The sequence below is a fragment of the Streptomyces albiaxialis genome (assembly GCF_039530985.1).
Lineage (GTDB): Bacteria > Actinomycetota > Actinomycetes > Streptomycetales > Streptomycetaceae > Streptomyces > Streptomyces albiaxialis.
This window is the reverse complement of record NZ_BAAAPE010000015.1, coordinates 274,440-330,301: the sequence shown is the minus strand read 5'-3', so window position 1 is coordinate 330,301 and position 55,862 is coordinate 274,440. Positions and strand designations below refer to the sequence as shown.

Annotated in this window: 50 protein-coding genes (2 of these 50 cut by a window edge); 27 read left to right on the top strand and 23 right to left on the bottom strand. The window is 73.6% G+C overall.

Going from position 1 to position 55,862, the window contains the following annotated elements; translation table 11 throughout:
• The 5 genes from ABD343_RS30665 to ABD343_RS30645 form a co-directional block, all read left to right on the top strand.
• On the top strand, positions 1-866 hold the 3' portion of the coding sequence (locus ABD343_RS30665) for an FAD-binding oxidoreductase (RefSeq protein WP_344532831.1). 688 nt of this gene lie to the left of the window's left edge; only the last 866 of its 1,554 coding nucleotides appear in the window; its start codon lies beyond the left edge, outside the window; it ends in the stop codon at positions 864-866.
• Positions 867-883: 17 nt separating this feature from the next.
• Entirely contained in the window at positions 884-1,525 is a 642-nt protein-coding gene (locus ABD343_RS30660) for a glycerol-3-phosphate responsive antiterminator (protein ID WP_344532829.1), read from the top strand.
• Between the two features lie 7 nt (positions 1,526-1,532).
• Positions 1,533-1,841, top strand: a complete 309-nt coding sequence (locus ABD343_RS30655; protein ID WP_344532827.1) for a putative quinol monooxygenase — start codon at positions 1,533-1,535, stop codon at positions 1,839-1,841.
• Positions 1,838-2,986, top strand: coding sequence for an alcohol dehydrogenase catalytic domain-containing protein (locus ABD343_RS30650; protein WP_344532825.1), 1,149 nt, complete (start codon positions 1,838-1,840; stop codon positions 2,984-2,986). The genes ABD343_RS30655 and ABD343_RS30650 overlap by 4 nt, the downstream gene beginning before the upstream one ends.
• A 399-nt stretch (positions 2,987-3,385) precedes the next feature.
• Positions 3,386-4,642, top strand: a complete 1,257-nt coding sequence (locus ABD343_RS30645) for a GNAT family N-acetyltransferase (RefSeq protein WP_344532823.1) — start codon at positions 3,386-3,388, stop codon at positions 4,640-4,642.
• Here the strand turns inward: ABD343_RS30645 and ABD343_RS30640 are convergent.
• Positions 4,627-5,700, bottom strand: coding sequence for an ArsR/SmtB family transcription factor (locus tag ABD343_RS30640; RefSeq protein ID WP_344532821.1), 1,074 nt, complete (start codon positions 5,698-5,700; stop codon positions 4,627-4,629). The two genes, ABD343_RS30645 and ABD343_RS30640, sit on opposite strands and share 16 nt — an antisense overlap.
• Positions 5,701-5,792: 92 nt before the next feature.
• Between ABD343_RS30640 and ABD343_RS30635 the strand changes: the two genes are divergently transcribed.
• Entirely contained in the window at positions 5,793-7,049 is a 1,257-nt protein-coding gene (locus tag ABD343_RS30635) for an alpha/beta hydrolase family protein (RefSeq protein ID WP_344532819.1), read from the top strand.
• On the opposite strand, the gene ABD343_RS30630 is transcribed toward ABD343_RS30635, so the two are convergent.
• The 3 genes from ABD343_RS30630 to ABD343_RS30620 form a co-directional block, all read right to left on the bottom strand.
• Positions 7,041-7,622, bottom strand: coding sequence for a hypothetical protein (locus ABD343_RS30630; RefSeq protein WP_344532818.1), 582 nt, complete (start codon positions 7,620-7,622; stop codon positions 7,041-7,043). The two genes, ABD343_RS30635 and ABD343_RS30630, sit on opposite strands and share 9 nt — an antisense overlap.
• Positions 7,619-8,335, bottom strand: a complete 717-nt coding sequence (locus ABD343_RS30625) for a hypothetical protein (RefSeq protein ID WP_344532816.1) — start codon at positions 8,333-8,335, stop codon at positions 7,619-7,621. Before ABD343_RS30625 ends, ABD343_RS30630 begins: the two co-directional genes overlap by 4 nt.
• Before the next feature lie 123 nt (positions 8,336-8,458).
• The gene (locus ABD343_RS30620; RefSeq protein ID WP_344532814.1) at positions 8,459-10,663 is read right to left on the bottom strand and encodes a DUF6351 family protein; all 2,205 of its coding nucleotides are present in this window, start codon (positions 10,661-10,663) and stop codon (positions 8,459-8,461) included.
• A 119-nt stretch (positions 10,664-10,782) separates the two neighbouring features.
• On the opposite strand from ABD343_RS30620, the gene ABD343_RS30615 reads away from it, so the two are divergent.
• The 6 genes from ABD343_RS30615 to ABD343_RS30590 all read left to right on the top strand — a co-directional run bounded on the left by ABD343_RS30615 (position 10,783) and on the right by ABD343_RS30590 (position 15,155).
• On the top strand, positions 10,783-11,667 hold the full coding sequence (locus ABD343_RS30615) for a PaaX family transcriptional regulator (protein WP_344532813.1): 885 nt from the start codon (positions 10,783-10,785) through the stop codon (positions 11,665-11,667).
• A 106-nt stretch (positions 11,668-11,773) separates the two neighbouring features.
• A complete protein-coding gene (locus tag ABD343_RS30610) occupies positions 11,774-12,397 on the top strand; it encodes a TetR/AcrR family transcriptional regulator (protein WP_344532811.1) in 624 nt (207 codons plus the stop codon).
• Between the two features lie 83 nt (positions 12,398-12,480).
• The gene (locus tag ABD343_RS30605) at positions 12,481-12,978 is read left to right on the top strand and encodes an SRPBCC family protein (protein WP_344532809.1); all 498 of its coding nucleotides are present in this window, start codon (positions 12,481-12,483) and stop codon (positions 12,976-12,978) included.
• 13 nt (positions 12,979-12,991) lie between these two features.
• Positions 12,992-13,576: a glycine-rich domain-containing protein gene (locus ABD343_RS30600; protein WP_344532807.1), complete on the top strand. Its 585-nt coding sequence runs from the start codon at positions 12,992-12,994 to the stop codon at positions 13,574-13,576.
• A 134-nt stretch (positions 13,577-13,710) separates the two neighbouring features.
• Positions 13,711-14,778, top strand: a complete 1,068-nt coding sequence (locus tag ABD343_RS30595; RefSeq protein WP_344532806.1) for a M64 family metallopeptidase — start codon at positions 13,711-13,713, stop codon at positions 14,776-14,778.
• A gap of 92 nt (positions 14,779-14,870) precedes the next feature.
• Positions 14,871-15,155: a hypothetical protein gene (locus ABD343_RS30590; RefSeq protein ID WP_344532804.1), complete on the top strand. Its 285-nt coding sequence runs from the start codon at positions 14,871-14,873 to the stop codon at positions 15,153-15,155.
• On the opposite strand, the gene ABD343_RS30585 is transcribed toward ABD343_RS30590, so the two are convergent.
• Positions 15,149-16,135 (bottom strand): NAD(P)-dependent oxidoreductase, encoded by a 987-nt coding sequence (locus ABD343_RS30585; protein WP_344532802.1) that lies wholly within the window; start codon positions 16,133-16,135, stop codon positions 15,149-15,151. The two genes, ABD343_RS30590 and ABD343_RS30585, sit on opposite strands and share 7 nt — an antisense overlap.
• A 58-nt stretch (positions 16,136-16,193) precedes the next feature.
• On the bottom strand, positions 16,194-17,759 hold the full coding sequence (locus ABD343_RS30580) for an FAD-dependent monooxygenase (RefSeq protein ID WP_344532800.1): 1,566 nt from the start codon (positions 17,757-17,759) through the stop codon (positions 16,194-16,196).
• A 48-nt stretch (positions 17,760-17,807) separates the two neighbouring features.
• On the opposite strand from ABD343_RS30580, the gene ABD343_RS30575 reads away from it, so the two are divergent.
• Positions 17,808-18,470 carry a TetR/AcrR family transcriptional regulator gene (locus ABD343_RS30575; protein ID WP_344532799.1) on the top strand — a complete coding sequence of 221 codons (663 nt, stop codon included), beginning with the start codon at positions 17,808-17,810 and terminating at the stop codon, positions 18,468-18,470.
• Here ABD343_RS30575 and ABD343_RS30570 read toward each other — a convergent pair.
• Genes ABD343_RS30570 through ABD343_RS30560 form a run of 3 tightly spaced genes read right to left on the bottom strand, consistent with a single transcriptional unit; the run spans position 18,442 to position 22,660 of the window.
• Positions 18,442-20,739 carry an FdhF/YdeP family oxidoreductase gene (locus tag ABD343_RS30570; RefSeq protein WP_344532797.1) on the bottom strand — a complete coding sequence of 766 codons (2,298 nt, stop codon included), beginning with the start codon at positions 20,737-20,739 and terminating at the stop codon, positions 18,442-18,444. The genes ABD343_RS30575 and ABD343_RS30570 overlap by 29 nt on opposite strands.
• The gene (locus ABD343_RS30565) at positions 20,736-21,548 is read right to left on the bottom strand and encodes a family 1 encapsulin nanocompartment shell protein (protein WP_344533108.1); all 813 of its coding nucleotides are present in this window, start codon (positions 21,546-21,548) and stop codon (positions 20,736-20,738) included. The genes ABD343_RS30570 and ABD343_RS30565 overlap by 4 nt, the downstream gene beginning before the upstream one ends.
• A gap of 14 nt (positions 21,549-21,562) precedes the next feature.
• Positions 21,563-22,660 carry a Dyp-type peroxidase gene (locus ABD343_RS30560; protein ID WP_344532795.1) on the bottom strand — a complete coding sequence of 366 codons (1,098 nt, stop codon included), beginning with the start codon at positions 22,658-22,660 and terminating at the stop codon, positions 21,563-21,565.
• A 275-nt stretch (positions 22,661-22,935) separates the two neighbouring features.
• Between ABD343_RS30560 and ABD343_RS30555 the strand changes: the two genes are divergently transcribed.
• Positions 22,936-23,577, top strand: a complete 642-nt coding sequence (locus tag ABD343_RS30555) for a LysE family translocator (RefSeq protein ID WP_344532793.1) — start codon at positions 22,936-22,938, stop codon at positions 23,575-23,577.
• Between the two features lie 19 nt (positions 23,578-23,596).
• Here the strand turns inward: ABD343_RS30555 and ABD343_RS30550 are convergent, their stop codons facing one another.
• The gene (locus tag ABD343_RS30550; protein ID WP_344532791.1) at positions 23,597-24,769 is read right to left on the bottom strand and encodes an ATP-grasp domain-containing protein; all 1,173 of its coding nucleotides are present in this window, start codon (positions 24,767-24,769) and stop codon (positions 23,597-23,599) included.
• A 47-nt stretch (positions 24,770-24,816) separates the two neighbouring features.
• On the bottom strand, positions 24,817-26,556 hold the full coding sequence (locus ABD343_RS30545) for a pentapeptide repeat-containing protein (RefSeq protein WP_344532789.1): 1,740 nt from the start codon (positions 26,554-26,556) through the stop codon (positions 24,817-24,819).
• A gap of 81 nt (positions 26,557-26,637) precedes the next feature.
• Here ABD343_RS30545 and ABD343_RS30540 point away from each other — a divergent pair, with 81 nt between their 5' ends.
• Positions 26,638-27,405: a MerR family transcriptional regulator gene (locus ABD343_RS30540; protein ID WP_344532787.1), complete on the top strand. Its 768-nt coding sequence runs from the start codon at positions 26,638-26,640 to the stop codon at positions 27,403-27,405.
• The gene (locus ABD343_RS30535) at positions 27,402-28,421 is read left to right on the top strand and encodes a hypothetical protein (protein ID WP_344532785.1); all 1,020 of its coding nucleotides are present in this window, start codon (positions 27,402-27,404) and stop codon (positions 28,419-28,421) included. The genes ABD343_RS30540 and ABD343_RS30535 overlap by 4 nt, the downstream gene beginning before the upstream one ends.
• Here the strand turns inward: ABD343_RS30535 and ABD343_RS30530 are convergent.
• From ABD343_RS30530 to ABD343_RS30505, 6 genes are all read right to left on the bottom strand, one after another.
• Positions 28,382-28,651, bottom strand: a complete 270-nt coding sequence (locus ABD343_RS30530) for a hypothetical protein (protein ID WP_344532783.1) — start codon at positions 28,649-28,651, stop codon at positions 28,382-28,384. The two genes, ABD343_RS30535 and ABD343_RS30530, sit on opposite strands and share 40 nt — an antisense overlap.
• A gap of 9 nt (positions 28,652-28,660) precedes the next feature.
• Positions 28,661-31,084 (bottom strand): xanthine dehydrogenase family protein molybdopterin-binding subunit, encoded by a 2,424-nt coding sequence (locus ABD343_RS30525; protein WP_344532782.1) that lies wholly within the window; start codon positions 31,082-31,084, stop codon positions 28,661-28,663.
• Positions 31,074-31,559, bottom strand: a complete 486-nt coding sequence (locus ABD343_RS30520; protein ID WP_344532781.1) for a (2Fe-2S)-binding protein — start codon at positions 31,557-31,559, stop codon at positions 31,074-31,076. The genes ABD343_RS30525 and ABD343_RS30520 overlap by 11 nt, the downstream gene beginning before the upstream one ends.
• Positions 31,556-32,407, bottom strand: coding sequence for an FAD binding domain-containing protein (locus ABD343_RS30515; RefSeq protein ID WP_344532779.1), 852 nt, complete (start codon positions 32,405-32,407; stop codon positions 31,556-31,558). The genes ABD343_RS30520 and ABD343_RS30515 overlap by 4 nt, the downstream gene beginning before the upstream one ends.
• Before the next feature lie 228 nt (positions 32,408-32,635).
• Positions 32,636-33,814, bottom strand: coding sequence for an NAD(P)/FAD-dependent oxidoreductase (locus ABD343_RS30510; RefSeq protein WP_344533107.1), 1,179 nt, complete (start codon positions 33,812-33,814; stop codon positions 32,636-32,638).
• Between the two features lie 8 nt (positions 33,815-33,822).
• Positions 33,823-34,161, bottom strand: coding sequence for a bifunctional 3-phenylpropionate/cinnamic acid dioxygenase ferredoxin subunit (locus tag ABD343_RS30505; RefSeq protein WP_344532777.1), 339 nt, complete (start codon positions 34,159-34,161; stop codon positions 33,823-33,825).
• Positions 34,162-34,353: 192 nt separating this feature from the next.
• Between ABD343_RS30505 and ABD343_RS30500 the strand changes: the two genes are divergently transcribed.
• The 5 genes from ABD343_RS30500 to ABD343_RS30480 all read left to right on the top strand — a co-directional run bounded on the left by ABD343_RS30500 (position 34,354) and on the right by ABD343_RS30480 (position 41,343).
• Positions 34,354-35,163, top strand: coding sequence for an IclR family transcriptional regulator (locus ABD343_RS30500; RefSeq protein WP_344532775.1), 810 nt, complete (start codon positions 34,354-34,356; stop codon positions 35,161-35,163).
• A 335-nt stretch (positions 35,164-35,498) separates the two neighbouring features.
• Positions 35,499-36,584, top strand: a complete 1,086-nt coding sequence (locus ABD343_RS30495; protein ID WP_344532773.1) for an S-(hydroxymethyl)mycothiol dehydrogenase — start codon at positions 35,499-35,501, stop codon at positions 36,582-36,584.
• On the top strand, positions 36,581-39,037 hold the full coding sequence (locus ABD343_RS30490) for a GcvT family protein (RefSeq protein WP_344532771.1): 2,457 nt from the start codon (positions 36,581-36,583) through the stop codon (positions 39,035-39,037). The genes ABD343_RS30495 and ABD343_RS30490 overlap by 4 nt, the downstream gene beginning before the upstream one ends.
• Positions 39,038-39,070: 33 nt before the next feature.
• The gene (gene solA / locus ABD343_RS30485) at positions 39,071-40,222 is read left to right on the top strand and encodes an N-methyl-L-tryptophan oxidase (RefSeq protein WP_344532769.1); all 1,152 of its coding nucleotides are present in this window, start codon (positions 39,071-39,073) and stop codon (positions 40,220-40,222) included.
• The gene (locus ABD343_RS30480) at positions 40,219-41,343 is read left to right on the top strand and encodes an aromatic ring-hydroxylating oxygenase subunit alpha (RefSeq protein ID WP_344532767.1); all 1,125 of its coding nucleotides are present in this window, start codon (positions 40,219-40,221) and stop codon (positions 41,341-41,343) included. The genes solA and ABD343_RS30480 overlap by 4 nt, the downstream gene beginning before the upstream one ends.
• A gap of 27 nt (positions 41,344-41,370) precedes the next feature.
• Here ABD343_RS30480 and ABD343_RS30475 read toward each other — a convergent pair whose 3' ends face one another.
• From ABD343_RS30475 to xsc, 4 genes are all read right to left on the bottom strand, one after another.
• A complete protein-coding gene (locus ABD343_RS30475) occupies positions 41,371-42,972 on the bottom strand; it encodes a BCCT family transporter (RefSeq protein WP_344532765.1) in 1,602 nt (533 codons plus the stop codon).
• 207 nt (positions 42,973-43,179) lie between these two features.
• Positions 43,180-43,890, bottom strand: a complete 711-nt coding sequence (locus ABD343_RS30470; RefSeq protein ID WP_344532763.1) for a phosphonatase-like hydrolase — start codon at positions 43,888-43,890, stop codon at positions 43,180-43,182.
• Positions 43,887-44,936 (bottom strand): phosphate acyltransferase, encoded by a 1,050-nt coding sequence (locus ABD343_RS30465; RefSeq protein ID WP_344532761.1) that lies wholly within the window; start codon positions 44,934-44,936, stop codon positions 43,887-43,889. Before ABD343_RS30465 ends, ABD343_RS30470 begins: the two co-directional genes overlap by 4 nt.
• A gap of 306 nt (positions 44,937-45,242) precedes the next feature.
• Positions 45,243-47,015, bottom strand: a complete 1,773-nt coding sequence (xsc, locus tag ABD343_RS30460) for a sulfoacetaldehyde acetyltransferase (protein ID WP_344532759.1) — start codon at positions 47,013-47,015, stop codon at positions 45,243-45,245.
• A 192-nt stretch (positions 47,016-47,207) separates the two neighbouring features.
• Between xsc and ABD343_RS30455 the strand changes: the two genes are divergently transcribed.
• Genes ABD343_RS30455 through ABD343_RS30445 form a run of 3 tightly spaced genes read left to right on the top strand, consistent with a single transcriptional unit; the run spans position 47,208 to position 50,664 of the window.
• Positions 47,208-47,981 carry an IclR family transcriptional regulator gene (locus ABD343_RS30455; protein WP_344532757.1) on the top strand — a complete coding sequence of 258 codons (774 nt, stop codon included), beginning with the start codon at positions 47,208-47,210 and terminating at the stop codon, positions 47,979-47,981.
• Positions 47,978-48,928, top strand: a complete 951-nt coding sequence (locus ABD343_RS30450; protein ID WP_344532755.1) for an AAA family ATPase — start codon at positions 47,978-47,980, stop codon at positions 48,926-48,928. The genes ABD343_RS30455 and ABD343_RS30450 overlap by 4 nt, the downstream gene beginning before the upstream one ends.
• Before the next feature lie 14 nt (positions 48,929-48,942).
• Positions 48,943-50,664, top strand: coding sequence for a cobaltochelatase CobT-related protein (locus ABD343_RS30445; RefSeq protein WP_344532753.1), 1,722 nt, complete (start codon positions 48,943-48,945; stop codon positions 50,662-50,664).
• On the opposite strand, the gene ABD343_RS30440 is transcribed toward ABD343_RS30445, so the two are convergent.
• Positions 50,609-51,529: an erythromycin esterase family protein gene (locus tag ABD343_RS30440; protein WP_344532751.1), complete on the bottom strand. Its 921-nt coding sequence runs from the start codon at positions 51,527-51,529 to the stop codon at positions 50,609-50,611. The two genes, ABD343_RS30445 and ABD343_RS30440, sit on opposite strands and share 56 nt — an antisense overlap.
• Positions 51,530-51,602: 73 nt before the next feature.
• Complete coding sequence (gene pdxR / locus ABD343_RS30435; protein WP_344532749.1) at positions 51,603-53,087, bottom strand: MocR-like pyridoxine biosynthesis transcription factor PdxR; 1,485 nt, start codon at positions 53,085-53,087, stop codon at positions 51,603-51,605.
• Positions 53,088-53,236: 149 nt separating this feature from the next.
• Here pdxR and ald point away from each other — a divergent pair, with 149 nt between their 5' ends.
• The 3 genes from ald to ABD343_RS30420 all read left to right on the top strand — a co-directional run.
• Complete coding sequence (gene ald / locus ABD343_RS30430) at positions 53,237-54,352, top strand: alanine dehydrogenase (RefSeq protein WP_344532748.1); 1,116 nt, start codon at positions 53,237-53,239, stop codon at positions 54,350-54,352.
• A gap of 45 nt (positions 54,353-54,397) precedes the next feature.
• On the top strand, positions 54,398-55,789 hold the full coding sequence (locus tag ABD343_RS30425) for an aspartate aminotransferase family protein (protein ID WP_344532746.1): 1,392 nt from the start codon (positions 54,398-54,400) through the stop codon (positions 55,787-55,789).
• A gap of 72 nt (positions 55,790-55,861) precedes the next feature.
• Position 55,862, top strand: partial view of an amino acid permease gene (locus tag ABD343_RS30420; protein ID WP_425578322.1) — a 1-nt sliver only. Its footprint extends 1,460 nt past the window's final position; only 1 of the gene's 1,461 nt is visible here; the start codon is cut by the window's right edge — 1 of its three bases falls inside, at position 55,862; the stop codon falls past the right edge of the window.

The following is a 55,862-nucleotide window of genomic DNA, read 5'->3' as shown; positions in this document are numbered from 1 at the left end:
CGTACGGCGACTACACCCGCGCCGCCGTCGGCCCCGACCTGCGGCAGCTCTTCGTCGGCTCCGAGGGCACGCTCGGCGTGATCGTCTCGGCGCGGCTGCGCGTGCACCCGCTGCCGGACCACGCCAAGGCGCTGGCCTTCGGCTTCGACTCGTTCGCGCAGGGGCTGGAGGCGTGCCGCCGCATCCTGCAGCGCGGCGCGACCCCGGCCGTGCTGCGGCTGTACGACACGCTGGAGAGCGGCGTCCACTTCGACCACCCGGACACCAACCTGCTGCTCATCGCCGACGAGGGCGACCCGGCGCTCGTCGACTCGGTGATGGCCGTGAGCCGCGAGGTGTGCGAGGAGTACGGGCCCGAGCTGGACTCCGAGACGGTCTTCGCGCGCTGGCTGGACGAGCGGATGCTGGTCGGCAAGTCCTCGGACGGCTTCACGCCGGGCCCGGGCTTCGTCGCCGACACCCTGGAGATGGCGGCGTCCTGGAAGGACCTGCCCGTCATCTACGACGAGGTGGTCGAGGCCATCCAGTCCGTGCCCGGCACCCTCGCGGCCTCCGCGCACCAGTCGCACGCGTACACCGACGGCGCCTGCGTCTACTTCTCGCTGCGCGGCGACGTGGACCCGGCCGGGCGCCGCGCGTGGTACCGCGCGGTGTGGGACGCGGCCAACGGCGTGCTCATCCGGCACGGCGCTGCGCTCAGCCACCACCACGGCTGCGGGCTGCTGCGCGGCCCGTACCTGGCGGAGGCGCTCGGCGCCGGCTTCGCGACGTTCACCGCCGTGAAGGGGGCGCTGGATCCGAACGGCATCCTCAACCCTGGCAAGCTGGGCCTTCCCAGCCGTTTCGGGCCCTCCCCTCTGAGCTGACAGGACGCCGTATCCGTATGAACCCGCAACACCGGCCCAGCGCCGCCACGCTCGACCGCAGACTCTCCGCCGCGTTCGCGAAGGTACCGGTCGTGTCGTCGGTCGTGGGCTCCCAGCCCCTCCGGGACTTCCTCACAGCCCCGGCCTCCGTGTGCATCCTCGCCTCGGTGCCGGTCGGCAAGCTGCCGCAGGTGGTCCCGGCGCTGGGCCGGGCGGGCAAGACGGTCTTCGTCAACGTCGACAGCGCCCCCGGTCTCGCCCAGGACCGGGGCGCGCTGGAGTTCCTCAAGAACATGGGCGCCGCGGGCGTCGTCTCCACGCGCCTCTCCCTCATCGAGAAGGGCCGCCCGCTGGGGCTGCTGACGATGATGAAGGTGTTCGTGACGGACCGCTCCAACCTCAACCGCAGCCTGGACGCGGTCGCGCGCGGCCTGCCCGACCTCGTGGAGGTCATGCCCGCGCCGATCGTCGGCCGGATGAGCCCCGAATCGCTGCGCGCGATGACGCCGTACGTGGCGGCCGGGTTCGTCCAGACGCCCGAGGACGTGACGGCGGCGCTGGGCCTGGGCGCCGTCGCCGCCGCTACCTCCGACCCCCGCCTGTGGCACCTCACCCGGGACGCGCTTCCCCCGGCCGTCCCGCCCTCCGAAGAAAGCTGAGCCATCCATGACGTACGTGGTCGTCGCCCGCTACCGCACCCTCCCCGGCAAGGAGGACGAGGTGCTGGCGCTGCTCGACACCATGGCCGAGGCGTCCCGGCAGGAGCCGGGCAACCGCCAGTACCGCGTGCACCGGGGCGCCGAGGACCCGCGCACCGTCGTCCTGTACGAGGAGTACGACGCGGAGGCCGACTTCGACGCGCACTGCGCCACCGGCCACTTCCAGGACCTCGTCCTGGGCAAGGTCGTCCCGCTGCTGGAGCACCGCGAGGTGCTGCGGCTGACCCCGAGGGGCCCGAAGGGGGCGGCGGCGTGAAGACACGTGCGGTCGTCCTCCGCGAGGTCAGCACGGCACGCCCGTACGGCGGAACGCGCCCGGTCCAGGTCGAGGAGCTGGAGCTGGGCGGGCCGCGCGAGGGCGAGGTCCTCGTGCGCGTCGCCGCCGCGAGCCTGTGCCACTCCGACCTGTCGGTCGTCAACGGCGACCGCGTACGCCCGCTGCCGATGGCCCTGGGCCACGAGGCGGTCGGGGTCGTCGAGGAGACGGGCGCGGGCGTCGCCCGCGTACAGCCCGGCGACCATGTGGCCCTGGTCTTCGTCCCGAGCTGCGGCCACTGCGCGCGCTGCGCGGAGGGCCGCCCGGCGCTGTGCGGGGCGGCCGCCGCGGCCAACGGCTCCGGCGGACTGCTGCACGGGCCTTCGCTGCTGCGGGACGCGGCGGGCGCCACGGTCCACCACCAGCTCGGCGTCTCCGCCTTCTCCGAACGCGTCGTCGTCGCCCAGGAGTCCCTGGTCCCGATCCCCTCCGACGTCCCCTTCTCGGTGGCGTCGATGTTCGGCTGCGCGGTGCTGACGGGCGCGGGCGCCGTCATCAACACCGCGTCCCTGCGCCCGGGTCAGTCGGCGGTCGTCTACGGCCTGGGCGGCGTCGGCCTCTCCGCCGTCCTGGGCGCACGCGCCGCGGGCGCCTCCCCGCTGATCGCCGTCGACCCGGTCGCGGCCAAGCGGGACCTGGCCCTGCGCCTCGGCGCGAGCCACGCCTTCGCGCCGGACGAGGCGGAGGAGGCGGTCGCCGATCTGACGGGCGGCGGGGCGGATTTCGCGTTCGAGGCGGTGGGCAGCGGCGGCGTCATGGCGGCGTGCCTGCGCGCCGTGGGCCGCGGCGGAACGGTCGTCTCCGTCGGCCTCCCGGCCCCGGACCGCACCCTGGACGCGGTCCCGGCCCTGGCCTTCGCGGGCGAGGGCAAGTCCCTCGTCGGCTCCTACATGGGCGACGCCGTCCCGGCCCGCGACATCCCCCGCTACCTCGCCCTCTGGCGCGCGGGCCAGATGCCGGTCGAAGACATGCACACGGGCACGCTCCCCCTGACCACGCCGGAGGTGAACCGCGCGCTGGAGTCCCTGGCCGACGGCACAGCCATCCGCCAAGTGATCGACACCTCGGGCCTCCTGACGGCCTGAGGCCCTGCCCCGAGACCCACCTTGCCGCCCCCCGGCGAGATTGCCTGACGGCCTGGTGGGCCAGGGGGGCAGGCAGGCCTGGTGGCCGGGGGTGAGCCAAGTGGCCAGGCGGGCCGAATGAGCCGGGGGCGAGGTGGCCTGACGGACCAGGCGGCCTGGTGGGCCAAGGGGCCGCGGGGCCCGACGGCCCAGCGCCCCGTTGCCCCCTGCCCGACAACCGCGCGGCTCCCGGCACGGCGACCAGTCGTTCCCCAGCCGGGCGCTCGACAGCCGCCGGCCAGCGGCCGGGGGGGCGACATTCCGGCCGCGCCCCGGCCGCCCGGCCGCCCGGCCACCCGGCAGTCACCGGCCTGGGGAAATCCGGTGGACGGGGTCGGGTGGGGCTGGGAGGGTCCGGGGATGAGCAGTTCGTCCGACTCTTCCGGTTCCGGTCCCGTTTCCGTCCCGTTGCCGGGCGGGCTCGTTCTGCGTGAGGCCCGGGCGGCCGATCTGGAGCAGATCGGGGAGCTGCTCACGGCGCGCGGGGAGCCGGAGGACGCTGTCGATCATCGGCTCGTCGTCGAGGACCCCGACGCGGGCTGGTCCGCCTGTGCCGTGGTCGTCGACGGCGACCGGGTCGTCTCGACCGCGACGCTCCTCGACGAGGAGGTCCGCGTCGGCGGCGTGCGGCTGCCCGCGGGGCAGGTCGAACTCGTCGCCACGGACCGCGCGTACGAGGGCCGGGGGCTCGTACGGGCGCTCATGGGCTGGGCCCACGCACGCTCGGCGACGCGCGGCCATGTCCTTCAGGTGATGATCGGGATCCCGTACTTCTACCGGCTGTTCGGCTACGAGTACGCCATCGACATTCCTCCGGCCCGGCTCCTGCGCGTACCGCCGCGGCCCGGGCCCGGCGAGGCTCCGGCGCCGCGTGCGGCACGGCCCGCCGACGTCCCCGCCATGGCCGCCCTCCAGGACGCCGCCCAGGGCGGGTTCGACGTGGCGATGCCGCACTCGGCGGCGTGCTGGCGGTGGCTGCTCGGCCACGAGGCCGGCAGCCAGTGGGTGCTGGAGCGCTGCGGCGCCGTCGTCGCGACCGGGCGCACCACGCCGCCCGGCGACGGCGAGGTGCTGCTGGCCGAGGCCGCCGCGCGCGACGAGGAGGCGGCACGGGACCTGCTGCGCGGCGTCGCGGCCTCGGCCCCGGGCCACCGGGTGCGGGCCGTCCACCGCGCGGGGACGGTCACCGCCGCGGCCTGGCACGGCCTGGCCGTCGCCGAACCTCCGGCGGGCGCCGAGCAGTTCTACGTCCGTATCCCGGACTCCGCCGCGCTGCTCGGCCGGCTGCGGCCGGTCTTCTGGCGCCGGCTCACCGACGCGGGGCTCGACCGGGCCGGACGCGACCTCGTGCTGTCCACGTTCGGCGCCCACCACCGGATTCCGGTCGGGGAGGACGGGCTCGGCGAGGTCGTCACCGGTGGCCCGATGCAGGGGCCGGGTGCGGCGGGCGGGGCCGGGGTGGCTCCGGATCACCTTCCGGCCCTTCTGTTCGGCCCACACGGGATGGAGGGCCTGTCCCGGATACGGCCGGATGTGTACGCGGCCGACGAGGAGCTGTACCGCGCACTCTTCCCGCCGCTCACCGCGGACCTGCTGACGTACTACGTACCGTACTGACGGCCGGAGCCGACCCCCGCCCGGCCGTGGACCAGGAGGTGGCCCAGCGGTGAGCGGCGGTGGAGCACGGCGCGGCCCGCCCGGGCCGTCGAGACGAGGCCCGCGGCGCGCAGGGCGGCGGCGTGGCTGGACGCGGTCGCGTTGCTGACGCCGAGGCGGCGGGCGAGCTGGGTCGTCGTGTGCCCGGCCTCCAGGAGGAGCAGGCACGCGGCGCGTGTCCGGCCCAGCGCCTCCGCGAGCGCCGCGTCCGGGTCGGCCCCCTGCGGGAGAGGGAGGCCCGGCCCTGCCGCGTACGTCAGCGTCACCTCGCCTTCGCCGCTCCCGTCGCCGAACCCGTCCCCGTTCGTGGGCGGCTCGGCGAGCAGCGGCTGGCCCGTTCCGTGGAAGGTGGGGCGCAGGACGAGGGGCCGTCCGGCCAGGACGAGGTCCGCCTGGCGGGGGCCCGGGCACTCCCAGACGCCGTCGCGGAGCCGCGAGCCCGGGACGGCCTCGGTGAGTGCCGCGCCGATGCCGCGCTCGGCGACCGTCAGCGCGTGCCGGGCGAACTCCGCCCGGTGCAGGTCCTGGACCCGGCCCCACACGGGCCGCACCGCCACCTCGTACGCCGCGCGCTGGGCGCGCAGCAGCGTCCGCCACGCCTCCTCCTCGCCCCGGTGGAGGGCGTGGATCCAGCGCGGAAGCGGCACGGCCCCAGGGGCAGCCCCGGATGCGGCCCCGGAGACGGCCCCGGACGCGCGCCAGACGCGGGCGAGTTCGGAGCGGACGAGCGCGGGCGGCGTGCTCCGCAGCGCCCGCTGCCCCTCCCCGACGCTCCCGGCGAAGACGTCGAGGAAGAGGGGCGCCCTCCCGCCGGGCGCGAGGTCCGCCAGGGGCTCGGCCGCCGGGGGCAGGGCGCGGAGCAGACGGCGGCGCCAGCGGCCGAGCAGGACGTCGGCGGCACCGTCGCGGCCGGGGCGGAGCATCGTCGCGAGGGCGACGTTCAGTTCCTGCAGCGGCGCGGGGACGGGCGCGAAGCGGACGCGGGCGAGGTCGTCGGCGGTGAAGCGGATACGGATCACCGGCCCGGGCCCCCTCTCGCCACCGCGCCTATCCTTTCGGGCAGGGCCTGAACCTTCGCCCGTACGTCCCGTCAGGCGCCAGCATTCCCGCCATGCCGAGCACATCATTCCACCAGGGCGACGGCTCCGCAGAGCCGGTCCGCCGCCGGGCCGTCGTCGGATCGGCGGCCGCACTGACCGCCGCACTGACCGCCACGCTGCTCGCGCAGTTCACGCGCGGAGCCCCGCGGGCGCGCGCCCGAGCGGGCGGGGACGCCACCGGGGACCTCACCGGGGACGTCACCCTGCGGCTCCCCGGGCCCACCGGCCCGCACCGCGTCGGGGTGGCCCTCCTTCACCTGACGGACGAGGACCGGCCCGACCCGTGGGACCCCGGCACCGGCGGGCGGGAGTTGATGGTCAGCGTCTTCCATCCGGCCCGGGCCACGCACGGCCGTCCGCGCGCGCCGCAGATGACGCCCGGCGCCGCCGAGTGGTTCGGGCGGCTCGACGCCACGCGGCTGCACCCGCAGCTCCCCGGGAGCGACGTGGACTGGGCGGCGACGCGGACCCACGCGTACGAGGACGCGCCACCCCTCCCGTCCGCGCGTCCCCGCCCGGTGCTGCTCCACACCCCGGGCGGCGGCGATCCGCGCACCCTGGGAACGGCCCTCGCGCAGGACCTGGCGAGCCACGGCTACGTCGTCGTGTCCGTCGACCACCCGGGCGAGACGAGCGAGGTCGAGTTCCCCGGCGGGCGGATACGGACGACCGCGCTGCGCGGCGACCCGGCGAAGGACACGCCGCTCTTCCGCACGATGACGGAGACCCGGGTCGCCGACCTCCGCTTCGTCCTCGACGTGCTCCCCGCGCACGCGGACGCGCTCGGACTCGCCCTGGATACGCGGCGCGTGGGCGCGTACGGGCACTCGGCGGGCGGCACGGCCGTGGCGCAGGCGATGTACGAGGACCCGCGGATCGCCGCCGCCGTCGACCTGGAGGGCTATCTCGACCTGCCGTCGGGCGAGCTGCTGCCGGTCGCCCGCGAAGGGGTGGACAGGCCGCTGCTCCTGGTGGGGACCGACGGCTTCCGGGACGCGCGGTTCGACCGGTCGTGGGGCGCGATGCTGGACCACCCCGGCGGCCGTACGCGCCGCGTCGAGGTCCGCGACGCGGCGCACTGGGTCTTCACGGACCTCGCCGCGATGGTGCCCCCGCTGGAGAGGGCGGGGCTGATGACCGCCGAGGGCCGCAACGCGCTCGTCGGAAGGATCGCCCCCGCCCGGTCGGTCCCGCTGGTGCGCGGCACGGTACGGGCGTTCTTCGACCGGCACCTGGACGCCGGACGTCCCGGCGGGGGCTCAGCGTGACAGCAGCCAGGTGAACGCGACGCCGGTGCACAGGCCGATCACGAGCACCGGGAAGCCCGGGGGGATCCGCGCCGCGGCGGGGGGCGGCACGGATCCCTCGTCCTCCGCCGCGAGGGCCTCGGCGCGCGCCGCCCACTCCCACGGCGGGTCGGCGGGCAGAGCCGCGCGCCAGGGCCGGCGCGGGTCGTACTCGACGACGGCGGCACGGCGCCGCGTCAGCCCCTGGAGGTCGAGCGGGTGGAGGACGCGCACGCCGAACGGGCGGCGGCCCTCGGGGTGGACGGTCAGCTCGAAGAGGAACATGCCCCGGTGGACCCCTCGCGGGTCGTCCACGGAACGGGCGGAGCGGACCACGGCGGGCGCGTACGCGCGGGGGACGCCCTCGCGCGGCGGGGACGCGTATCCGGTGGCGGACAGCTCGACGGCCCAGGAGAGCGCGAGCAGCATCAGCGAGGCCGCCGCGAGCCCGACGATCCGCATCCACAGCACGCCCTCGGAGAACCCGTGCACGAGGACGGCGAGCGCCACGCCGAGCAGACAGCCGGAGAGGACGGCGGGGAGGGTGATCCTCATGCGGTCCGCACCCCGGGGAGCAGCCGTTTGCGGGGAATGGCGACGCGGGTCGTGGCGGGGTCGCCGGGCCGCGTCTCGTCGTAGACGGCGAGCACGGGGCGGCCGAGGGCCAGCCGTTCGGTGACGGTGGGCACCTCGTGGCGTACGCCGTGCGCGTCCCGGAAGACGACCGTGACCGCTCCCCGCGTGCGGCCCGTGGACCGCCAGCCCAGGAGTTCGGCCCGCGCCGTGGTCCGGCCCGGACGGAGCCGCGCGAGCACGGCCGTACGCCGCAGGCTGACGGCCGCGCCCCACGCGGCGCCCAGCAGTCCGGCGCCCGCCACCGCCGTGAGGAACGTGAGCCAGGTGGAGACGGAGAGCCGGGCGACGGGGACGAGCAGGTGCCAGTCGGTGCGGGTGCCCTCGGCGACCCGGCCGGAGCCGAGCGCCGCGTGCCAGCCGCTCGCGGCGGCGAGCGCGCAGTGCGCGACGACGGCGCCGGGCGCCGCGCGGTGCAGGAGACGGGAGGCCATGAGGGTGAGCAGCACGGCCGTCATCAGCCCGAGGATCGGGGCGGCGCTCGCGAAGTCGTCGCTGGAGCAGCCCTGCGAGTCGCACTCCCAGCGGACGTCGACCGCGTCGCGGGTGCTCAGGTGCCAGCACAGCCACACGAGCCACGCCATCAGTCCGCAGGCCGCCGCGCGCAGCGCCAGCCCGAAAGTTGTCGCTCGCACGCTCAGCACGCTCAGACTCCGGTCGTTCCTTTTTCCGTGTGTAGGCAGAACTTATCCCTGAGTGGGCGGGTCTGTCCGTGACACCCGCCACTCAGGTCACACCCTCCTCTTCGGCGCCGTTCCTCAGAAGCGCAGCCAGGTTCCCTTGAGTCCCTGCTGCCCCACGCCCTTCCTGTCGTAGTCGCACACGCCGCGGTCGAAGACGGCACGCAGCCGCTTCCACTCGGCGTCGGTCCAGCGGACGTCGCCGTACGCGTCGCGCCGAGGCGCCTCGGTGCGGCACTTGATCACGTCGGTGGCGACGGACTCGCCCGCGACCTCGCGCGGGAAGGAGTGCGAGGGGTAGAGCTTCTCGCATGTGCTGTCCGGGTCCCTGTCGAGCTTCTGGGCGAGGAAGCGGGGCTCGGCGTCGCGCGTGTTGCACCCCTCGCGCAGCCCGTCCGGCCTGGCGCGCACGATCTTCTGGATGCGGGGCGCGTCCGAGCCGTCGGCGGCGAGCGCGGTGAGCCAGCGGTCCATCATCGCGATCGACCTCCGCAGCAGCGGGCTGTCGGTGCTGAAGCCGCCGTACCGCGAGTCCTCCAGGACGCTGACCATGTTGGCCGAGGTCCCGTTGGCCTTCTCCAGGCGCTCGCGCATCGAGAGCGAGTAATAGCGCAGGTGCGTGTCGCCCTTGGGGGTGTCGTCCTGGTAGGCGCGGTATTCGAGGATCGGTACGTCCTTCAGGCCGCCGCCCCCGTTGGTGAGCCGCCCGGTGCGGTAGGCGGTGCGCAGCGCCTCCGGGTCGGCCTCGGTGCGCCCGGCGCTGTGCCGGGCGTCCTTGTCGAAGCCGCCGATACGCTCGTTGAGGTCGAGGAACTGCTCCTTGGTGAGGGTGCCGTCCTTGAGGGCCTTCAGGCCGTACTGGATGCCGACGTTGTCGAGCGGGCGGCGCGCGAAGCCGGTCCCCGGGTCGGTGCCGTAGACGTTCTTCGCGTGGTCGTAGAGGTCGCAGCGGGCGCCGCGCGGGTTCTTCACCGGGTCGTAGCGCAGCTTCTCGGGCAGCACGCCGCAGTTGGCCGTGGGGTCGATACGGGCCGCGTCGCCCTTGGTGGCGGTGGCCGTGACGTAGCGGCCGAAGCCGGTGACGGCGCGCTTCTGCTCCTCGCTCCAGCTCTCGCCGCGCCCGGCAGCCTTGTCGAAGTAGTCGGTGAGAAGCTTGGTGTCAGTGACACGCTGCGTCATCGCGAAGCCGACGTCGGGGAACGAGCAGCCGGGGATGATGCCGTCGAAGATCCCCGGGTAGTTGTCGGCGATCTGGTACGCCTGGTACGAGCCGCCGGAGCAGCCGAAGCCGATCGTGTGCGCGGCGGGCCCGTACGCCTCGGTGAACCGCTCCTTGACCATCGAGGCGGTCTCGGCGGCCGTCAGGTCCGAGCAGTTCTGGCCGAAGACGTTGAGCGAGGACGACATCACGGCGTACCCCTCGCGCAGCATCGCGTCGTCGGTGACGCCGCCCGTCGTGTTCCCCTGCCGGTACCAGCCGCCGGTGCAGCCGCCGCCGAGGGTGAACAGCGCGCGTCCGTTCCAGCCCTCGGGCCGCGAACGGGGGCCGGGCGCGGGCTCGTTCACGGGGTCGTGCAGCAGCGTTGTCTGGTAGACGGCGCGGTTGCGGGTGCCGGTCTCCATGCGGACGACGTAGGGCACCTTCTTCCCCGTCGAGGTGGTGGTCGTCGCGAGGTCGGCGGGGTGACCGGTGGCCCCGGAGCCGCCGGGCAGCGGCCGGAAGGCGCCGCCGGTGGTCCGGTAGAAGTAGTCGACGCGGGTGCGGACGGAGCAGTCGGCGTCGAGCGGTTCGCCGAGCGTGCCGCCGATCACGGGAAGCTCGAAGGAGTCCGTCTCGCACACGTACGGCTTCTGGTGCGGTCCGGAGAAGACGGGGCCCTCGGCGGGGTGGTTGGTGAGGGTGAGGCGCGCGGGGCGGCGGCCGGGCGCGGTCGCCGTGACGGTGTTGGCGCGCGGGCGCAAGCCCTCGACCAGCCCGGTGAGTTCGCCGTCCCCCGGCGAGAACGACTTGGTGACATCGGCACCGTTCAGCGCGATCCTGACGGTGTCGGGCCGCGTGCCGCCCGGCAGGGAGACGCGGAGCAGCGCGTCGGAACCGGTCACCGCGTCGGGACGGCTGGAGAGCACGCCGACGGTCAGCTTCCGCTCGGAGGGGGCCGTACGGCCGGGCTCTTCCGCGAGGGCGGGAGGCGCGAGGAGCGCGCCCGTCAGCGCGACGAGGAGCGGCAGCAGCACCGCACGCGGCCTGCGTCGGGACCGGTGCGCGGCCCGGGGTCTGTTCATGGGGGCGTGTCCTTAGCGTCGTCCAAGCTCCACATATACGTGACGACGCGACAAGATAGCGTCAACTATTGGCCAGGGCTACCCTGAGCGCGAGGTGCTCCGGAGGGAAGCGAGGGACGATGGCGGGGTCGGCGGCGGGATCGGCGGCGGGGGCGCGGCCGGTGATGCCGGTGGCGCCGGTGGTCAGCAGGCGGCGCGAGGTCAGCCACGCGAGCGCCCGTTCGCTCCTGACGACGCTGCTCGGCGAGTTCGTGCTCCCCCGGGAGCGGGCCGTGTGGACCTCGGTCCTCGTCGACGCGCTGGCCACGTTCGGCGTCGAGGAGAAGTCCGCCCGCCAGGCCCTCGCCCGGGTCGCCGCCGAGGGCTGGCTGATCTCCGAGCGGGTGGGCCGCCGCGTCCGCTGGGTCCTCACGCCGACGGGCCGTCGGCTGCTGGCGGAGGGCGCCGAGCGCATCTACGGCTTCGGCGGCGGCGAGCACGCGTGGGACGGGAACTGGCTGGTGCTGCTCGCCTCCGTCCCCGAGGCCCGCCGCGAGCTGCGGCACAAGCTGCGGACCCGGCTGAGCTGGGCCGGCTTCGGCTCCCCCACGCCCGGCGTGTGGATCACCCCGCACACCGGCCGCGAGGCCGAGGCGCTGGAGGTCCTCAAGGAACTGGGCCTCGCGGAGGACGCCATGTCGTTCACGGCCGCGTACGGCGCGGCGGGCAGCCAGGAGTCGATGGTCACCCGCGCCTGGGACCTGGGCGAACTCTCCGGGCGGTACGAGGAGTTCACCGCCGAGTTCGCCGGGCTGCGCCCCTCGGGCGGCGACGCGGTGCTGCACGCGCTGACCCGGCTCGTCCACGAGTGGCGCCGCTTCCCGTTCCTCGACCCGATGCTGCCGCGCGAGCTGCTGCCGGCCCGCTGGAGCGGCGCCGAGGCCGCCGCGCTCTTCCACCGCCGCCACGTCGAGTGGCGCCCGGAGGCGCAGCGCCGCTGGGACGAGCTGACGGAACGGACGTAGCGCGACCGGGAGCGAGGGGAACGGCCCGGAGCGAGGGGAACGGCCCGGAGCGACCGGGGAACGGCCGGGCGCGACCGGTCCGCGCCGGTGTGGTAGCACTGCTCGCATGAGGGACAGGACCGCCGAACGCGCCGGATACCACCACGGATCGCTGCCCGAGACGCTCACGGCCGCCGCGCTGGAGCTGCTGGACGAGCGCGGCCTTGAACAGGTGTCCGTACGGGAGGTGGCGCGGCGGGCCGGGGTGTCGCCGGGGGCGCCGTTCCGTCACTTCGCGGACCGGCAGGCGCTGCTGACGGCCGTCGCGGACCGGATCTTCGCCGACTTCGAGGCGTGGCAGCTCGCGGAGGTCACCCGCGCCGACGGGGAGGGGCCGGTGATGCGGACCCTGGGCCGGGGCTTCGTCCGGTTCGCCATGGCGCATCCGCGCCGCTTCGAGCTGATCACGTCCCGGCTCTACACGGCCGAACAGCCCGCCGAGCTGCACGGCAGACTCTCCGGCATCGAGCGGGTCTTCACCGAGACCATCGTCGCCGACCAGCGGTCCGGCGCGCTCCGCCCCGGGGACCCCGAGATCGTGGGGCTCGCGGGACAGGCGCTGACCTACGGGCTCTCCCAGATGATCGTCGACGGCTTCCTGCCGCCGGAGCGGGCGGAGGAGCTGGTCGAGCGCGTCCTGGACGTCTTCGGCGCGGGGGTCGCCAACTCCCCCTCCCCGGAGGGTGGTTGACGTACGGCCGGAGGACCGGCCCTCTTGACCGCCTCTCCGTCCGCTGATGTAATCAGTGATTACATCAGCGTGAGGAGGCGGCGGTGCGCAGACCCCACATCCCCCGGTTCCCCGTCCCCGCCGCCACCGGTTCGGTGACCGTCCAGGCGGCCCCGGCAGCGGCGTACCGCGTGATCAGCGACCCGCCCGCGATGGTCCGCCTCGCCGAGGAGGCGCACCGGGCCCGCTGGCTGGACGGCGCGGCGACCGCCGAGGTCGGCGCCCGTTTCCGGGGGCACAACCGCAACGGGCGGCGGCGCTGGGCGACCACCTGCCGCGTCACGGACGCCGACCCGGACCGCCGCTTCGCGTACGAGGTGTCGGCCCCGCTCGGCATTCCCGTGGCCCGCTGGCAGTTCGACATCGAGTCCGCGCCCGGGGGCTGCGCGGTGACCGAGAGCACCTGGCTGCGGGTGCCGCTGTGGTTCATCCCGTTCGCCGTCCTGATCACCGGCGTCGTCGACCGTATCGAGACCAATTCCTGGCACATCGCCACCACGCTGCGCCGTCTCAAGCGCCATCTGGAGTCCGAGGAGAGCTGACGGAAGGAACCACATGCACGAGGCACGCGATCTTCTGACGCCCGCCGCGTTCGAGGGCGTCGTCGCGACGGTCAGGGACAACAACCCCGGCATGGCCCGGCGCACCGCCGAGCGCGTCACCGAGGAGGGCCTGAAGCTCGTCGCGGCGGCGGCGAAGTTCCCCGAGGTGAACGTCCGCCCCTCGCGCCTGGTCGACGAGGGCTGGCACGCGCTGATCCTGCACACCGCCGTCTACGCCGAACTGTGCGGGCGGCTCGGTCACTTCGTGCACCACCACCCCGACCCGCCGGGCGGCACCGCGGCGGGCAGCGACCCGGACGCGTTCGTCCGGACGGTGGCGGTGATCGAGGAGGCCGGGTTCAGCGCGGACGAGGACCTGTGGCGGGGCCCCTCGGCGACCCGGGCGGAGGCGGACGGGCTGGACGAGGGCCTCGCCGGCGGGCCGGACGGCGGCCTGGTCGGGGCGGCGGCGGGCCCGCGCAGGAAGCCCCGCCCGAGCAGCCCCGGAGGCTGTGGCACCACCTCGTGCGGGAGTTCCTGCGGAAGCTCATGCGGAAGCGGGGGCGGCGGCTGCGGGGGCGGCGGAGGCGGCGACTGACGGAGCCGGTCCGGGCGACTGACGGACCGGACCGGCGGCCGGGGAGTCGGCCGTGACGAAGGGGGGAACGGCCGGCTCCCGCGCACTCCCGCGCACCTCTTGCCGCACACACCCCGCCTCCTTACGTTGAGCACATGTCCCCCCACAGACGTAAGTCCGCCGCGACCGCCGCAGGTTCCGCACTCGCCGCTGCCGCCGCGCTGCTCTCCTTCGCCCCGAGCGGAGCCGCCGCCCCGGCGCCCGTCCCCGACTCCCCGCCGTCGGCCGAACGGACGCACGACGTCGAGCACTTCACCCCCTCGGGCCCCCGCGGTTACCGCCCCGACGTCCCGGCGCGGGCCCCGAAGCGGATCAGCGACCGGCACCGCCCCCTCTCCCCCGCCGAGGCGAAGGCCGACGGCGCCGTCAGTTCCCTCCACCGCACGGGCTCCACCACCGAGCGCCTCGACCTGGTCTTCGTCGGCGACGGCTACACCGCCGACCAGCAGGAGGACTTCCACAAGGACGCCGAGGCCAAATGGGCCGACGTCACCGCCATCGAGCCGTACAAGAGCCACACGGACAAGATGAACGTCTGGACCGTCGACGCCGTCTCCAACGAGTCGGGCGTCTCCGGCGACCCCACGCAGGACGTCGTCAAGGACACCGCGCTCGGCTCGTACTTCTGGTGCGACGGCATGGAGCGGCTGCTCTGCGCCGATCTGAACAAGGTCAACTCGTACGCGGCGCAGGCGCCCGCCGCCGACATCGTCGTGGTCGTCTCCAACTCCGGGAAGTACGGCGGCGCGGGCTACAACCGGCTCACCGGCTACCCCTTCGACGGCGTCTCGACCCTCTCCTCCGACCACGCCGACTCCGGCCTCATCGCCGTCCACGAGATGGCCCACTCGATCGGCCGCCTCGCGGACGAGTACGACTACGGGCAGAGCGGCGAGTACACCGGCCCCGAGCCGGAGGACGTCAACATCAGCACGTACGACGCCGACGAGATGGCGCAGAACGGCGCCAAGTGGCACACCTGGCTGGGCAAGGACGACCCGGCGGGCGGCACCACGGGCGCCTTCGAGGGCGCGGGCTACTACGAGAAGGGCCTCTACCGCCCCACGGAGACGTCCCTGATGCGGGACTTCTCCGTCCGCGAGTTCAACAACCCGAGCCGCGAGGGCCTGATCGACGGCTTCGAGCGCTACACCCAGCCGTAGCGCGGCTCACTCCAGCCGGACGGGCAGCCCGGCCCGTCCGGTGCCGGTACCGGGGACGCGCGGGGTGCGGGGAGATGGGGCACCATCGGACCATGGCCTCCATACGTGCGTGCCGCCGGAAGAAGAACCACGGCTCCCTCCTCTCCCTCTGGTCCCAGGACTCGGTCCTGTCCATCGGCTCGGTCGGCTCGGTGCTCTCGGTCGGCTCGGTCGGCAGCGCCCTCTCGGCCGCCTCCATCGGCTCGGCCCTCTCCTGCGCCTCCGCCGCCTCCTTCCTCAGCACCCGCTCCCTCCTCTCCACCCACTCCGACCGCTCGGTCCTCACGGCCCAGGGCACGCGCGCCCTGCTGACGGTCGTCCGCAGGGCTCTTCAGTAGCCCGCGCCCACCCGTACCGTCAGGCTCGGCAGGCGGCCGTTCGTGGTGTCCCGCCAGGCCGTGCGGAAGTCCGTGGCGACGTCCGTGTCCGTCGTCAGACCTGCCGAGTGGGACGTGACGACGGTGCGGGGCAGGTCCCAGGCGGGGGCGTGCGGGGGTGCGGGTTCGGTGGGGAGGACGTCGAGGACGGCGCGGGCGACGTGGCCCGAGGTGAGGGCCGCGCGGAGCGCGTCCAGGTCGACGGACTCGCCGCGGCCGACGTTGAGGAACGTCGCGCCGCGCAGGGCGTTGAGGAGGGGGGCCGCGAAGAGGGCGCGGGTGTCCGGGGTGAGCGGGAGGGCGTTGACGACCCAGCGCGCCTCGGGGAGGACGGCGGGGGCGTCGGCGAGGGCGAGGACGCGGTCGAAGCCCTCGGTGTCGCGCGGGGTGCGGGCGACACCGGTGGTACGGACGCCGAGCCGCTGGAGCGCGGCGGCGACGGCGGAGCCGATGGCGCCGGTGCCGAAGACGACGGCGTGGGTGCCGTCCAGGAGTTCGCCCTGTCGCCGTTCCCAGGTGCGGGCCCGGTGGTCGGCGAGGACGTCGGGGACGCGCTGGCAGTCGGCGAGCACCCAGGCCAGGACGTACTGCGCGATGCGCTCGCCCATGCGGCCGACCGTGCGGGTGAGCAGGGCGCGCGGCGGCCAGCCGGGGCGCAGCAGCGCGTCGACGCCCGCGTTGGTGCTGTGCGCCCACAGCAGCGTGCCGCCCTCGCGCAGGACGTCGGGGAGGGTCGGGCCGACGTGGACGACGGGCCCGGGGCCCTCGGGGTCGCGGGTCGGCGTCAGGCTCGTGACGGCGGCCAGTTCGCGGACCAGCGTGTCGGAGAGCCCGGCGTCCACGACGAGCCGTACGCCGTCCCCGGCCAGCAGCCGCGCCAGCCGGCCGGGGTCGGGGGCCTCGCCGCCCGTACTCGGGTTCCCGTTCGCCTCCGCGTCCATGTGCCCGTACCGCCTCGCTCGTCGTGCTCGTCGTGCTCGTCCCGTTGACCGGTCGAGCCTATGCGGCGGCCCCGAACCAGGTGGACAGGGCCTCCTCCAGCCCCTTCGCGTCGGCCGGTTCGTCCGTCGCCCACGCCACGACGCCGTCGGGCCGTACGAGGAGGGCGGCCGTCTCCTCCGGGCTCGCGGCCGGGACGGTGCGCGTGTCCACGCGGGCCGCGTAGCCGCGCGCCGGGTCCGTGACCGCCGCGTCCCCCGCCAGGTCGAGCAGCAGGCCGCGCCCGCCGTGCAGATGGTCGGCGAGCCGGGTGCCGTCGGCGAGGGCGAGGTCGGGGGCGGAGCGCCCGGTGAGGGGGTGGCCGGGGCCGGGGAGGTCGTAGCGGTGCCAGACCCCGGAGATCTTCTTGACCAGGAACGTCGTCGCCGTGACCGTCTCCATCAGCTCGGCGACGATCTCGCGCAGCGCGCCCGCGTGCGGGTCGGTGCGCATGAGCGCGATCTGCGCGCGGGTCCAGCGCAGCACCCAGGCGCCGAGGGGGTGCCGCTCGGCGGTGTAGGTGTCGAGCAGCGCGTCGGGGGCTTCGCCGCGTACGACGGCGGCGAGCTTCCAGCCGAGGTTCATCGCGTCGCCGATGCCGAGGTTGAGGCCCTGGCCGCCGAACGGGGAGTGGACGTGCGCGGCGTCGCCCGCGAGCAGCACCCGGCCCGCGCGGTAGCGGTCCGCCTGGCGGGCGTTGTCGGTGAAGCGGGTGGCACTGTGCACCGCCTGGATCCGCACGTCGGCGCCGGACACCCGCCGCAGGCTCTCCTCCAGTTCCTCGCGGGTGACGGGTGCCTCGCGGTCGGCGGGCGGGCCGTCGAACTCGACGGTGAGGAAGCGGCCGGGCATCGGCCCGAAGGCGTACGTGCCGTGCTCCGTACGGTTCCAGCCGTACCGCAGCCCCTCCGTGCCCGTCATCTCGGCCACCGCCTGGCGCCCGGTGATCTCGGGGTCGGTGCCGGGGAAGGCGAATCCGGCGTGCTTGCGGACGAGGCTGCGGCCGCCGTCGCAGCCCACGAGCCAGCCCGTGCGCAGGCGCCCCGCTGAGGTGTACGCCTCGACCGCGTCCGCCCCGGCGTCGAAGCCGGTCAGCTCGACGCCCCGCCGTACGTCGACGCCCAGCTCCTCCGCGCGCTCGCCGAGGATGCGCTCGACGTCCTGCTGGAGCACGGCGCCGACCTCCCCGGCGGGCCCGGCGCCGTCGAAGGCGGGGTCCGCGGCGTCCAGCAGCTCGGCGCTGAGCGGGATCCCGGCGAAGTGCCCGGCGAACTTCGGCGGCACGGTGAGCCTGCCCCCTCCGAGCGCGGCGAGGGCCTCGCGGTACTCCGCCAGGCGGCGCTCCTGCGCCTCGGCCGCCCTCGGCAGCAGGCCCCGTCGGTAGAGGGCCTCGGCGGTCGTCTGGTTGATGCCCCCGGCCTTGAGGGTCGGGTCGATGTCCGTACGGCGTTCCAGTACGGCGACGCGGGCGCCGCCCAGCCGGAGTTCGCAGGCCAGCATCAGGCCGACGGGGCCGCCTCCGGCGACGACGACGTCATGGTCCGGATGTTCCAGGTGTTCCAGTTCCAGGGTGTTCTCGACCGTCATGCAGTTGATTTTAGTGACCCAATTATTTGAGTGGATATACTCCAGGTCATGGCTGAGCAAAGGCAGGCGGCGGCGCGGGAGTCGCTGCGCGCGCGCAAGAAGCGCGAGACCCGGCAGCGGATCTCCGACGTGGCGACCGCGCTCTTCGCGGAGCGCGGCTTCGACGCGGTGACGGTGAGCGAGGTCGCGCGGGCGGCGGACGTCTCCGCCATGACCGTCTTCAACCACTTCCCGCGCAAGGAGGACCTCTTCCTCGACCGCATCCCCGAGGCCGTCGAGCTGGTCACCGGCGCCGTGCGCGACCGCTCCCCCGGCGAGACGCCGCTGGCCGCGCTGCGCCGCACGCTGCTCCGGCTCGCGGACGAGGGGCATCCGCTGGGCGCCCTGCACGAGAGCGGGCCGCGCTTCGCACGCGTCGTCCTCGACTCCGCCGCGCTCCGGGCGCGCGCCCGCGAGGGGGTCGAGGAGGTCGAGACCGCGCTGGCCGGCGTCCTGCGGGAGGCCGCTGAGGAGGAGACGGGTGAGCCCGATCCGCGGCTCACCGCCGCGCTGGCCGTCGCCGCGTACCGCACCGTCTTCACGGGCACGGTGGCCCGGTTGCTCGCGGGGGCCCACGTCTCCGACCTGGCCGACGGCCACCGGGCCCGGCTCCACGCGGCGTTCGACGCGCTGGAGCGGGCGGTCAGTCGCCCGCCGTCGCTGAATCCGTAGAACCGGAGGGGCGCACGGTGACCGTCACGTTCTTCATCAGCGGCTGGTCGCTCTGCGTGCTGTGGTCGCCGATGGCGCACAGCACGTTCATCTCCGGCATGTACCCCGCCGCGCAGCCCTTCGGGATGTCGTACGGAACGGCCTTGTACCCGGCGAGACTCCGGGTGCTGCCGTCCCTGGCGATACTGGTGACGTCCACCTCGTCGAAGAGGGCGAGGCCGCGCTCGCGCATATCGTCCTCGTTCATGAAGATCAGCGTGCGCAGGTTGCTGATGCCCCGGTAGCGGTCGTCGTCCGAGTAGATCGTGGTGTTCCACTGATCGTGGGAGCGCATGGTGCCGAGCTTCAGGGTGCCGCTCTCCGGCACGACGTCGGGCAGTTCGGCGGTGGAGAACTCCGCGCGCCCCGACGGCGTGAGGAAGACCAGTTCGCGGGCGGGCTGGCGGAGCCTGAAGCCGAGGGGAAGCCGGACGCGGCGGTTGAAGTCCTCGAACCCTTCGAGCGCCCGGGCCATGGTGTCGCGGATGCGGTCGTAGTCCTCGACGTACGACTCCCAGGGCGTGGCGCTGTCGGGCAGGGCCGCGCGTGCCATGCCCGCGACGATCGCCGGTTCGGAGAGCAGCAGGTGGGAGGCGGGGCGCTTCATGCCGCGCGAGAGGTGGACCATGCTCATCGAGTCCTCGACCGAGGTGGCCTGTTCGCCGCCGCGCTGGACGTCCTTCTCGGTGCGCCCGAGGCAGGGCAGGATCAGCGCGTCACGCCCGTGGACGAGGTGGCTCCGGTTGAGCTTGGTGCTGACCTGCACCGTCAGCTCGCAGTTCCGCAGGGCCTCGGCGGTGTACGGGGTGTCGGGCGCGGCCAGCGCGAAGTTGCCGCCCATGCCGACGAAGACCTTCACCTCGCCGCCGTGCATGGCCCGGATGGTGCCGACGGTGTCGAGGCCGTGTTCCCGGGGCGGCTCGATGCCGCACGCCTCGGCCAGCCGGTCGAGGAAGGCGTCCGAGGGGCGGTGGTCGATGCCGCAGGTGCGGTTGCCCTGCACATTGCTGTGGCCCCGGACCGGTGAGGGGCCCGCGCCCTCGCGGCCCAGATTGCCGCGCAGCAGCAGGAGATTGACGATCTCGCGGACGGTGTCGACGCCGTGCTCGTGCTGGGTGATGCCCAGGCACCAACTGAAGAGGGAGCGGTCGGCCTCGCGGTAGACACGTGCCGCCCTCTCGACCGTCGCGCGGCTCACGCCGCTCTGCCGCTCGATCTCCTCCCAGGGCGTCGCCGCGCACAGCTCCCGGTACTCCTCGAAGCCCGTCGTGTACCGCTCGACGAACTCCCGGTCCAGCGCCTTCGGATCGTCCTCGGACCGGGCGAGGACGGCCTTGGCCATGCCGCGGACGAGCGCCATGTCGCCGCCGATGCGCGGCTGTACGTTGAGCGTGCTCGTGGGCGTGGAGCGGAACAGGGCCATGTTCACGAAGTCGTGCGGGATGATCGTGCGCGTCGCGGCGGCCTCGACCAGCGGGTTGATGTGCACGATCGACGCGCCGCGCCGGTGCGCCTCGGCGAGCGCGGTGAGCATCCTGGGCGCGTTCGAGGCGGCGTTGACGCCGAGGACGAAGAGCGCGTCGGCGGTCTCCCAGTCCTTCAGGTCGGCGGTGCCCTTACCGGTGCCGAGGGACGCGGTGAGGGCGCGGCCGCTGGCCTCGTGGCACATGTTCGAGCAGTCGGGCAGATTGTTGGTGCCCAGCTCGCGGGCCATGAGCTGGTAGAGGAACGTGGCCTCGTTCCCGAGGCGCCCGGAGGTGTAGAACGCGGCCTGCCCGGGGTGGTCGAGGCCGCGCAGCCTCTCGCCGACGAGCGCGAAGGCCTCGCACCAGGGGACGGGGACGTACGTGTCGGTGGCCGCGTCGTAGCGCATCGGGTGGGTGAGGCGGCCCTGGTCCTCCAGCTCCGCGTCGCTCCACTCCGCCAGCTCGGAGACCGTGTGGGCCGCGAAGAAGCCGGGGCCCACGCGCTTGTGGGTCATCTCCCAGGTGACGTGCTTGATGCCGTTCTCACAGATGTCGAGGCGCAGGCCCTTCAGGTCGTCCGGCCAGGCGCAGCCGGGGCAGTCGAAGCCCTTGTCCTCGTGGTTCATGCGCTGGACGGCCCGGGGCCCGTCCACGAACTCCCGTTCCCGCAGCAGGAACCGGGACACGCTCTTCGCCGCGCCCCAGCCCGCCGCGGGGTGGTGGTACGGGCGGAACTCCGGGGCCGCGTCGTCCCGCTCGGTCATGACGCGCGCGCCGGGGAGTCGAGCGCGACGACGGCCTCGTCGGAGTATGTGAGGAAGGTGAGGGTCTGCCGGAAGTACAGCTCGATGCCGGTCCCGTCGTGTGCCGCGTAACCGATGGCGAGGTCCTCGCCGAGCCTCAGCTCGAAGTCGCCGCCGCGCGTGGACAGCAGGAACGCGCCGTCGAGCGCGGGCGCCCAGACGACCTCGCCGTCGAGCAGCCGGTCGAGGTGGGCGGCGATCGGATAGCCGTGGTCGGAGGTCTCGCTGACCGCCGTGTACGCCTCGGCGCCGAGCAGCAGCGCGTACGGTCCGCCGACTCCGGCCAGCCGCAGGGTGGTCAGCGCCTTGCTGACCGCGTCGGGGAACTCGCGGGGCTCCGCCGGGAGTCCGAGCACCGGGTTGGAGGTGCGGCTGCGCAGGCCGTCGATGCCCGCCGCCGCGTAGCCGTCGAAGAGGACGCGGTCCTCGGCGAAGGCCATGGTGCGGGCCGCGTCCTTGACGGGCTGCCAGTCGGCGTCCTTCGAGCCCCGGTCGACATCGTCCACGGCGTCCCGGCTCACCGTGAACGGCACGGTCAGCTCGACCAGGGGCTGGGCCTCGCGCAGCCGCGCGGTGACGCCCTCGGCGGGCGCGTCGACGCGCGCGAGGTGGCCCGTGCCCACGGCCGCCAGCTCGGGCCCGTCCGGCCCGGTGACGTCCACCGCACGCCGTCCCGCGAGGTTGCGGCGGAAGGTGCGGCGGGCCTCCTCCTCGATCTCCGCCCACGCCGGGGGCGTGATCGGGGCGAGTTCCCGGTGCAGGTGGGACATGCCGGTGGGCGTGGTCATGGTCGGGCTCCTTTCAGGCTGCCGATTCCCAGGGAGCCGTCGCCGGTCCCCGCGGTGGCGTCCACGGCATCCGCGGTGGCCACGACGTCCACGGCATCCGCGGCGGCCTCCGCCGTGACGTCTGTCGTGGCCTCCGCCGTAGCATGCGCCGTGGCGTCCGCGCTCCCGGGCGGGGGTGGCGGGTCGTCGAGGAAGTCGACGGTCGGGACGTGGAAGAGACAGCCGGTGACCGCCGTCGAGAAGTCGAGAATCCGGTCGTACGTGCCCGGAGGGTCACCGAGGAACATGTTGCGGAGCATGATCTCGGTGACGTCGGGGGTTCGGGAATAGCCGATGAAATACGTGCCGAATTCTCCCCGGCCGACGGTGCCGAACGGCATGTTCTCGCGCACGATCTTCCGCTCGTTCCCCTCCTCGTCGATGATGGTGTTCAGCGCGACATGGGAATCGGCGGGCTTGACGTCGTCGGAAAGCTCGACGTTCTCCGCCTTGGTACGGCCGATGACATCGGCCTGCTCGTCGGCGGAGAGCGCGGTCCAGGCGGTCATGTCGTGCAGATACTTCTGGACGATCACATAGCTCCCGCCGCGGAAGCCGGGATCCTCGTCGCCGATGTGGACGAACTCCTCGGCGACCCGCCCCTCGGGATTCTCGGAGCCGTCGACGAATCCGAGCAGATCGCGCTCGTCGAAATACTTGAAGCCGTGCACCTCGTCCACCACGGTCGCGGCGCCCTCCAGCCGCCCGACGAGCAGCCGGGCCAGCTCGAAGCAGAGGTCCATGTGCCGGGCCCGCAGATGGAAGAGCAGGTCACCGGGGGTGGCGGGGGCCCGGTGCCGCGGCCCCGACAGCTCCACGAAGGGGTGCAGCTCCCGGGGGCGCGGGCCGCCGAAGAGCCGGTCCCAGGCCGTCGAGCCGATGCCGACCACGCAGTTCAGCCCGGCGTCCGGGGCGCGGAATCCGACCGAGCGCCGCAGGCCCGACACGTCCTGGAGCAGATCGCGGACCGTGGCCTCGGCGCCGGGCGCGAGCGTGAACACGAGGAACACCGCGGCCTTGGCCGGGGGAATGATCACGGGCTGCGGTTCGGGCACGGGAACCTGCCTTCCCTTCGGACACGCACGGCGAGCGTAAACGCTACCAGCGCTTCCCGGAGCGGCCACCGGGCAGACGAATTCCTGGGCCGAACAGGTGGCAGCGGAACCGGAGAACAGGCGGAGACCGGAGACCGGAAGGCAATTCCCGGCAATTGAATTCCGGAAAAGAGAATTCGGCGGCGGCACCGAAAATATCGTCCCGTCACCCGCGCCGCGCGGCCACCGGAAAAACCACTGGATCCCGGGCCCCTCGCGCGAGGACGATGGCCGCCATGGTGTCAACAGATCGTCTTCTCGCCTTCGCCGCGATGTCCTTGCTGCTCATCGTGGTGCCCGGGCCCAGCGTGCTGTTCGTCGTCGGACGCGCGCTCGCCCAGGGCCGCCGCGCCGCGCTCACCACGGTCGTGGGCAACACGCTCGGCGCGTACGTCCTCGTGGTCGCCGTCGCCCTCGGCGTCGGCTCCGTCGTCGAGCGCTCCGTCGTCGTCTTCACGGCCCTGAAGCTCGCGGGCGCCGCCTATCTCGTGTATCTGGGCGTCCGGGCCATACGCCGGCGCGGCTCCCTGAGCGCCGCGTTCGCCGACGAGGACGGCGAGCGGCACAGCGGGCTGCGCACCCTCGCGGAGGGCTTCGCCGTGGGCGTGGCCAATCCCAAGACCATCGTCTTCTTCGCCGCCGTCCTCCCCCAGTTCGTGGACCGGGGACAGGGCCATGTCGTGCTCCAGATGCTGCTGCTCGGCGTGGTCTTCAACGCCATCGCTCTCGCGTCCGACAGCGTCTGGGGCCTCGTCGCCGCCACGGCCCGAGGCTGGTTCGCGCGCTCGCCGCGCCGCCTGTCGATGGTCGGCGGCGCGGGCGGGCTGGCCATGATCGGCCTCGGCGTGACGGTCGCGACGACGGGCCGCAAGGACTAGGGCCTTTCGCGAACGCCCGTCAGTCTCCGCCGCGTTCGTTGAACCGTGCGATCTCCTCCATCCTCTTCTGGAGAGCGGACTCGTCCGGGTCGGAGACGATCGCCTGCCCGACACGCCCGTACGGGCCGACCGGGGCGTCGGGCGAGCCGTCGTAGCTCAGCTCGTCGAAGGCGAAGCGGCGCGCGAAGTCCTGCCGGGTCAGCCCGGCGCCCGGGGCGCGGCGCAGCAGCAGATAGCCGTGGAAGCGCTCCGGGTCGCCGCCGGCCGGGGGCGGGGGCAGCGCGGGCTCCTCCCCCAGCGCGAGGCTGATCTCCGCGTCGAAGAGATCGACGCCGTATGTCAGCTCGTTGACGCGCGGGGAGAGCGCGCCCGGAAGCCGCAGGGCGCATTCGCCGAAGGTGAGGCCCGACTCCTCCACGAACGTCTCCAGGTGGAAGACGCAGTCGGGCGCCTCCAGGCTCTTGAGCGCCTCGGCGACGAGCGTCCCGGCGCGCTCGAAGAGCCGCGGGTGGCGTCTCCTGTCGAGCACGTGCGCGGCCAGGACGCCGCCGCGCACGGCGGAGAGCGGCGCGATGTGGTTGCGGGAGACCGACCACCAGGCGAGTCCGCCGTTCCGCCAGATCCCGTCGACATAGACCTCGGGCGCGTCGACGAACGACTCCGCCACGACCCCGACGTCCGAGCCCGCCGGAAGCGCCTCCAGCGCCCGCGCGTACTCCTCGGCGGACCGGACGACGGCCGTACGCAGCGACCCGGCCCCGGTCGCGGGCTTGACGACGAAGGGCTCGCCCAGCTCGTCGGCGAGCCGGCCGTACGGGGTGCCCTCGGGGACGTAGCGGCAGCGGGCGCGGCGCACGTGCGGGGGCAGCGCGTGCTTCTGGAGGTACTTGTCGCGGAAGTAGAGCGTCCTGAGGGAGTCCGTGTTCCCGGGGAGGCCGAGCTGCCGGCGCAGGTACGCCGCGCCGAAGACGCCCATCTCGTGGACGCTCAGCGCCCCCACGGCGTCCCCGGCCCCCGCCGCGAGCACGGCACGCAGGATCTCCTGGGCGTTCTCGAAGTCGGCGACGCGCGTGAACCTCCGGTCCTCCGGGGGGATCGCCGGGGTCTGCACGAGGTAGTGGGCGTCCAGGCCCCTGCGGCGTATCGCGCGGTCGAGGTCTTCCCGGTACCCGAGGACCACAAGCGTCGGCATTCTCGTCTCCCTGTGTGTGAGGGGCCCCTGTGAGTGGTGGTGCGCCGTCAGCCCCGTTTGAGCCGCCCCCGGATCGCGAGGACGGCGAGGCCGATGAGGGCGGGCTCGGCGAAGCGGGCGGTCTTCTCCACGTACCGCCCCGGCAGGGTGAGCTGCTGGCCGCTGGCCCGGAAGACGACGGAGTTCAGCACGACGTCGGCGGCCCGCTCCGCGCGCGCCGCCGTGAAGCGGTCGGCGAACGGGCGGTGCAGGGTGGGCGCCTGCGTGCCCACCACGCCGGACGCGGCGGGGTAGGGGCGGCCGGGCGTGTCGGGCAGGCCGACGGCCATCATCAGCAACACCGTCACGAGCATCGCGCCCGCGAGCCAGCCGAGGGCGCGCGAGGCACGCAGCCCGTAGCCGGACAGCGCCCAGTACGCCTGGAGGAGCCAGCGCTCGGCGTTCCGCCAGGGCCTGGCGTAGCGGCGCATCTCCATCTCGCCGTAGTAGAAGTCGGCGGCCCCCGGCTCGTCCTTGGCGTCCTCGCGGGCCTTGCGGAGCTGGCGGTAGGTGGTCATGAGCGCGGAGAGGCCGGGCACGGCCCCGGGGTCGGACGGGGGCGGGCCCCAGTCGTGCCGGGTGCGGGAGCCGCGCGAGGGGTGCGTACGCCACTGCCGCTCCTCCTCGATCACCTGGCGCTGCGCACACCAGCGGGGCAGGCCCCGGCTCCAGCGCAGCCCGCGCGGCGTGCTGCCCAGGCGCCACTTGCCCTCCAGGCGGAGCTGGTCGAGGTGGTGCGTGCCGGAGAACGCGCAGGAGGTGAGGTCCACCCCCGCGAGCAGCACCATCGAGGCGTCGACGCCCCGCAGGGAGCTGACGGAGACGAGACCCTCGGGCGTGGCGTCCTCGCCCAGCAGCTCCTCCTCGGCGTGCCGCGTGCGCGGGTTCGGCACGGCGGTGGAGACGGTGCAGGGGTGCAGCAGGAGGGCGCCGCCGAGGTCGAGAGCGGCGTGGCGCGCGTCGAGGGTGACCGGTTCCTCGAAACGGGTGCGGACGGCCGAGACACGCCGGGCGCTCACCTCGAAGGTGGTCGGCCCCGCGACGGTGGCCGAGTCGAGGACCAGCGACTCCCCGCACACGAGCGGCCCCAGCGACAGCCGCCCCCGGAACTCCGCCCCGCGGAAGAGGGCGCGCCGGGCGAGGACCGCGTCGTCGAAGCCGGTCTCCCCGGCGAAGCGGGCCCGGTCGAAGCGGGCGTCGCCCCGTACCGACGCGCGCCGGAAGGAGCAGTCGCCCTCGAAGGCGACGTCCTCGAACCACGCGCCGTCCGCGAACTCCGCCTCCGCGAAGCCCGCCCAGTCCCCGAACCGCGCGCCGTCGAAGGAGGCGTCCTCGCGGAAGGCCGTGCCCACGAAGGAGGCGTACGCGCCGAAGTCCGTACGGCTGAAGTCGGCGAACCCGTGGAACGTGGCGCGGACGAATCGCGTGTGGTCCTCGAAGACCGCGGCGCGGAACTCCGCGTCGGCGGCGAACGAGGCGTCGTCGAACGCCGCCGCCCCGAACCGCGCCGTCCCCGTCCGGTCCCGCACCGCGTCGAGCACCCGTCCCAGCAGCCGGGCCCCCAGGCGCGTGCCCCGCAGATCGACGTCGGCGCCCGGCGCCAGCCCGGCGAGGTACGGGCCGCTGACGCTCTCGTGCAGGTGCGCGAGGCAGCTCCCGTCGGCGATCACGACGCCCCGGCATCCCCCGTCCGCCTCCGTCGCCCCGCACGTCGCCCACCGCGCCGAGGCCCCCGTTCCCTCGTCCATACCGGTGATCACACCAGTCCCGCGCCCCGGAGGGAAGGGTGCGCTTGACCTTGACGCAACGGCAACGTTTCCAATGAGGGCATGCGAATCGGCGAGCTTGCCGCGCTGGTCGGGGTCTCGACCCGGACCGTGCGCCACTACCACCACGAGGGCCTGCTGCCCGAGCCCGTACGGCTGCCCAACGGCTACCGCGAGTACCGCCTGCGGGACGCGGTCGTGCTGGCCCGGGTGCGGCGGCTCGCGGAGCTGGGGCTCTCCCTGGACGAGATCCGCGACGTGCTCGCCGACGACAAGGGGCGGGAGCTGCGCGAGGTGCTGCTGGAGCTGGACGTGGACCTGGCGCGGCAGCAGGAGGCGCTCGCGGCGCGCCGCGCCCGGCTCGCCGCGCTGCTCACCGAGACGGATCTGCACCCGGACTCGACCGTGTCCCCGGAGATGGCGGAGGTGCTGCGGGAACTGCCCGCCGGGGAGTCGAGGTTCGCCGCCTTCGACCGGGAGCTGCTCGTGATGATGGACACGGGCGCCGACCCCGGGGACCGCGCGGCGCTGACGGAGATGTTCCAGCCGCTCACGGATCCGGAGACCTACGCGCGGGCCCAGGACCTCTACGTACGGATGGACACGCTGGCCGACGCGGATCCCGGCGACCCGCGTGTCGCGGCGCTCGCCGAGGACTTCGCGGCGCTGCTCCCGCACGCCATGACGGCCGCGGCGGCGGAGCACCTGGACGAGGCCGCGGTGGACCAGTGGGCCGCGTCGATGGAGGACGAGCTGTCGCCCGCGCAGGCCGAGATGTTCCGGCTGCTGATCGCCGCGCTGCGGCGGAACGCCATGGAGGGAGAGGGATGAGCGGGATGAGCGGGATGCTGAGGGTCGCGCGTGCCGCGCTGGTCGCGGCGGTTCCGGCCGAACTGGTGCTCATGGTCCTGCTGGTGTCGGGCGTGTCCCTCCCGGGGCCGCTGCTCGCCGCCGTCGAGGCGGCCGTGCTGGCGGTCGTGGTGCTGGAGGGCGCGACGACGTGGCGGCTCTACCGGGAGGAGCGAAGGGCCGGCGGGGGACGGCGCGCGGCGTGGCGCGGCACGTACGAGCGGCTCGTCCCGGCCACGGTCCGGCGTGTCGTGGGCTTCGACACGAAGGGCATGGCCAGCCTCGCCCTGTGGGTGGCGCGCCGCCGCCACGGGGTGCCGCCGGGGGCGCGGGAGTTCTCGTACTCCCGCGCGCAGACCTCGACGCTGCTGCTGTTCCTCTTCGCGATGGTCGTCGAACTCGTGGGCCTGGAGGTCCTGTTGCGCGAGACCGGCGTGCCGGCGTGGATCCGGACCGTGGTCTTCGTGATCGACGCGTACGCGGTGGTGGCGGTGCTGGCGATGATCGCGGCCTGCGTGACACGCCCGCACGTCGTCACCGGCGGCGAACTCCGCGTCCGCTACGGCGCGTTCTTCGACCTGCGCGTCCCGCGCGAGCGCATCGCCGCGGCGCACCGGGTGCGGCACTACAGCGAGAGCGGCACGGTGACGGTCGAGGGCGACGAGGCTCCCGGGGAGGCCCGGAAGCCCGGGGAGGACGGGGAGCCCGGAGAGCCCGGGGAACCCGGAGAGCCCGGAGAGCCCGGAGAGCCCGGAGAGCCGGGGGAGATCGTCGTCGCGGTGGCCTCGCAGACGAACGTACGGATCGAGCTGACGGAGCCGATGACCGCGACACGCCCGCTCGGCAGGCTCGCCGCGATCCGCTCCGTGCGCTTCCACGCGGACGAGCCGGAGGCACTGCTGGCCGCGCTGGCCTCCGGGCGGTCGGACACGCCGGAGGCGGTGCCGGCGGCCCGCGCTCACCAGGGCTCTACGGTCGCGCCCACCGTCCAGCCGTAGTCCAGCTCCTCCCCGTCCACAGTCACCGCCTCCACGGTGCCCGTGGACGGGTCGATGTCGGCCACGAAGCCGTCGCCCTCGTAACGGGGATAGCCCGACTCGCCGGTCCGGCCCGTCGCCTCGACGGTGCCGGACCGCACCGGCTCGCCGGGGTCCGGGTGGCCGTCCTCGTCGGCGAGCCGGGGGTACAGCCGTACCTCGTAGCGACGGGGTGCTTCCATTTCAGCCATACCCCCACATTACGACCGTTCGCCCGTCCCTTCCTGTCCCTCGTCCGCCAGGCCCGCGTCCCGCAGCAGCGTCCACACCCGGTACGGCGTCAGCGGGGTGCGGTCCAGGCGGGCCGCGATCTCCGGGACGGCGTCCGCGACCGCGTTGACCACGGCGGCGGCGGTCGGGAGCGTGCCGCCCTCGCCGAGCCCCTTGAAGCCGCCGGGGTTGTGCGGGGTGGGTGTCTCGGTGTGGCTGACCCGGATCTCGGGGACGTCGGGCGGCGCCGGAATGGCGTAGTCCCAGAAGGAGGCGGCCAGCGGCCGGGCCGTCACCGGGTCGTACGCGGCCTCCTCCAGCAGGGCCAGACCCAGGCCCTGGGCCACGGCTCCGGCGGTCTGGCCCTCGGCGATCAGCGGGTTGACCAGGACCCCGCTGTCGTGGACCGCCCAGTAGCCCTCGACCGTGACCGCGCCCGTGTCCAGGTCGACGGCGACGGCGGCGGCGTGCGACGCGTGCGCGTAGGTCACGTCGGGCGGGTCGAAGTCGACCGTCTCCTCCAACTGGATACGGTCGTGCTCCGGCCGGCCCCAGCCGAGCCAGCCCCGGTGGGCGATCTCGCGCCAGGTGGCGGTGCGGTCGGTCTTGTCCGCGCGGAAGGTCAGCTCTTCGAGGCGTACGTCCTCCGGGGTGGTCTCCAGGAACGCCGCGGCCAGCGCGTCCATCCGCTCCCGCAGCCTCTCCCCCGCGCGCAGCAGGGCGCTCCCGGACAGCACCAGGGAGCGGCTGGCCTGGGAGCTGTACTCGGAGTGCGGGGTGGCCTCCGTGTCGCCGAGCCGCACGGCGACGAGGCTCATCGGCACGCCGAGACGGTCGGCGACGATCTGGGTGAGCGTGGTCTCGATGCCCTGGCCCATGGAGACGGCCCCGGCGAAGACGGTGACCGTGCCGTCCTGGTTGACGCGGATCCGGCCGCTCTCCCAGCCGCTGGCCTCCAGCCCGGTCATCTCCAGCAGCGCGGTCGGCCCGTACCCGGTGATCTCCACGCTGGGCACGGTCGCGACGCCACGCCGGACACGCCCGGTCCGCTCGCGCGGCGCCTCCGCGACGGCGTCGGCCGCGGCGCGGAAGGTGGCGGGGTAGTCGCCGGTGTCGTACGTCATGTGCGTACGGACCGTGTACGGCATCTCCTCGGCGGCGATCAGATTGCGCAGCCTCAACTCATCGGCGTCCAGGCCGAGTTCGCGCGCCGCCTCGGCGATGAGGCGCTCGCGGATCCAGGTGGACTCCTGCATGCCGTAGCCGCGGTAGGCGCCGGTGGGGGCCGCGTTGGTGTGCACGCAGGTCACGGTGGCGCCCGCGAGTGGCAGCTTGTACGGGCCCTCCAGGGACTGCCCCGTGATCTGGAACGGGCCCGAGCCGCCCTGCGTGCTGAACGCCCCGAGATCGCCGCGCACATGGGCGTCGAGCGCGAGGAACCGCCCGTCGTGGCCGAGCGCGAGGCGCGCCGTGGCCGTCTGGCCCCGGCCCTGGTACGTGGCGGTCAGCGCCTCCGTACGGTCCTCGGTCCAGGCGACACGCCCGCCCAGCAGCCGGGCGGCGAGGCAGACCAGCGCCTCGTCGACGTACAGCGTGGTCTTGCTGCCGAAGGCCCCGCCGAGGTCGGGCACGAGGACCTGGATCTGGTCGGCGCGCAGCCGCAGCGCGGTCGCCAGGCCGTGCCGCACGGGGTGCGGGACCTGGGTGCTGCTCCAGACGGTGAGCCGCTCGGTGTGCGGGATCCACTCGGCGAGGAGGCCCCGGGGCTCCATGGAGGCGGCGTTGACGCGCTGGACGGTCAGTTCGCGGGTGACGACGTGCGGCGCGGCGGCCATGGCCCGCTCGATCTCGTCGGCGGGGTCGCCGAAGCGGACCTCTCCCGCGACGTTGGTGCCCGCCTCGGGATAGAGCAGCGGCGCGCCGGGCGCGAGCGCGGCGTCGACGCCGACGACCGGCGGCAGCGGGTCGATGCTCAGCTCGACGCGCTCGGCGGCGTCCTCGGCGGCGGCGCGGCTCGCCGCGACGACGAGGCCGAGGGGCTGCCCGACGTACCGCACGGTCCGCGTGGCGACCTCGATGTCCCGCTGGTGCTGGCCCGGCAGCCGCCAGACGGTGGGGAGCGGGTCGGCGTGCCGCGCGATCTCGTCGGGCCCGAGCACCAGCGCGGCGCCGCCCTCGCGCGCGGCGGTCCCGTCGAAGCGGGTGACCCTGCCGTGCGGGACGGGGCTGCGGACGACGGCGGCGTGCAGCGCGGTGCCGTCGTCGAGGTCGTCGGCGTAGCGCCCGTGGCCGCGCAGCATGCGCGCGTCGTGGACGCGGGGCAGGGCGCGGCCGATGAGCCCGGGACGCACGGCTTCGGCGCCGGCGTCGGCGTCGGCGTCGGCCTCGGCCCGGTCTCCGTGGTCAGTGCTCATCGGAACCTCCCTCGCGGCTGCGGGTGAGGGCGGCGCGGATGCCGTTGTAGCCGGTGCAGCGGCAGCGGTGGCCCGCGAGGACGTGGGTGGCGGTCTCCTCCTCGGGGAGGCCGTCGCGCTCGGCCGCGGTGAGGCTCATGAGGATGCCGGGGGTGCAGAAGCCGCACTGGAGTCCGTGCTCGCTCATGAACGCGCGCTGGAGCGCGGTGAGTTCGCCGTTCTGGGCGAGCCCTTCGACGGTCTCGACACGCCGGCCCTCGGCCTGGACGGCGAGCATGAGACACGCCCGGACGGGCTCGCCGTCCAGCAGGACGGTGCAGGAGCCGCAGACGCCCTCCTCGCAGCCGACGTGGGTGCCGGTGAGGCCGAGGGTGTGCCGGAGGAAGTCGCTGAGCAGCGTCCGCACCTCGGTACGGGCCGCGCGTGCGGTGCCGTTGACGGTGAGCGAGACCGTCCGTTCCGGTGCGCCGGTCATGGCCTCATCCCTTCGAGGGCCCGTCGGAGTGTCGTACGGAGGAGGGCCCGGCGGTAGTCGGCGCTGCCGTACGTGTCGGAGGGCGGGTCGGCCTCGTGCGCGGCGGCGTCGAGCACGGACCCGAGGCCGCTCAACGCCCGCCCCGTCAGGGCGCGTTCGGCGGCGTGGAGACGGAGGGGGCGGTCGGCGGCGCCCGCGGCGGAGAGGCGCGCCGAGATCACCGTGCCCTCGGGGTCGAGCGACACGCCCGCGCAGGCTCCGACGAGCGGGAAGCCGCCCTGCCCGAGGCGGGGGACCTCGGCGAAGCGGAAGCGGTGCCCCTCGTGGAGGGGCAGCTCGGCCTCGGTCAGCAGCTCGCCGGGGAGGAGGGCGGTGCCGCCGCCCGGCCGGTAGAATTCCTCGGCGTCCACGGTGCGCTGCCCGGCGGCCGAACGGAGCCGGAGCCGGGCGCCGAGCGCGAGGGCGAGCGCGGGGAGTTCGGCGGCCGGGTCGGCGTGGCAGAGCGAGCCGCCGAACGTGGCGCGGGTGCGGATCTGGGGGTACGCGACGAGCCGTACGGTCTCATGGAGCACGGGCAGCGTGTCGCGGAGCGCGGCGTGCGTCTCCAGCGCGCGGAGGCGGACGAGTGCGCCGATACGCACCGCGCGCTCCTCCAGGGTGACGGTGTCGAGGCCCTCGACACCGCCCAGGTCCACGAGGGTGACGGGGCGGACGCGGCGGCGGTTGAGGAGCGGCAACAGGCTCTGGCCCCCGGCCAGCAGCGTCGTCGCGCCGTTCGCTCCGCTCAGCAGACGCACCGTCTCGTCCACGGTGCGGGGTGCCCGGTAGTCGAATGCGGGTGGCTTCACGGTGCCCAGCGTGAGCGCGGCGGGGCAACGCGGCAAGAGTGCACGGGGCGTCGGCGCGCCCTCTGTCGGGACTGCTGAGCAAGGGCTGCCCCGCCTGTGTGTCGCAGACCGCGGGTCGGGGGTGGTTGCTCGCGCAGTTCCCCGCGCCCCTGATGGGGCGCTGGCGCTCCGGGCAGCGCCCTCAAGGGACGCGGGGAACTGGGCGGCCCGCCCCCGGCCAAGGGGGCGTCAGACCGCCGCGAGGCCGCCCGCCCTCGTCAGTTCCTTGCGCATTCTCATGAAGGGCCGTGGGCGGTTCATGGCGAGTGCCGCCGTGGGGACCCCGTCGCGCTCGTAGACGGCGAGGAAGCTGCGGTCCTCCGGGGAGCCCTCGGCGAGTCGCACCGTGTCGCCCGGTGCGCGGCGGCCCGCGAACTGGACGCGGACGCCGTACTGGTCGGACCAGAAGTACGGCAGGCCGGTGTGCGTCTCGATCGTGGTGCCGGCGAGCAGGTTCCGTACCGCGACCGTGGGCTGCTGGGTGGCGCTGGTCCAGTGCTCGGAGCGGGTCCCGTCGGTCCGCGCCACGTCACCGGCCGCCACGACGCCCGGTACGGAGGTGGCGCCGCCCCTGTCGCAGACGACGCCGTCGTCCAGGGCGAGCCCCGAGCCCTCCAGCCAGTCCGTGTTCGGGCGTACGCCGACGCCCACGACGACCACGTCGGCCGGGAGGTAGCGGCCGTCGGCCAGCTCGACCCAGGCGACGTTCCCGCGCGTGTCGGCGTGCAGACCCGACACGCCCGTGCCGGTGAGCAGGGTGACGCCGTGGTCGGTGTGGAGCGCGGCGCAGGCTTCCGCCATCTCCTGGCCGAGCTGCGGCAGCAGCGGCTGCGGCGCGGCCTCGACGACGGTGACCCGGTGGCCCATCGTCGCGCAGGACGAGGCGACCTCGGCGCCGATGAACCCGGCGCCGATGACCACGACGCGGGCCTGCCCTCTGCTGAGGGCCTCGCGCAGGGCCGCGGCGTCGTCCAGGGTGCGCAGCGTGTGCACGCCGGAGGGCGGCCCCTCCGGCGGCCGGCCGGGGAGGCGGCGCGGCGCGGCGCCCGTCGCGAGGACGACGCCGTCCGTGGTGAGGCGCCGTCCGCTCTCCAGCACTACGGAGCGGTCCGCCGTGTCGAGCGCGGCGGCGCGCGTGCCGAGCAGCCACTCGGCGTCGAGCCCGGCGATCTCCTCGGCGTCGGCGAGCGCGAGCCGGTCGGCGGTGAGCGCGCCGGTCAGGAACTCCTTGGAGAGGGGCGGGCGGTCGTAGGGCCGGTGGTGCTCGTCCCCGACGATCACCAGCCGGCCGTCGTAGCCCTCGTCGCGGAGCGCGAGCGCGGCGTACAGCCCCGCGAGCGACGCGCCGACGACGGTCACGGTCCTCATGGCGCCGCTCATGCCGCGGTCCCCCGTCCTGCCTGCTCGGTCTCCTCGGCGGCCACATGGACCCACACCATCCCGTCGTGCACGGTGACAGAGTGGGTGCGGACCGCGCGGCGCGCCGGGAGACAGGTGGGCTTGCCGGTGCGCAGGTCGAATGAAGCCGCGTGCAGCGGGCATTCGATCAGACAGCCTTCGAGCCACCCCTCGGAGAGCGAAGCGTCCTGGTGGGTGCATGTGTCGTCGATGGCGTACAGCTCACCGTCCGAGTGGAAGACGGCGATGGGAGGTTCTAGGTCGATACGGAGTGACTCGCCCTCGGGCAGGTCTTCAAGGCGGCAGACGGGTAGCACTGGCCCCCCTCACACTCTTCGCTACTATGCGAGTTTCGTATCGCGCACGATGACGCGTGATGCGCAACAGAATCCAAGCGGGGAGGTCTCACGTCAAGCGCTCGCCTCAGCCCGGGTGCGAGCCGGGTACCAGACGCCGGGAACCAGACACCGGGAATCACAATCAGGCCACCAGGCGGTGACGTTGAGCAGATGACGGACAAGACGGAGGACATGGGAACGGGTTCGGGGAAGCAGGCACGGGGCGCGGCGGGTTCGGTCCAGTCGGTGGACCGGGCGGTGAGCGTGCTGGAGATCCTGGCGCGGCACGGCGAGGCCGGGGTCACGGAGATCGCGGAGGAGCTGGCCGTCCACAAGTCGACGGCGTTCCGGCTGCTGGGCGTGCTGGAGGCGAGAGGGCTCGTCTCGCAGGAGCAGGACCGGGGGAAGTACTACCTCGGCCCGGGCGTGCTCCGCCTCGCGGGCGCGGCGGCCTCGCGGCTGGACATCTCGCAGGAGGGCGCGCCCGTCTGCCGCGAACTGGCGGAGGACGCGGGCGAGACGGCGAACATCGCGGTGCTGGACGACGACGCCGCGGTCAACATCATGCAGGCGCGCGGCTCGTCGTCCGTGACCGCGCAGAACTGGCTGGGGCGGCGCACGCCGCTGCACGCGACGTCCAGCGGGAAGACCCTGCTCGCGCACCAGCCCAAGTCCGTGCAGGAGAGCGCCCTCTCGCGCAAGCTCCCGCGGCTGACGGAGCACACGATCACCTCGCCCGCCGAGCTGCGGGCCGAGCTGAAGAGCGTGGGGAAGAACGGGTTCGCGGTCGCGCGGGACGAGCTGGAGATCGGCCTGCACGCCGTCGCCGCCCCCGTACGGGCGCACGACGGCAAGGTCATCGGGGCGATCAGCGTCTCGGGGCCCTCGTACCGCCTGGAGGAGGAGCGCCTCCAGGAAGTCGCCAAGCGGACGATGACCGCGGCGCAGGACCTCTCCCGACGGATGGGGTACGCCTACTAGGCGTCGACCGGCAGCCCCTGCCCGCCCTCTTTCGCCGGTGCCGGGCAGGGGCTGTCCCTTGCCGTGTCGCGGCGGACCGCGGGTCCATCGTCGTCGCGCGCGCACTTCCCCGCACCCCTGAAGCCGCCCCTCCGGGGTGCGCTCCGGGACTCGCCCCCGCGAGCAAGTCCCTTGCTCAGAGCGCCTTTCCGGCCCCCGTAGGGCCGTGCGCTCACGCCTGATGGGCCGTCAGGAATCGCTGATCCACATCTCTTGACGGCGGGGTTCCGCGTTCTCACTATGTCTCTCATAGCGCAACCAGTCGTGCACTACGCAACAAGCTGCGAGGTCTGGGAATGCCACACGAGGTCCGCGCTGTCATCGCGATGAAGAAGGACGCACCGGCGGAGGTGCAGACCGTCCTGGTGCCGGACCCCGGCCCGGGAGAAGTTCTCGTCACCGTGCAGGCGTGCGGCGTCTGCCACACCGACCTGCACTACCGGGAAGGCGCCGTCGGCGACGACTTCCCGTTCCTGCTCGGCCACGAGGCGGCCGGGATCGTCGAGGCCGTCGGCCCCGGCGTCACCGACCCGCTGCCCGGCGACTACGTCGTGCTGGCCTGGCGCGCGCCGTGCGGCCGCTGCCGCGCCTGCCGCCGGGGCCGCCCGTGGTACTGCTTCGACTCCCAGAACGCCGCCCAGCCCATGACGCTGGCCGACAGCACGCCGCTCACCCCCGCGCTCGGCATCGGCGCCTTCGCCGAGAAGACGCTGGTCGCCGCGGGCCAGGCCGTGAAGGTGGACCCCGCGGCCCGTCCCGAGGCCGCGGGACTCATCGGCTGCGGGATCATGGCGGGTTACGGCGCGGCGGTGCACACCGGCGGCGTCACCCGCGGCGACACGGTCGCCGTGATCGGCTGCGGCGGCGTCGGCAACGCCGCGATCGCCGCCGCGTCGCTCGCCGGGGCCCGCCGGGTCGTCGCCGTGGACGTCGACGACGCCAAGCTCGACACGGCGACCCAGTTCGGCGCCACCCACTGCGTCAACTCGCGCGGGACGGACGCCGTCGAGGCCGTGCGCGGCCTGACCGGCGGGTTCGGCGCCGACGTCGTGATCGACGCGGTCGGCCGCGCCGACACCTACGAACAGGGTTTCTACATGCGGGACCTGGCGGGCACGCTCGTCCAGGTCGGCGTGCCGGGCCAGGAGGCGCGGCTCGACCTTCCGCTGCTCGACGTCTTCGGGCGCGGCGGCGCCCTCAAGTCGTCCTGGTACGGGGACTGTCTGCCCAGCCGCGACTTCCCCGTCCTCATCGACCTCTACCTCAGCGGCAAGCTCGACCTCGGCGCGTTCGTCACCGAGACCGTCGCGCTCGACGAGGTGGAGGTCGCCTTCGACCGGATGGTGCGGGGCAAGGTCCTGCGATCGGTGGTGGTGTTGTGAGTCCCGGGAACGACAAGACCGAATCCGTCGTCATCGTCGGCGCCGGCATCGTCGGGTGTTCGCTCGCCGACGAGCTGACGGCGCGGGGCTGGACCGATGTGACCGTGCTGGAGCAGGGCCCGCTCGCGGAGCCCGGCGGTTCCACGTCGCACGCGCCGGGGCTGGTGTTCCGTACGAGCCCGTCCCGGACGCTGACCGCGTACGCGACGTACACGGTCGAGAAGTTCGGCTCGCTCGATGTCGACGGCCGGTCCTGCTTCCTGCCCGTCGGCGGGCTGGAGCTGGCGACGACCGAGGAGCGCTGGTCCGACCTGCACCGCAAGGCCGGGCTCGCCGCGTCCTGGGGCGTGCACGGCGAGCTGGTCGGGCCCGCGCGGTGCGCCGAGCTGTGGCCGTCGCTCGACCAGGAGCGGGTGCTGGGCGGATTCCACACGCCCGGCGACGGGCTGGCGCGCGCCACGCTCGCCTGCCTGGCGCAGATCGCCCGGGCCCGTGCGCGCGGCGCCCGCTTCCTGGACCGGCACACGGTGACGGGGATCGAGAAGAGCGCGGGCCGGGTCACCGGGGTCGTCACCGACCGGGGCACGTTCCCCGCCGCGCACGTCGTGTCGGCCGCCGGGTTCTGGGGCCCCGTGATCGGCGCGCTGGCCGGGGTGGAGGTCCCGCTGCTGCCGCTCGCGCACCAGTACGCGCGCACGGCGCCGCTCCCCGCGCTCAGGGCGAGCCACGATCCGGAGGCCGTACGCCCGATCCTGCGCCACCAGGACCAGGACCTGTACTTCCGCGAGCATCTGGATGCGGAAGGCGGCCCCTGCCTCGGCATCGGCACCTACGCGCACCGGCCGCTGCCCGTCGACCCGTACCGCGTGCTGCCGTACGACGAGGCGCCGGTCATGCCCTCCTCGCTGCCCTTCACCGCGGAGGACTTCGCGCGGAGCTGGGAGGAGTGCGCCGCGCTGCTCCCCGAGCTGGCGCACACCACGGTCGCCGACGGCTTCAACGGCGTGTTCTCCTTCACGCCCGACGGGATGCCGCTGCTCGGCGAGTCGGGCGCGCTGGGCGGCTTCTGGCTCGCGGAGGCCGTCTGGGTCACGCACTCGGCGGGCGCCGCGCGCGCCGTCGCCGAGTGGATGACCGACGGGCGCCCGTCCGTGGACGCACACGACTGCGACGTCCGGCGCTTCGAGGGCGCCCAGCGCTCCCCCGCGTACGTACGGGAGCGCGGCGAGCAGGCGTTCGTCGAGGTGTACGACGTGATCCACCCGCTCCAGCCGCCCGAGCGGCCCCGGCCGCTGCGCGTCAGCCCGTTCCACCAGCGCCAGCGCGAACTCGGCGCGTATTTCCTGGAGTCGGGAGGCTGGGAGCGCCCGCACTGGTACGAGGCGAACGCGCCGCTCGCCGAGGGCCTCGGCCTGCCCGCGCGGGATGCCTGGTCGGCGCGCCACTGGTCGCCGATCGCGGCGGCCGAGGCCCGCGCGACCCGCGAGCGGGTGGCGATGTTCGACATGACACCCCTGCGCCGCCTGGAGGTGACGGGCCCCGGCTCGCTCGCGTTCCTCCAGCGGATGACGAGCAACCAGCTCGCCAAGCGGCCCGGCTCGGTGACGTACACGCTGCTGCTCGACGAGAGCGGCGGGGTGCGCAGCGATCTGACGGCGGCCCGGCTCGGGCCCGACCGCTGGCAGATCGGCGCCAACACGCCGGCCGACCTGGACTGGCTGAAGCGGCACGCGCCGGACGACGTCCAGCTCCGCGACATCACTGCGGGCACCTGCTGCGTCGGCGTCTGGGGCCCGCTCGCCCGTGACCTGGTCCAGCCGCTGACCCCGGCCGACTTCTCGCACGAGGCGTTCGGCTTCTTCAAGGCCCGGGAGACATACGTCGGCTGCGTGCCGGTGACCGCGCTGCGCGTGAGCTACGTCGGCGAGCTGGGCTGGGAGCTGTACACCACGGCCGACCTGGGGCTGCGGCTCTGGGACACGCTGTGGGAGGCCGGGCGGGACCTCGGGGTGGTCGCCGCGGGCCGCAGCGCCTTCAACAGCCTCCGGCTGGAGAAGGGCTACCGCGCCTGGGGCGCCGACATGACCGCCGAGCACGATCCGTACGAGGCGGGGGTCGGCTTCGCCGTCCGGATGAAGAAGGACGACTTCGTGGGACGCGCCGCACTGGCGGCGCGCGGGGAAACGACACGCCGTCTGACCTGCCTGACCCTCGACGACCCCGGGTCCGTGGTGATGGGCGGCGAGCCGGTGTACGTGGACGGGTTCGCCTCGGGCTACGTCACGAGCGCGGCGTACGGCTACTCGGTGGGCCGCTGCGTGGCATACGCGTGGCTTCCGGCCCACGCCGTGCCGGGCACGGCCGTCTCCGTGGACTACTTCGGCGAGAAGGTCCCGGCGACGGTGCGCGAGGAGCCGCTGTTCGACCCGGAGATGGCGAAGATCCGCCGCTGAGACGGGACACGGGCCAGGAGACGGGAGACACTCATGCCCTCATTCGACGTCATCGTCATCGGACTCGGCGGGATGGGCAGCGCGACCGCCGCCCACCTCGCCGCGCGCGGCACCCGCGTGCTCGGCATCGAGAAGCACGGCCCCGCCCACAACCGGGGCTCCAGCCACGGCGGGTCCCGCATCATCCGCCAGTCCTACTTCGAGGATCCGGCCTACGTCCCGCTGCTCCTGCGCTCGTACGAGCTGTTCGCGAAGCTCGAACAGGACAGCGGGCGCACGATCAGCACCCTGTGCGGCGGCGTGATGCTGGGCCCGCCCGGGTCCCGTACGGTCGCGGGCAGCCTGCGCTCGGCCCGGCAGTGGGACCTGCCGCACGAGATGCTGGACGCCAAGGAGATCCGGCGCCGCTTCCCGACCCTCGCGCCCCGCGACGACGAGGTGGGGCTCTACGAGGCGCGGGCCGGGCTCGTCCGCCCCGAGACGACCGTCACCGCACACCTCCAGCTCGCCCTCCAGGCCGGTGCCGACCTGCACTTCGAGGAGCCCGTGACCCGCTGGGACGTGCTGCCGGGCGGCGCGGGCGTACGGGTGCACACCGCCGAGGACGTCTACACGGCGGGCCACCTGGTCGTGTGCCCGGGCGCGTGGGCGCCGTCGCTCCTCGCCGACCTGGGCGTGGAACTCACGGTCGAGCGGCAGATCATGTACTGGTTCCATCCGCGCGGCGGGACCGAGCCCTTCACCCCCGACCGGCACCCGATCTACATCTGGGAGGACGCGGACGCCACGCAGGTCTACGGCTTCCCGGCGCTGGAAGGCCCGGACGGCGGCGCGAAGGTGGCGTTCTTCCGCCGGGGGACCGTGTGCACGCCTGACACCATCGAGCGGACCGTGCACGACGAGGAGACCGCGGCCATGGCGGCCCACATGGCCGAGCGGATCCCCGACCTCCCCGGCCGCCTGCGCAAGGCCGTGGCCTGCATGTACACCAACTCGCCCGACGAGCACTTCGTGCTCGCCCGGCATCCCGCGCACCCCGACTCCGTCACCGTGGCCTGCGGCTTCTCCGGGCACGGCTTCAAGTTCGTCCCCGTGGTCGGCGAGATCGCCGCCGACCTCGCGCTGAACGGCGCCACCGAGCACCCCATCGGCCTCTTCGACCCCCTCCGCGGAGCGCACCCATGACGACGACGGCAGCCCCCAGTCTGCTCGCCACCCTCCCCGGCCGTTACTACACCGACCCCGAGCTGTTCCGGCGCGAGCAGCAGCAGCTCTTCGAGACCGAGTGGTTCTGCGCCGTGCGCTCCGCCGACCTCGACCGGCCCGGCGCCTACCGCACGGTGCGCGTCGGCGCGGAGTCCGTGCTGATCACCCGTAACCGCAAGGGCGAGCTGCGCGCGTTCCTCAATGTGTGCCGCCATCGCGGCGCCCAGTTGTGCACCGAGGAGTCCGGCACGGTGCGGCGCGCCCTCCAGTGCCCGTACCACGCCTGGACGTACGACCTCGACGGGAAGCTGACCGCGGCGCCGAACCTGACGCGGATGACGGACGTGGACCGCGGCGAGTACGGGCTGCACGGCGTCCACCTGCGCGAATGGCTCGGCTACGGCTGGGTGTGCCTCGCCCCCGAACCGCCGTCCTTCGAGGAGACGGTGATGGGCGACGTGGCCGGACGCCTCGGCGGCACGGACGTCATCGGCCACTACGGCATCGAGGCGCTGGCCCTCGGCACGCGGCACACCTACGACGTGGCGGCGAACTGGAAGCTCATCATCGAGAACTTCATGGAGTGCTATCACTGCGCCACCATCCACCCCGAACTCACCGAGGTCCTCCCGGAGTTCGCCGACGGCTTCGCCGCCCAGTTCTACGTGGGGCACGGCCCGGAGTTCGCCGAGGAGGCACAGGGCTTCACGGTGGACGGCAGCGCGGGCTTCGACCGCCTCCCCGGCGTCCCCGACTCCCACGACCGCCGCTACTACGCGATCACCATCAGGCCCCAGGTCTTCGTGAACCTGGTCCCCGACCATGTCATCGTCCACCGCATGTTCCCGCTCGCCGAGGACCGTACGGTCGTGGAGTGCGACTGGCTCTACGCGCCGGAGGTCGTCGAGTCCGGCGCCGATGTCTCGCGCTCGGTCGAGCTGTTCCACCGGGTCAACCTCCAGGACTTCGCGGCCTGCGAGCGGACCCAGCCCGCGATGTCCTCCCGCGCCTACCGGAACGGCGGCGTCCTGGTGCCCAGCGAGCACCACATCGGGGAGTTCCACGCGTGGGTCACCGAGCGGCTCGGGGAGGCGGGCTGACGAGCCGCCCGTACGGAGGCAGCGGGCTCAGGGCGCGCCCTGGACACCGTCCCGGAGCGGGCTCCGGGACGGGTCCTCGCAGGCGGGGACGCGCTCGTGGGACGGCTCGGCGAGGGTGATCCTGTCGAGCGGCGTCCCTCGGTCGTCGGCGTAGAGGGCGCGGACCAGCCCGTAGCACATCACGAGCATCACCAGGCTGAACGGCAGCGCGGTGGTGATCGAGGCGGTCTGGAGGGCGAGGAGGCCGCCGGAGCCGGCGAGCAGCAGCACGGCGGCGACGGCGCCCTCCACGAAGGACCAGTACACGCGCTGGATCTTCGGCGTGTCCTCCTGGCCGCCCGAGGTCAGCAGGTCGATGACGAACGCCGCCGAGTCCGACGACGTCACGAAGTACACGGCGACGACCAGGATCGCGAACACGGTCGTGGCCTGGGCGAGCGGCAGTTCGCTGAGCAGGCCGAACAGCGCGGTCGCGGGGTCGTCGGCCACCGTGGCGGTCAGCGCGCCGTCGGTCTCCGCGTCGAGGGCGAAGGCGGAGTTCCCGTAGACCGCGAGCCACAGGAAGGTGAGAGCGGAGGGCACGAGAAGAACACCGAAGACGAATTCGCGGATCGTCCGGCCCCGCGAGATCCGGGCGATGAACATTCCCACGAAAGGCGCCCAACTGATCCACCATCCCCAGTAGAAGATGGTCCATTGCGCCTGCCATCCGGTGCGGGCATCGGCATCCGCCCACAGGGTCGTCCCCGGCAGCGTCTGGGCGTAGTCGCCGACCTGCTGGACGAAACTCGCCAGCACGTCGGTGGTGGATCCCGTGAACAGCACGAATGCCATGAGCGCGACGCCGACGCACACATTGACGAGCGAGAGGCGCAGAATTCCCTTGTCGAGCCCGCTCAGCACGGAGAAGGTCGCCGCGATGGTGATCACCACGATGAGCACCAGTTGCACGGTGGTCGATTGCCGCAGCAGATCCAGGCTCGCCATTCCCGCGTTGATCTGGAGGACGCCGAAGCCCAGCGAGGTGGCGACGCCGAACATCGTCCCGAAGACGGCGAAGGTGTCCACCGCGTCACCGATACGGCCGTGGACGCGCTTGCCGAGCAGGGGGTACAGCGCGCTGCGGATCAGCAGCGGAAGCCCGTGCCGGTAGGCGAAGTAGCCGAGGGAGAGGCCCACCACGATGTAGATCGCCCAGGCGTGCAGGCCCCAGTGGAAGAACGTGAACCGCATGGCCTCCCTGCGGGCCGCCGCGCCGCCCGGCTCCGCCATCGGCGGATCGGAAAGGTGCGACAGGGGTTCGGCCACGGACCAGAACAGCAATCCGATCCCCATGCCCGCGGTGAAGAGCATCGCGAACCAGGTGAGATAGCGGTAGTCCGGCCGGCTGACGGGCGGGCCGAGGCGGATACGTCCGAATCGGCTCGCCCCCAGCCAGACGACGAACACCAGGAATCCGCCGACCACGAGCAGGTAGTACCAGTCCAGGGTCGCCGCGATTCCGTCCTGCGCCGCATCGAAGAATCCGTGCAGGGCGTCCGTGGCGGCAACGCCCGCGATCAGAAAGACGAGAATCAGCACGGTGGACGCCGTGAACACGACCGGATTCGTCTTGGGTCGAAACCGCATCGGTGGTACTCCAGCTCTGTTCAACGGGGCCTGCTCGTGAATGCCGTGCACGGCGCGCGAATCACCGGCGAAGATACCAGCGCCCCCGGCGCACACCGGGCCGGAAAACGCTCACTCAGGAAACAGGAACAGGAAACAGGGAAAGGGAAGCTGGAAACACGGAAGAGGAGTCAGGGAACAGGCCGTCGATTGCCCGGTGTGCTCCCGTCAGGAGACGGTGGCCGGGCGGGGCACCCGCGCCGACTCCCTGACGAGCGCGGGCAGTTCCGCCACCGAGCCGAGCACCCGGTCGGCCCCGGCGGCCCGCAGGTCCTCCGCCTGCTGGCCGCCCGTCAGCACCCCGGCCACCAGCCCGGCACCGGCGGCACGGCCCGCGCGCATGTCGTACGGGGTGTCGCCGACGACGGCCACCGCTTCCACGGACGGCGCCCCCGTGCGCAGCAGCGCGGTCAGCACCATGTCCGGGTACGGCCTGCCGCGACCGGCGTCGGCGGGCGACAGGACGGCGTCCGCGAGGCCGGTCCAGCCGAGGGAGGCGAGCAGGTCGTCGCGCGTACGGGGCGAGAAACCGGTGTTGAGGACGACCGCGCAGCCCTGGGCGCGCAGTTCCTCGATCGCCTCGCGCGCGCCGGGGAGCGGGGCGCAGCGTCCGGCGGCGACCATCTGCGCGTAGCCCTCCTCGAACGCGGAGTTGGCCCGCCGGGCGGTCTCCTCGTCCCCGTCGAAGAGGTGCCGGAACACGGTGATCTTGGATTCGCCCATGGTGTCGCGGACGTACCGCATCATGCGGTCGTGGCGGGCGCCGCCCTCCTCGACGCCCTCGCGGACGACGGCGTGGGTGAAGGCGTCCTCGACGATCCCCGCGTCGGTCACGGTCGTTCCGGCGAGGTCGAGCACGGCGAGGCCGAGTGCGGTCATGGTGACTCCTGGTCGTGTCGGTGGCGGGGGCGGTCGAGCGCCTGGACTCCCCCGGCGAGGGCGAGCGCGGCGATGTCGGATCCGGTGCAGCCGCGCGACAGGTCGTGCAGGGGCGCGGCGAGCCCCTGGAGCAGCGGGCCGATCGCGGCGCAGCCGCCCACGCGCTGGGCGACCTTGTAGCCGATGTTGCCCGCCTCCAGGGAGGGGAAGACGAAGGTGTTGGCCTGCCCGGCGACGGGCGATCCCGGCGCCTTGGCACGGCCGACGTCGGGGTCGGCGGCGGCGTCGTACTGGATCTCGCCGTCCACCGCGAAGCCCGGGTCCCCTGCGCGCAGCAGCGCGAGGGCTTCCCGTACGCGCGCGACGCGCGGGTGGTCGGCGCTGCCCTGGGTGCTGAAGGAGAGCAGGGCCGCGCGGGGTTCGTCGCCGGTGAGCGCGCGGTGGCCCGCGGCCGTCGCGCGCGCGATGTCGGCGAGCTGCGCGGCCTCCGGGTCGACGACGACGGCGCAGTCCCCGTAGGAGAGCACGCCGCCGTCGGGGCGGACGATGAGGAAGCTGCTGGAGAGCGTACGGATGCCGGGCGCCAGGCCGACGACGCGCAGCCCGGCGCGGAGCACGTCGGCGGTGGGCCGGTCGCTGCCCGCGACGCACACGTCCACGTCCCCGGCGCGGAGCGCCGCGGCGGCGAGGAAGAGGGGGTCCTCGCCGCCCGGCCGTCCGTCGAGCAAATCCCGCAGCGGGGCGGCGTGCCGCGCGGGGTCGAGGAAGTCGAGCCGTTCGGGGTCCTCGGGAAGCTTCAGCCCGAGATCGGCGGCCCGCTCCCGTACGGCCGCGGGGTCGCCGGAGACGAGCACCGGGGTCACGGCCCGCCCCTCCCCGAGGCGCGCGGCGGCCCACAGGACGCGGGGGTCCATGGCCTCGACCAGCGCGACCCGGGGCCGCCGCCCGGACCCCTTCAGCCGTGCCGCCCAGTTCTCCGTCAACGCCTGCACGGCGGGCCCGGCCTCACCGGGTACGGGAAGAGGGGCATGCGGTTCTACGAGCATGAGCGCTCCGACGGTCAGTCGACGATTGGGGGTGCCCCCCCTCAGGGGCGCGGGGAACTGCGCGACAAGCCACGGCGCAGCCGCAGCCTGCGAAGTAGCGCACGGGGCAGCCCGTACCCAGCCCTCATGTCCGCGCACCCGGTGAAGGGGCTGCGCTTGCCAGCCCTGCTCCCCCAAGCTCTTCGAGCAGGGGGCACCCCCACGCGCAGATCTCCCAAGCGCTGAAGGGCGAGGTACGGGGCAGCCCGTGCCCGGAACCGGAGCGCCGGGCACGGAGGCAGGGAGGGCCCACATAAGGTGCGGCTCTTACACGTAGTCCTGGTACTTCTCCAGGAAGCGGACCGGCTTCTGGAGGGCGTCACGCCGGAAGGGGTCACCCAGCTCCCGCGTGCACATGATCTCGACGACCGTCGTCTTCCCCTCCCGCATCTGGAGGTCGACGGCCCGCTGCAGCGCCGGCCCGACCTCCTCCAGCTTGTCGACGACGATGCCCTCCGCGCCCATCGCGCGCCCGATGCCCGCGAAGCTCTCGCTCTCCAGTTCCCCGGCGACGAACCGGCGGTCGTAGAAGTCGACCTGGTTCTTCTTCTCGGCGCCCCACTGCCGGTTGTGGAAGACGACGGCGGTGACGGGGATGTCGTGGCGTACGGCCGTCATGACCTCGCCCATGGACATGCCCCAGGCGCCGTCGCCCGCGTACGCGATGGCGGGGCGGTCCATCGCGGCGGCCTTCGCGCCGATGATGGTCGGCAGCGCGTAGCCGCAGTTGCCGAAGCTCATGGGGGCGAAGAAGGAGCGCGGCTCCTCGAAGCGGAGGTAGCTGTGCGCGACGGAGTTGATGTTGCCGATGTCCGTGGAGACCATGACCCGCTCCGGCATGGCCTTCTCCAGCTCGCGCAGGACCTGCCGGGGGTGGAGCCAGTCGCCCTCCTCCGCGTCCTGCTCGGCGATCATGTCGAGGCTGTACGGGTCGCGTTCGTGGGTCCACTCGCTCAGCTCGGTCTCCCAGGCCTCCTTCTCCGCCGCGGTCTCCCCTGCGCGGCGTTCGCGCGTGGCGTCGCAGGCGAGGGTGCGGCCCTCCAGCCGCCGCGTCAGGGCGTCTGCGGCGGCAGCGGCGTCGCCGCAGATGCCGACGGTGATCTTCTTGACCAGGCCGAGCATCTTGTGGTCGGCGTCGATCTGGATGATCTTCGCGTCCTTGGGCCAGTAGTCCATGCCGTGCTGCGGGAGCGTGCCGAAGGGCCCGAGCCGGGTGCCGAGGGCGACGACGACATCGGCGCGCGAGATCAGCTTCATCGCGGCCTTCGAGCCCTGGTAGCCGAGGGGGCCGCACCACTGGGGGTGGCTCGCGGGGAACGAGTCGTTGTGCTGGTAGCTGTTGACGACGGGCGCGCCGAGCCGCTCGGCGAGGGCCTTGCACTGCTCGACGCCGTCGGCCATGACGACGCCGCCGCCGGAGATGATGACGGGGAACTCGGCGGAGGCGAGGAGTTCGGCGGCCTCGTTCAGGCTGCGCTCGCCGCCCGCGCCCCGGTCCACCCGCATCGGCTGCGGGACCTCGGCCTCGATCTCGCCGTAGAAGTGGTCGCGGGGGATGTTGAGCTGGGTCGGGCCGATCTCGGACATCGCGCGGTCGAAGGCGCGCGCGGTCAGCTCGGCCATCCGCCGGGGGTTGTTGACGTGGGCCTGGTACTTGGTGAACTCCTGGAACATCGGGAGCTGGTTGGCCTCCTGGAAGCCGCCCAGGCCCATGCCCATGGTGCCCGCCTCGGGGGTGATCATGACGACGGGGCTGTGCGCCCAGTACGCGGCGGCGACGGCGGTCACGCAGTTGCTGATGCCGGGGCCGTTCTGGCCGATGACGACGCCGTGCCGGCCGCTGACGCGGGCGTAGCCGTCGGCCATGTGCGCGGCGCCCTGCTCGTGGACGACGGGAACGAGGCGTATACCGGCGGGCGCGAAGATGTCCATCGCGTCCATGAACGCCGAGCCCATGATGCCGAAGATGTCGGTCACGCCGTTGGCGACCAGCGTCTCGACGAAGGCTTCGGAGGGGGTCATCTTCTGCGGCTCGCTCATGCTCCAGCTCCTTCGGCCGCCACGGAGGGCGATACGTATGGCGAAGAATCGGTACGTGGAGTTCCTGAAATCAGGATCTGATCCAGGTTCTGCTCCGGACCATAGGGAGCCCGCGACGGGACCGTCAACCATGTGTTCCGTAATTCGGTACCTGCTAGCTTGTTTTTCGGAACACGAACAGACGGAGGGACCATGGACACGCTCAACGGCGACACGCCTACGATGCGGCTGTTCGCCCTGCTGGAGCTGATCGCCGCGAAGGACCAACTGGTCACGCTCCAGGACCTGGTGGACGAGACCGGCATGCCCAAACCGACGCTCCACCGGATGCTCCAGCAGTTGGAGGGCGCGGGCCTGCTCGTACGGCAGAGCGACGGGCGGCACTACGGGACGGGCGCGCGGCTGCGCAGGCTCGCCGAGAACCTGCTGCTGAACGCCACGCACCACGGAGCCCGGCACGCGGTGCTGCGCGACCTGGTCGAGGAGATCGGCGAGAGCTGCAACGTCACGGCGCTCTCCGGGAACGAGGTCGTCTACCTCGACCGCGTCGAGACGCCCGAGCCGCTCCGCTTCTATCTCCGCCCCGGCTCGCGGGTGCCCGCGCACTGCTCGGCGAGCGGCAAGATGATCCTCTCCCAGATGAGCCCGGCGCAGCGCCGCAAGCTCCTCGCCCACGCGCCGCTGAAGCAGTACACGCCGAAGACGGTCACCGAACTGGGCCCGCTGGAGGAGGAGTTCGTCCGGGTGCGCAGGGACGGGTACGCGGTGGACGACGAGGAGTTCCTGCCCGGACTCGTCTGCGTGGCCGTGCTGGTGCCGACCCCGTCGGGGCGTTCGAACCAGTGCGTGGCCGTGCAGGCACCGGTCATGCGCCTCACCGCCGACAAGGCGCTTCATCTGCTGCCCGCGCTCCAGCGCGCGGCCGACGCCGTCGCCCGCGTCGAGCGCGAGGGGGGCCAGGAGTGAGCACACCGGATCACGGCCCCGGCACGCCCGACATACGGGTGTCGGCCCGCGACCTCTTCGGCGTCCGTACGGACTTCAAGGTGCCCGCGTTCAGCGAGCCCTCGGCGCATGTGCCCGAGCGCGACGAGGCGTACCGCTTCGACCCCGACGTGACGCTCGCGCTGCTCGCGGGCTTCGCGCACAACCGGCGCGTCCTGCTCCAGGGCCCGCACGGCACGGGCAAGTCCACCCATGTCGAGCAGGTCGCGGCGCGCCTCAACTGGCCCTGCGTGCGCGTCAACCTGGACGGACACCTCAGCCGGCTCGACCTGATCGGCAAGGACACGGTGACGCTGCGGGACGGCAAGCAGGTCACCGCGTTCCAGGAGGGCATCGTGCCCTGGGCGCTCCAGCGGCCCGTGGCGCTGGTGCTGGACGAGTACGACGCGGGGCGGCCCGAGGTGATGTTCGTGCTCCAGCGGCTGCTGGAGCGGGACGGGAAGTTCACGCTCCTCGACCAGAACCGGGTCCTGGACCCGCATCCGGCCTTCCGCCTCCTCGCCACCGCCAACACGGTCGGCCTCGGCGATCCGTACGGGCTCTACCGGGGCGCGCAGCGGCTCAACCACGCGCAGATGGACCGCTGGAACATCGTCGCCACCCTCGGCCACATGCCCCCGGAGGAGGAGGCCGCGATCGTACGGGCCCGCGTGCCCGGCGCGGCGCAGGCGGAGGTCGAGGCGATGGTCGCCGTCGCGGGGCTGACGCGCTCCGGGTTCCGCGCGGGCGACCTGTCCACGCTGATGTCGCCGCGCACGGTCATCACCTGGGCGGAGAACGCCGAGCTGTTCGGCGACGCGGGGCTCGCCTTCCGGCTGTCGTTCCTCAACAAGTGCGACGAGGAAGAACGCCCGCTCGTGGCCGAGCTGTTCCAGCGCTGCTTCGACCGCGAACTGGACGCGGCGTGAGCACGGAACGCGGCGTGAGCACCGAACGCGGTGTGAGCACCGGACACCACGCCGAGGAGCTGTGCGCGGCGGCCGTACGGGCGTTGAGCGACACGCCCGGACTCGTCTTCCGGGGGCACCGGCTGCACCGCGGCCGTACGCCGGTCCCCGCGCCCGCGCCGCACCTGCGCCGCTCCCCCGACGAGGAAGGCGAGGCGCTGCGCGGCGTGGCGGACGGGCTGGCGCTGCGGCTCACCGGCTCCGACGCGGCGCTGCACGCGCGGCTGCGGCCCGAAGGGCCGGTGGAACGGCTGCTGTTCGAGGCGCTGGAGCAGTACCGCGCCGAGTCCCGGGTCCCGGCGGCGCTGCCGGGCGTGGCGCGCAACCTGCGCCGCCGACACGCCGCGTGGGCCCGCGCGTTCCTCGCCTCGGGGCTGGCCGAGACCGCCCGTGGCCTCCTGCTCTTCACGGCGCTGGAGATCTGCCGCGCCCGGGTGCTGGGCGCCCCGGTGCTCCCGGAGGCCGAGGATCCGATCGAGGCGACACGCGCGGCGCTCGGCGCCCGGATCGGCCACGAACTCGCCGCCCTGCGCCGTCACCGCGCCGACCAGTCCGCGTACGCCCCGCACGCGCTGGCCGTCGCCCGTACGGTCGCCGCGATGCTGGAGGAGGACGCCGGGGAACGGGCAGGACGCGAACCGCCCGAGGACGAGTCCCGCTTCGCGCTGCTCCTGGACGAGGGCGGGGACGGCGACGGGGACGGGGACGGCGCGGTCCGCGCCTCCGCCTCCGACTCCGCCGGGTCGCCCTCCACCCCGGACAGCGATGGCTACCGCGCCTTCACCACCGCCTACGACCAGGAGCGCGCGGCCCTCGCGCTCGTACGGCCCGCGCTCGCCGCCGAGTTCCGGGCGCGGCTCGACCGGCGGATCGAGGAGGACCGTCCGCAGACGGCGCGCCTCGCGCGGGAGCTGCGCGCCAAGCTCGCCGCGCCGGGCCCCGACGGCTGGTCCGGCGGTCGGGAGGAGGGGGTGGTCGACGGGCGGGCCCTCGCGCGGCTGGTCGTCTCCCCCGCCGAGCGGCGCGTCTTCCGCACCCCGCGCGCGGAGCCGCGCACGGACGCCCATGTCACGTTCCTGCTCGACTGCTCGGGCTCGATGAAGCCGCACCGGGAGCGGCTCGCCGCGCTGCTCGACGTGTGGGCCCGCGCCCTCGAACTCGCGGGCGCCTCCTGCGCGATCCTCGGCTTCACCACCGCCGCCTGGCACGGCGGCCGGGCCCGCCGCGACTGGCTGCGCGCCGGGCGGCCCGCGCACCCCGGGCGGCTCAACGAGCGGCTGCACCTGGTCGTCAAGGACGCCGAGGTGCCGTACCGCCGCGCGCGTACGGCGCTCGCCGCGCTCCTCAAGGCGGACCTGTACCGCGAGGGGCTGACCGGCGAGGCCCTGGAGTGGGCCGCGCGCCGTGCCGCCCTGCGGCCCGAGGGGCGGCGACTGCTCTGCCTCGTCGCGGACGGCGGCCCGATGGACGGGGCCACGGCGCAGGTCAACGGGCGTGTCCTGCTGGACGGCCACCTGCGGGAGGTGGCGGCCGGGATCGAGACCGAGGGCGCGGTGGAGCTGTACGGGCTGACGGTGGGCGGCGATCTGAGCGCGTACCTGTCGCGGACGGCGGCCATGGACCTCGCGGCGCCGCTCGCCGTCACCGCGCGGCGGGCTCCAGCGGCCTTCCGTCCGTCACCTCACGGACGTGGATGACGGCGTCCAGCATTCCGGCGAGCGACGCGCCGGTGAGGTGGTAGTCGGCGTCGTGCTCCGGGTCATAGGAGGGCCCGATCAGTCGGGTCGTGACCGGCTCGTCGAGCCAGGCGCGGGCCGCCGGGTCCGCGCCGCCCCCGGTACGCAGGTCGAGCGTGAAGGCGTCGGGACCCGCCGCGCCGAGAACCGACTCGGCGAAGTCGGCGGGCGGCGCGGGGAACTCGTACAGCGCGGTGCCGTGGTGGAACGTGAGGCCGACCGCGGCGTACGCGGAGCCGAGCCGTTCGCGCAGCCGGCTGCCCGCGGTGGTGCCCGGCGCGCCGACGGACATGTGCGCGAGGCCGCCCCAGTAGACGATCCGGTCGCCCCCGCGCTCGTACCAGCGCAGGGTGGTCTCGGCCAGATGGCGTTCTATGTGGTCGATGCCGGTGAAGCCGCCCTCGGGGTCGGGCAGTTCGGCGAAGCGGACCGGGTCCTCGGGGTGCTTCTCGTTGTACGCCCGCATCCACTCCACGACGTCGAGGATTTCGCCCGTACGCCAGAACGAGCGGGATCCGGCGAGGAGCGCTCGCGGGTCGCCCTCGCCCCCGGCGACGTAGGCGGCGAGGCCGCGGGCCGCCGGGTCGTCGCCCTCCAGGGCGAGCGAGCGGAAGCCGTGCTCCTCGACCAGCAGCCGCAGCACGCGGTGGGAGACGGCGGAGAGTTCACGGGAGTGGCGCATCGAGTGCGCGAGGGCCACGATCCCGGCGTCGCGCACGCTCTCGGCGAGGGGCCGCAGGTCGTCCAGCGGCGCGGCGGGATCGAGGGTGGCGAGCGGGCGGGCGTGGTCGCCGACCCAGCGGACGGCGCCGGAAGCGCTGGCCATGGGGGTCTCCTTCATACGGTGCGGTCCCTGCGACCGCCTCACCCCCAGCCTGGAACTTGAACGGGCCTTGAAGTCAAGCGCCCTCGGGCGCGGATCCCTCCGTCGCCTCCTCCACCAGCTCGCCCAGGATCCGTACGCCCGGGTCGATCGCGGCGAGCTGGGGCGCCGCGAGGCCGATGCGGAAGTGGTTCCGAGGCGGATCGTCTCCCAGGAAATAGAGATCCCCCGGCTCGATCAGCACCCCGCGCCGCTGGGCCAGCTCCGCGAGCCGCCGCCCGTCCAGCCCGGGCGGGCCCGTCATCCAGAGGCTGACGCCGCCGGGCGGCGGCGAGGAGTGCCAGGGCAGATGCGCGTTGACGGCCGCGCAGGCCGCCTCCCACTTGCGCATCAGCCGGGTACGGTAGCGCCGTACGCCCCGGTGGTACTCGCCGGAGCGGATGAACAGCGCCAGCGCCCGCTGGGTGTGCCCCGAGGGGTGGCGCACCGAGTAGCGGCGGATGTCGCGCAGCTCGCGGACGAGTTCGCGCGAGGCGACGAGATAGCCGAGCCGGAGTCCGGGCGCGAGGAACTTGGAGAACGTTCCGAGATAGACGACCTGGCCCGTCTCGTCCAGGCCCTTGAGGGCTGGCGTGGGGCGGCCCTGGTAGCGGAACTCGCTGTCGTAGTCGTCCTCGACGATCACCGTGCCGGACTCCCGTACGAGCGAGAGCAGTTCACGCCGCCGTCCGATACCGAGCGTGACATTGGTGGGGTGGTGGTGGCTCGGGGTGACATGCAGCAGGTCGACGCCCTCCAGGGACGCGGGCGGGCGCAGCCCCGAGGCGTTGACGGGCAGCGGGCGCAGCGCGGCACCGGCGCGGGCGAAGATGTGCCGCGCGTCGAGATAGCCGGGGTCCTCGACGGCGACGGTCGAGCCGGGGCCCAGCAGCGCGCGGCTGAGCAGGTCGAGGCCCTGCTGCGAGCCGACAGTGACCAGCACCTCGTCGGGCTCGGCCCGCACGCCGCGCGCGGGCAGCAGCCGGGTGCAGAGCGTCTCCACCAGCAGCGGGTCGTCGGCGGCGATGCTGTCCTGGAGGCTGAACTGGACGTGCGGGTGGTACAGCGCGTCGTTGAGCGCCCGCGCCCAGGCGCGCGCCGGGAACGCGCGGAAGTCGACCTGCCCGGCCAGGAACGGGTACGGATACCGCACCCAGTCGGTCTGCTTCTCGATGTGCGGCAGCGGATCGCGGCGGGACGGCAGCCCGCGCAGCCGCGCCGACCAGTCGTAGTGCCACGCCGCCGGCTCCTGCTCGACGGCGCAGTACGGGCGCATCTCGCGGTTGACGAACAGGCCCTGCCGGGCACGGGACTCCACGAAGCCCTCGGCGACCAGCTCCTGGTAGGCCGCGTTCACCGTGTTCCGGGAAAGTCCCAGCTCACGGGCGAGCTCGCGGGACGAGGGCAGTCTGCCCTCGGCGTCCACCATGCCCGAGCCGATGCCGTGCTCGATCGCCTTGCGGAGCTGTCGGTAGAGCGGTTCCTCCGACTCCCGGTCCACCTCGATCACCGTGCGTGGCATAGCGCCTCCCGCAGCCTGGTCCCATCAGAGTCGCCGGTCCTGGCACTTTCCGCCGGACCAGTTGAATCCGCAATCTAAACCCCATCGGCGCCGCTGGACAGAAGTCGGACAGACGATCCGACAGATGGTCGGACAGATGGGAGTGCGTTGTGAGGATCGGCATCCCCCGCGAGGTCAAGAACCACGAGTACCGGGTGGCCATCACGCCCTCCGGGGTCCACGAGCTGACCCGCGCGGGCCACACCGTGTGCGTCGAGGAGGACGCGGGCGCTGGCTCGTCCATCGCGGACGCGGACTACAAGGCGGCGGGCGCGACCGTGCTGCGCACCGCCGACGAGGTGTGGGACCAGGCCGAACTGGTCCTGAAGGTCAAGGAGCCGGTGGCCGAGGAGTACCACCGGATGCGCGCGGGCCAGACGCTCTTCACGTATCTGCACCTCGCGGCGTCCCGCGAGTGCACCGAGGCCATGGTCGCCTCGGGCATCACGGGCGTCGCCTACGAGACGGTGCAGCCCGACGACGGCTCGCTGCCGCTGCTCTTCCCCATGTCGGAGGTGGCGGGGCGGCTGGCGCCGCAGGTCGGCGCGTACCACCTGATGCGCGCCGCGGGCGGGCGCGGCGTGCTGATGGGCGGCGTCTCCGGGACGCGCCCCGCGAAGGTCACCGTCATCGGCGCGGGCGTCTCCGGCATGAACGCGGTCGCCGTCGCGACCGGCATGTGGGCCGACGTCACGCTGCTCGACCTGAACGTCGACAAGCTGCGCGCCGCCGACCGGATGTACCAGGGCCGGATCACTACGGTCGCGTCAAACGCGTATGAACTCGAACGGGCCGTCGCCGAGTCCGATCTGGTCATCGGTGCCGTGCTCGTCCCGGGCGCGCGGGCCCCCAAGCTGGTGACGAACCGGATGGTTTCGGGCATGCGGCCCGGCTCGGTGCTGGTGGACATCGCCGTGGACCAGGGCGGATGCTTCGAGGACTCCCGTCCCACGACCCACGCCGACCCCGTCTACCCCGTGCACGACTCGCTCTTCTACTGCGTGGCGAACATGCCGGGCGCCGTCCCCAACACCTCCACGTACGCGCTCACCAACGTCACGCTGCCGTACGTCCTGGCCGTCGCGAACCACGGCCTGGCCGCGGCCTGCCACGCCGATCCCGCCGTCATGCGCGGCGTCAACGTGGTGGACGGCCACGTGACGTACCGCCCCGTCGCCGAGGCGCACGGCCACGAGCCCGCCGACGCGGCGGCGCTCCTGCGCTGACCCCGCCCGCGCCCGTATCCCGCACACCCCGAGGAGGAGAACACCGTGACCGTGACCGAGACCGAGACGACCACCGCATCCGGCCTGCGCGCGAAGGCGCAGGCGCACCTGGGCCAGCACTTCACCCGCCGGGACGCCTGGCAGAGCGACGAACTCCCCGTCTTCGTACGGAGCGAGGGCTGCCACCTCTACGACGAGCGGGGCAGGCGGTTCCTCGACGGACTGGCCGGGCTGTTCTGCGTGAACATGGGGCACAGCCGCTCCGACATCGTCGCGGCCGCCGCCCGGCAGATGGAGACGATGGCGTACTCGACCAACTGGGGCGCCGCGCACCCGCCGTCCGTCGAGGCCGCGAGCCTCATCGCCGGGCTGGCGCCGGGCGACCTGGACGTGACGTGGTTCGTCAACTCCGGCTCGGAGGCCGTGGAGACGGCCATCAAGTTCGCCCGGCAGTACCACAGGAGCCAGGGACAGCCGGGCCGTACGAAGATCATCAGCCGGCATATGGCGTACCACGGCGTGACGCTGGGCGCCCTGTCGGTGACCGGGCTGCCGAAGATCCGCGAGCCGTTCATGCCGCTGCTGGAGGGCGTGCGGCACGTGCCCAACACCCTGGGCGTGACCGGCGACCAGGGCCCCGCGGCCGAACTGGAGTGCGTGCGCGCCATCGAGCGGGCCATCGTCGAGGAGGGCCCGGAGACCGTCGCGGCCGTCTTCGCCGAGCCGGTGCAGAACGGGCGCGGGGCGCTCGTCCCGCCCGACGGCTACTGGCGGGCGCTGCGCGAGATATGCGACCGGCACGGGGTGCTGCTCGTCGCGGACGAGGTGATCTGCTCGTTCGGCAGGCTGGGCCACTGGTTCGGCAGCGGGGCCTTCGGCGCGGTCCCCGACATGATCACCTTCGCCAAGGGCGCGACCTCGGGCTACGCCCCGCTGGGCGGCATGATCGCCCGCGAGCCGCTGGTGCGGGCGCTCTACGACTCGCCGCTGGGGGGCACGTTCACGCACGGCGCGACCTGGGGCGGGCACCCCGTCTCCACCGCCGTGGCGGTCGCCAACATCACCGCGATGCGTGACGAGCACGTGCTCGACAACGTCCGCACGCTCGGTCCCGAACTCCGCGCGGGGCTGGAGGAGATCAAGAACCGGCACCGCGTGGTCAAGGACGTGCGCGGCACGGGCTTCTTCTACGCGGTCGAGTTCGCCGCCGACCGCGACAGCGGCGCGGAGCTGACCGAGGAGCAGTCGGCGCGGGTGCTGCGCGAGGTGCTGCCCGCGGCGTTCCGGAAGACCGGTGTGGTGCTGCGGCCCGACGACCGCGGCGCCACGATGCTGATGATCTCGCCGCCGCTGGTGGCCGACCGCGAGGTCCTGGACGAACTCCTGTCCGGGGTCGCGGTGATGGTGGACGACGTGGCGCGAAGCGTCCACGGCTGAGAGGGGCACACTGTGCGACAGAACAGAACGGCGACCGGTACCGGTACCGGTACCGGTACCGGTACCGAGGCCA

What these genes read in the sequence shown, in the direction of transcription:
- ABD343_RS30465 (WP_344532761.1), bottom strand. Translation starts at nt 44,936, where the DNA reads ATGCTCGTAGAACCGCATGCCCCTCTTCCCGTACCCGGTGAGGCCGGG.
- ABD343_RS30470 (WP_344532763.1), bottom strand. Translation starts at nt 43,890, where the DNA reads ATGACCGCACTCGGCCTCGCCGTGCTCGACCTCGCCGGAACGACCGTG.
- ABD343_RS30510 (WP_344533107.1), bottom strand. Translation starts at nt 33,814, where the DNA reads ATGAGGACCGTGACCGTCGTCGGCGCGTCGCTCGCGGGGCTGTACGCC.
- ABD343_RS30620 (WP_344532814.1), bottom strand. Translation starts at nt 10,663, where the DNA reads ATGAACAGACCCCGGGCCGCGCACCGGTCCCGACGCAGGCCGCGTGCG.
- ABD343_RS30555 (WP_344532793.1), top strand. Translation starts at nt 22,936, where the DNA reads ATGGTGTCAACAGATCGTCTTCTCGCCTTCGCCGCGATGTCCTTGCTG.
- ABD343_RS30580 (WP_344532800.1), bottom strand. Translation starts at nt 17,759, where the DNA reads ATGACGGTCGAGAACACCCTGGAACTGGAACACCTGGAACATCCGGAC.
- ABD343_RS30615 (WP_344532813.1), top strand. Translation starts at nt 10,783, where the DNA reads ATGGCGGGGTCGGCGGCGGGATCGGCGGCGGGGGCGCGGCCGGTGATG.
- ABD343_RS30570 (WP_344532797.1), bottom strand. Translation starts at nt 20,739, where the DNA reads ATGACCGAGCGGGACGACGCGGCCCCGGAGTTCCGCCCGTACCACCAC.
- pdxR (WP_344532749.1), bottom strand. Translation starts at nt 53,087, where the DNA reads ATGCCACGCACGGTGATCGAGGTGGACCGGGAGTCGGAGGAACCGCTC.
- ABD343_RS30455 (WP_344532757.1), top strand. Translation starts at nt 47,208, where the DNA reads ATGGACACGCTCAACGGCGACACGCCTACGATGCGGCTGTTCGCCCTG.
- ABD343_RS30475 (WP_344532765.1), bottom strand. Translation starts at nt 42,972, where the DNA reads ATGCGGTTTCGACCCAAGACGAATCCGGTCGTGTTCACGGCGTCCACC.
- ABD343_RS30440 (WP_344532751.1), bottom strand. Translation starts at nt 51,529, where the DNA reads ATGGCCAGCGCTTCCGGCGCCGTCCGCTGGGTCGGCGACCACGCCCGC.
- ABD343_RS30660 (WP_344532829.1), top strand. Translation starts at nt 884, where the DNA reads ATGAACCCGCAACACCGGCCCAGCGCCGCCACGCTCGACCGCAGACTC.
- ABD343_RS30600 (WP_344532807.1), top strand. Translation starts at nt 12,992, where the DNA reads ATGCACGAGGCACGCGATCTTCTGACGCCCGCCGCGTTCGAGGGCGTC.
- ABD343_RS30610 (WP_344532811.1), top strand. Translation starts at nt 11,774, where the DNA reads ATGAGGGACAGGACCGCCGAACGCGCCGGATACCACCACGGATCGCTG.
- ABD343_RS30645 (WP_344532823.1), top strand. Translation starts at nt 3,386, where the DNA reads ATGAGCAGTTCGTCCGACTCTTCCGGTTCCGGTCCCGTTTCCGTCCCG.
- ABD343_RS30550 (WP_344532791.1), bottom strand. Translation starts at nt 24,769, where the DNA reads ATGCCGACGCTTGTGGTCCTCGGGTACCGGGAAGACCTCGACCGCGCG.
- ABD343_RS30545 (WP_344532789.1), bottom strand. Translation starts at nt 26,556, where the DNA reads ATGGACGAGGGAACGGGGGCCTCGGCGCGGTGGGCGACGTGCGGGGCG.
- ABD343_RS30635 (WP_344532819.1), top strand. Translation starts at nt 5,793, where the DNA reads ATGCCGAGCACATCATTCCACCAGGGCGACGGCTCCGCAGAGCCGGTC.
- ABD343_RS30480 (WP_344532767.1), top strand. Translation starts at nt 40,219, where the DNA reads ATGACGACGACGGCAGCCCCCAGTCTGCTCGCCACCCTCCCCGGCCGT.
- ABD343_RS30500 (WP_344532775.1), top strand. Translation starts at nt 34,354, where the DNA reads ATGACGGACAAGACGGAGGACATGGGAACGGGTTCGGGGAAGCAGGCA.
- ABD343_RS30630 (WP_344532818.1), bottom strand. Translation starts at nt 7,622, where the DNA reads ATGAGGATCACCCTCCCCGCCGTCCTCTCCGGCTGTCTGCTCGGCGTG.
- ABD343_RS30655 (WP_344532827.1), top strand. Translation starts at nt 1,533, where the DNA reads ATGACGTACGTGGTCGTCGCCCGCTACCGCACCCTCCCCGGCAAGGAG.
- ABD343_RS30590 (WP_344532804.1), top strand. Translation starts at nt 14,871, where the DNA reads ATGGCCTCCATACGTGCGTGCCGCCGGAAGAAGAACCACGGCTCCCTC.
- ABD343_RS30565 (WP_344533108.1), bottom strand. Translation starts at nt 21,548, where the DNA reads ATGTCCCACCTGCACCGGGAACTCGCCCCGATCACGCCCCCGGCGTGG.
- ABD343_RS30530 (WP_344532783.1), bottom strand. Translation starts at nt 28,651, where the DNA reads ATGGCTGAAATGGAAGCACCCCGTCGCTACGAGGTACGGCTGTACCCC.
- ABD343_RS30495 (WP_344532773.1), top strand. Translation starts at nt 35,499, where the DNA reads ATGCCACACGAGGTCCGCGCTGTCATCGCGATGAAGAAGGACGCACCG.
- xsc (WP_344532759.1), bottom strand. Translation starts at nt 47,015, where the DNA reads ATGAGCGAGCCGCAGAAGATGACCCCCTCCGAAGCCTTCGTCGAGACG.
- ABD343_RS30540 (WP_344532787.1), top strand. Translation starts at nt 26,638, where the DNA reads ATGCGAATCGGCGAGCTTGCCGCGCTGGTCGGGGTCTCGACCCGGACC.
- ABD343_RS30520 (WP_344532781.1), bottom strand. Translation starts at nt 31,559, where the DNA reads ATGACCGGCGCACCGGAACGGACGGTCTCGCTCACCGTCAACGGCACC.
- ABD343_RS30535 (WP_344532785.1), top strand. Translation starts at nt 27,402, where the DNA reads ATGAGCGGGATGAGCGGGATGCTGAGGGTCGCGCGTGCCGCGCTGGTC.
- ABD343_RS30525 (WP_344532782.1), bottom strand. Translation starts at nt 31,084, where the DNA reads ATGAGCACTGACCACGGAGACCGGGCCGAGGCCGACGCCGACGCCGAC.
- ABD343_RS30595 (WP_344532806.1), top strand. Translation starts at nt 13,711, where the DNA reads ATGTCCCCCCACAGACGTAAGTCCGCCGCGACCGCCGCAGGTTCCGCA.
- ABD343_RS30585 (WP_344532802.1), bottom strand. Translation starts at nt 16,135, where the DNA reads ATGGACGCGGAGGCGAACGGGAACCCGAGTACGGGCGGCGAGGCCCCC.
- solA (WP_344532769.1), top strand. Translation starts at nt 39,071, where the DNA reads ATGCCCTCATTCGACGTCATCGTCATCGGACTCGGCGGGATGGGCAGC.
- ABD343_RS30575 (WP_344532799.1), top strand. Translation starts at nt 17,808, where the DNA reads ATGGCTGAGCAAAGGCAGGCGGCGGCGCGGGAGTCGCTGCGCGCGCGC.